The sequence below is a fragment of the Rhizobium sophoriradicis genome (genome assembly GCF_003939025.1).
GTDB lineage: Bacteria > Pseudomonadota > Alphaproteobacteria > Rhizobiales > Rhizobiaceae > Rhizobium > Rhizobium sophoriradicis.
Genome location: NZ_RQIH01000014.1, coordinates 112,387 through 165,986 on the forward strand (window position 1 = coordinate 112,387; position 53,600 = coordinate 165,986).

Below are 53,600 nucleotides of genomic sequence, written 5' to 3' on the forward strand. Positions count from 1 at the left end.
GTCATCACCTTCTTCCGCATCCCGTCATTCATCATGACATTGGCCATGACGACGGTGGCACGCGGCACGGTGCTGCTTTACACGGGCGGTTCGCCGGTGACGGGACTGGGCGACTTCAAAGTGATCGGCCAGGGCTCGCTTGGCCCGGTGCCGATTTCTGTAATCATTCTCGCGGCGGTCGTCGTCCTATCCTGGGTTCTTCTCAACAAGACCAAGTTCGGCCGATACGTCTATGCGGTAGGCGGCAATGAGCGTGCCGCTCGCGCTTCCGGCATCAATCCGGACAGCATCGTCGTGAAGGCCTTCATCTTCAACGGCATCCTGTGCGCCGTCGCAGGCATCGTCCTCATGTCTCGCATCAATTCCGGTCAGCCGGCCGGCGGCGTCGGCTACGAGTTCGATGCGATCACCGCGGTGGTCGTCGGCGGCACCAGCCTGATGGGCGGCACCGGAACCATCACCGGCACGATCATCGGCTCGATGATCATCGGCGTCATCAACAACATGCTCAATCTCATGAATGTCAGCTCGTACTGGCAGCAGATCATCAAGGGTTTGATCATCGCGATCGCCGTGATCCTCGATGTCTGGACCAAGTCTGCCCGCAGCAAAAAGAAGGCATGACCGACGTTCTTCGGCGGGCCAGCGCCTGCTCCGGAACCACCTCTTTGTCGGCGGGGATTTCCCGCATCCGGAATGAACCTGAAACTCGATGGGAGGACCCTATGAAAGCCATTTCCAAACTCGCTGTCGCGTGCGCCATATCCGTTGCCGCGATCTCCAGCGGCGCTGCATTCGCCGCGGACAAGTTCGTCGTCGGTTACGCCAACATGGCGGATACGGACGTCTTCGTCATGGCGCGCAAAAACGCCTTCATCGAAGCGTCGAAATCCGATCCGGCAGTCGAAGTGAACTTCTCCGACGCCAACAACGACGTCAGCAAGCAACTCGATCAGATCGACAACTTCATAGCGCAGAAAGTCAACGCGATCGTCGTCGTCCCGGTCGACTACCAAGGCATCGTACCCGGCGTCGAGAAGGCGAACCAGGCTGGCATTCCCGTCATTGCTCTCGGCATCCAATCGGCAGGCGGCAAGTACACGTTCGTCGGCTCGAAGAACATCGATGCCGGCCGCCTTCAGGGCGAGTACATGAAAGAACACCTGCCGAAGGACGCCAAGATCCTCTACCTCGAAGGCACGCCGGGGCTCTCGCACACGCAGGAGCGCAAGAAGGGCTTTGAGGATGCGCTCGGCCGTTCCGACGTGGCCACTCTCGCCAGCCTCTCGGCCAACTACGACCGCGCTGAAGGCATGAAGGTCACCGAAGACTGGATCCAAAGCTTTCCGAAGTTCGATGCAATCGTCGCAGCCAACGACCAGATGGCGCTCGGCGCGCTGGAAGCACTTCAGGGCGCCGACCGCCTCAAGGGCGTGATGATCTCCGGTGTCGATGGCACGGCCGATGCTCTGAACGCAATCAAGTCCGGCACCATGTCGCAGACCATCTTCCAGGATGCTGCAGGCCAGGCGAAGGCCGCCTTCGAGGTCGTGGAAGGCCTGAAAAAGGGCGAGGATGCTCCGGCCGAAAAACTGGTGCCGTTCGCTTCGATCACCAAGGACAATGTTGATCAATACGCCAAGAAGTAAGCCCTCCCAAGGGTGCGTGCCGGGATGGGGTTCCCGGCACGCATTTCGCACATGGCGCAATGCTTGCCGCAAATCACTGATCCTCTAACGACAGGAAAATATCGAAATGACAATAAGGATCGCCGTCATCGGGGCAGGACTGATGGGAGCCGATCATGCGAAAATCGTCGCGGAAGATCTGCCAGGGGCGAGCCTCCAGGTCGTTTGCGACATGGATGCGGACCGCGCCCGCAAGGTCGCGGACGCCTACAGCGCTCACGATGTCGACTCCGACCCCAACCGGGTCGCCGCTCGTCGCGACGTGGACGCAGTGATCATCGCAAGCCCCGATTTCACGCATGCACCCCTGTCGCTGTCCTGCATAAGAGCCGGCAAACGGGCTCTTTGTGAAAAGCCGCTGTCGCAGTCCTCGAACGAATGCCTGGAGATCATGCAGGCGGAAGAAGCCGCGGGATCAAAATTCATAATGCTCGGCTTCATGCGCCGCTTCGATCGATCCTATGTCGAAATGAAGCGGGCTCTGGCGCATGGCGCAATTGGCCGCCCCCTGATGATGCACAACTTTCATCGCAATGTCGCTACGCCCGCGTCGGACTTCACCGGAGCGATGGCGATCACCAATTCCGCTCCCCACGAATTCGATGTCGTCCGACATGTCCTCGACACTGAATACGTCTCGATCTCCGCCTTCCAGCCGAAGCGCTCCGACGCGCTGGTCGCACCGGTCTATATGGTGCTCGAAACGGCGGATGATCAACTCGTCAATATCGAGATCAACAATAACGCAGCCTATGGATACGACGTCCGCGCGGAACTGGTGGGCGAGAAGGCGACCATCGCCATGAACGCTGTCAACTACACCCGCGTCGACCGAGAACTCGGACAAAGCACAAGCTACGAGGCGGATTGGCGCAGCCGCTACGCCGAAGCCTACCGCCGCCAGAATCGCGCTTTCGTTCGGTTCGTCGAGACCGGTATCTTCCCGCACATCGCGTCGAGCAGTTGGGATGGATACTGCGCCGCGAAGGTCGCCGAAGCCGGCGTCAGGGCCTTGAACGACGGTCGCAAGATCCCCGTCGAAATGATTGCTAAACCGGAGTTTTACGCATGAAGCTCGGATTCGTATCAGACAGCCTCGGCGGCCTGCCCTTCGAGGCGATGTTGGATCACGCTAAAAGACTGGGAGTCTCCGGCGTCGAGGTCAACACCTGCGGCTGGTCGACGGCGCCGCATTTCGATCTGTCGACGATCCTGCGGGACAAGAGCGCGCAGAAATCATTCCTCGGAGCTTTCGCCGACCGGGAACTGGAAGTGATAAGCCTGAACGCAAACGGAAATCCCCTGCACCCGACCGATCTTGCCCAGGGACGAGGTTTGGAGGATACGATCCGCGCAGCCGGCGCGCTGGGGATCAAGACGGTCTGCGCGATGTCGGGACTTCCAGCCGGGAATGCCACCGATACGATGCCGAACTGGGTGGTCTCTTCGTGGCCGCCGGAGACGCAGGCGATCCTTCGCTACCAGTGGGAGGAGAAGCTCCTCCCGTACTGGACCAAGATCGTAGCGCTCGCCAGGGATCACGGTGTGGAACGCATCGCGCTGGAACTGCATGGCAATCAGTGCGTCTATAACGTCCCCTCGTTGTTGAAGCTGCGCGAAGCCGTTGGCCCGGTCGTCGGCGCCAACCTGGACCCGTCGCACCTCTTCTGGATGGGTGCCGATCCTCTTGTCGCCGCAGAAGCGCTCGGCCGCGCCGTCTACCATGTGCATGCCAAGGACACCTTTCTCAACGAACCGAAGCAGGCCGTCACAAGCCTTCTGGAGAATGGCAGCCTGATGGACATCCCGGCGCGCAGTTGGTCCTACATCACGCTGGGCTTCGGCCATGGCGAAGAATGGTGGCGGCAGTTCTGCTACCGACTGAAGATGGCCGGTTACGACGGCTGGCTCTCGATAGAGCATGAGGACGTGCTTCTGAACAGCCTCGAAGGGCTCGAGAAGTCCGTCGCTCTGTTGCAGGGCGTGATGCCGGTCGCTGCCAGCGATTTCAAGCCGCAGGCGATCTAGTGACGAAAACGCGTCCGATTTCACGTCGCGCATCGCATGTGAAGCGCCGCCTCCGGGCCTCATCCGAGATTGCCAGAAGGCGGTTCTTTTGAAAGCGAGTGCAATGCGACAGGATCGGGTCCCGCCTCCTCCCTCGACACTGCAGGAACTGAAGTGCCTGATCGCCAGCCGGCAGTTCGTATTTACCGTCGGTCTCGAACGCGTCGCAAGGGAGATCCTGGAAAGGCCGGAATTGCTGGCCTTTGAAAGTGCTGCCGGAGTCGCACGCAGGTGCCGCGTTTCTCCTACAACGGTCCATCGACTAGTACGACACATCGGGTTCAAAACATTCGGCGAGTTTCGCGCGATGATAAGAGAACATCTCCGCACGACCACCGCTAGTCGTCACTGAAGTCGCGGCGGCAATCGGCAGAGCGGCAAGGGCTTGGCGATCGGGCTGCTGTGGGAACTTGGAGGCTCAGGCGCTTTTCCAGCCCTGCCAGAGGCTGAGGGCGGAGACTGCAACCAGTAGCAGTCCGGCGCAGCGGCCGACGAAGGCCGTCGCATCGGGGTTTCCGACGAGAAGATCACGGCTGCGGCCGGCGGTCATCGCCAGCGTGCCGTAAATGGCGAACTGCGTCGCGATCGTCATGGCGCCCATGATGAGGCCCTGCATCCAGACCGGGCCATATTCCGGTTTCAGGAACTGCGGATAGACGGCGAACATGAAGATATAGGCCTTGGGATTGACCAGACAGGTGACCGCGCCCTGGCGGAAAGCGCGCCAGCCGGAGCCCGCCGTCGCCGGCCCGACCGCCTCGACGGTGATCGAGCTGCGCATCAGCGAAATGCCGATCCAGATCATATAGGCGACGCCGGCAAAGAGCAGCACGTTGAACAGTTGCGGCAGCATGGTGACGAGCACGCCGACGCCGGCCGCGCCATAGGCCGAGTGCACGGCGCCGCCGGCCATGATGCCGCCGGTTGCCGCCAGCCCTCGCCTGATACCGCCGGTCAGGGAGTTGGCGAGCACGAAGAGCATGTCCATGCCCGGCACGATGATGATACCGAAGAGAAGGGTGAAGAAGAGCCAGAGGTTTTCGTGGTAATTCATGTCAGTTACCGCCTTGTCGTTCCGGGGGCCGTTTCGAAAGACCCTGATAGATTTCAATCCGATAGGCGGCTCTATACGCAAACCCAACTGACAGTGTATTGTCAGGAGCGTGAGGGATGGGAGGGGCAAAATGCGCAAGGCCTCGCGGCTTTTCGAGATCATTCAGATCCTGCGGCTCGCCAGGAAACCGATGACGGCAGCTATGATGGCCGAGACGCTCGAGGTGACCGTGCGCTCGATCTATCGCGACATCGCCGCACTCCAGGCGATGCGCGTGCCGATCGAGGGCGGGCGCGGCATCGGCTATATCATGCGGCCCGGCTTCGACCTGCCGCCGCTGATGTTTTCGATCGAGGAGATGGAGGCGATCGTGCTGTCGCTGGCGCTGCTCGATCGCACCGCCGACGAGGAACTGAAGCAGGCCGCGCGCCGGGTCAACCAGAAGATATCAGGCGCCGTGCCGGCGCCGCTGCGCCAGGCAATGGACAATAAGGTGCTTTATGCCTGGGGCTCGACCGCGCAGCCGGCGGGTTTCGACCTGGCGATCGTGCGCCGGGCGATCCGCGACGAACGCAAGCTGATGCTCGGCTACCGCGACGAACTCGGCCGCGCCACCGAGCGGACGATCCAGCCGATCGCGCTGATCTATTATTCGCAGACCGCCAACATCGTCGCTTGGTGCGAACTGCGCCAGGCGATCCGCAATTTCCGCAGCGACCGGGTGGAGCGCTGCGTGGTGGGTGAGGATTTCTTCAAGGGCGACGGTGACAGGCTGCGGGAATTGTGGACGAGTGGGTGGAGTGAGAAGGCTGTGTCGGGGTGAATGGCAGGCGTTTGTGCGAACAGGTCTGGGGGCGTTGAGACAGGAACAGGAGGTCAGTGTCATGCGGGCCAGGGACGCGCATCGTGCCTGGCAAATCTTCGACATCCGCCAAAGGACTGCCGACATCTGCCCACTCCACCGTCATCCTCGGCCTTGAGCCGAGGATCCACCTTCGTCTCTATCAGCACCGGGCATGGATCCTCGGCTCAAGGCCGAGGATGACGGTGGGTGGGATTGCGTTCCGCCAAACTCACCGTTGGGGCGTTGGGCGCTTCTTCAGAGAGGCACCCCGCATACCTTGGTTTTGTTACTGTTATAGAGCCGTTGAAGCGCGGCATGACATAAGGAAAAGTTGGCCGACTTTATCGGCAGTCTCTCCCAGGCCTAAAAAGCCAGCGTCCGGCTCTCCTCGCGTCCGAAGCCGCGGATTTCGAGGCGATCGGGGTGAACCTCGACGATGGCGAAGGCGTTTTCGGTCTCGGTGTCGACCACGCCCTTGAAATTGACGAAGTGGCAGGCGCCGGCCTTGCCGTAATTGCCGACATGGTCGTGACCGTTGAGGTAGGCGACGACATTGCGCTCAGAGGCGAGCAGCGCGACGATGCGTTCGCTGTCCCACATGCCGTGTTCACTGGGCGGATGCACGGGATAGTGATTCATGACGATCACCTTTTCGCCGGTCTTTGCCGCTTCTGTGATTTGATCGCGAAGCCAGGCGAACTGCGCGTCGCTCAGCGCGGCATTCCAGCGATGGGCATTGCTGGCGCCTTTCTCCTCCAGCTCGGCCAGCATCCGTGCGGCAAGGGCGCGGTGCGGATGGCCTTCGGGCGGCGCGAAGGTGCTGACCTCGTTGCCGTCGAGCACGATGAAGCGCCAGCCGTGACGGCAGAAACTGTAATAGGGCGACGGCATGCCGAGACGTGTGGCGACTTCGGAGCGATGCCCCGCGGAGACAGAGAAATCATGGTTGCCGAGCAGGAAGAGCGCCTCGTGCCTCAGCTTCTCATAGATCGGCTGGATATCGTCGAAGCTTGAAAAGCTGCGGTCGATGACATCGCCGAGCGTCATCACGAAGCTCAAATCCCAACCGTTGAAGATCTCGATCGCCTCGGCGACCTTGGCGAGGCTGTTGGCATAATAGCGGTCCATGGCCGCATGCGGAGGGATGGCCGCATATTGCGGATCCGCGATGATGCCGAAGCGGAACAGGGGAAGAGCGGACGAGGACATGGGGCGTGATTAGGAGGGGCCGGTGACAGGGATGTGACGAGCTTGAAAACAAACACCCGGCGTTCGGAGGAACGCCGGGTGCAAAAAAAGAGGCTGAGAATCGCCGTCGATGGCGGCGAGCCTGGTGCCGCTTACTTCGTGGCTTCTTCGTAGCGTTCCAGGACGTAGTCCCAGTTGATCAGGCTGTCGATGAAGGCTTCGAGGTATTTCGGGCGGGCGTTGCGATAGTCGATGTAATAGGAGTGTTCCCAGACGTCGACGCCGAGGATCGGGGTGGCGCCGTGAACGAGCGGGTTTTCGCCGTTCGGGGTCTTGGAGATTTCGAGCTTGCCGTTCTTGACGGAAACCCAGGCCCAGCCGGAGCCGAACTGGGTGGCGCCGGCATTGGCGAAATCGGCCTTGAACTTGTCGTAGCCGCCGAGATCGGAGGCGAAAGCCGCTTCGAGCTTGCCCGGCAGCTTGTTGCCGCCGCCGCCCTTCTTCATCCACTTCCAGAAATGGATGTGGTTGTAGTGCTGGGCGGCGTTGTTGAAGAGGCCGGCGTTGGTGCCGAAGGACTTCTTGACGACGTCTTCGAGCGACAGATCCGAAAGGCCGGCTTCAGCGGCGAGCTTGTTGCCGTTGTCGACATAGGCCTTATGGTGCTTGTCGTGGTGAAACTCGAGCGTTTCCTTCGACATGAAGGGGGCAAGGGCTTCGTAATCATAGGGAAGTTCAGGCAATTCGAAAGCCATGTCAGATCTCCTCTTGGCAATAGATTGCGTCATCGGCAGGTGAGGCGGAACATAGGAGGGGAACGGGGGAGAGGCAACCGGCGAAATATCAAAAAACGACCGGCCGGAGGAAAATTTGCCTCAGTTTCAGGGCTGGATTCGAGCATGCAAATCGACCGGCAGGCCGCCGCGAAAACCGCTTACCGGCGACAGACATCAATGGAGAGCTTGACATGAACAGGAATATAATCCCGCTTCTCGCCATGGCCGCGCTTCCGTTTCTTGCGGCTGCGGCGGGTGCCTCTTCGGACGAGGCCTGGAAACAGCTGGCCGCCGACGTGGAAGCCAAGTGCAGGAAGGCCGCGGTCGCAATCGAGAAGCCAGTTGCCGCCGTCGACCCCTTCGGCACATCACATTACGGGCTCGCGCTGGTGACGGGAAAGCCGAAGGGCGCCAAGGGGCTCGTCGTCCAGATCTGCGTCTATGACAAGCAGGAGAAGTCGGTCGAGATCGGCAGCGCGATGGATGCCAAGAAACTTGGGCTGACCTTGGCTAAATAGTCGGTCGCCGTAGCTGTTGTGACCTCCGTCGCATTCCGAGCGGAACCCGAGCCTACCCTTGCGAGTTGAAGTTCCGGGTTTTTACAGCGTCGGGCGTCTGTGAGAGGCGTCGAGGCGCTCTATGTTTGTGATAAATGCATGATCCTTTTTAAAAATTGATTCCTATCTTGGGGTTGTGCGCAGGGAGGTTTAGACATGTCGGAGCTTCGCAAGCGGGCGGAAGATCAGCAGAAAATCTATCAGCGCTGGGCACCGGTCTATGATCGCGTCTATCGCGGCATCCTGCGCGACGGCCATCGCAAGCTTGCCGCGCTTGCCGCCGCGGCCGGCACCGATATTCTGGAAATCGGCACCGGCACCGGCCTGACGCTCGCCCATTATCCCAGCCGTTGCCGGGTGACCGGCATCGACATTTCCGAACATATGATCGCCCGGGCGCGCGAGAAGGTGCGTCGCGAAAACCTTCAGCATGTGCAGGCGCTCGAGGTGATGGATGCGCATGTGCTGCGCTTTGCCGACCAGTCCTTCGACGTGGTTTGTCTGCCCTTCGTCATCACGCTGATTCCCGAGCCCGAGCGGGCGCTCGACGAGTGCGCCCGGGTGCTGCGGCCGGGGGGCGAGATCATCCTCGCCAGCAAGCTCGGCGACGGCGCCGGTCTGCAGGGGGCGATCGAAGCGGCGGTGGCGCCGCTGGTGCGTCACATCGGCTGGTCTTCCGCCTTCCGCATCCATCGCATCCTCGCCTGGGCCGAGCGTCGCGGCGATTTTTCGGCGACCGATATTCTGCCGGTCTTTCCGAACGGCTTTTTCAAGATCGTCCGGCTGAAGCAGCGCGGACTTTCCGCCTGAGCAAAAGTTTTTTCCCGCATCGCGGATTCTGATGCTACCGTTCGTCTGAGGGGACCGCATGACATCGGATATCTTCTTCTTCATCGCCGTTGGCTTCTGCGCGCAGATCGTCGATGGCGCACTCGGCATGGCCTTCGGCGTGCTGTCGACGACAAGCCTGCTGGCCTTCGGGGTTCCGGCGGCCAATGCCAGCGCCATGACGCATGTGACGGAAATGTTCACGACGGCGGCGTCCGGCCTCTCGCATGCCTATCACCGCAATGTCGACTGGCGGCTGGTGGCGCGGTTGGCGCCTGCCGGCATGATCGGCGGCGCGATCGGGGCTTATCTGCTTGCCAATATCGACGGCAAGGTGATCGAGCCCTTCGTATCGGCCTATCTGATCGCGATAGGCCTGCTGATCCTCTACAAGGCCTTCCGGCCGCAGATCAGGCGCGAGGTGCGCGACTGGGCCGTGCCGCCCGTCGGCTTTTTCGGCGGTGTTCTCGATGCGATCGGCGGCGGCGGTTGGGGTCCTGTCGTCACCAGCACGCTTGTCGGGCGCGGTCACGACCTGAAGCGGGTGATCGGCTCGACCAATTTCACCGAATTCGCCGTGACCCTGACGATTTCGGTCACCTTCGTCGTGACGCTCGGCTGGTCTGAGCTCAACTCGGCGATCGGCCTCATCATCGGCGGTGTCATCGCCGCCCCCTTCGGCGCCATTCTCGTCAAGCGGCTGCCGGTGCGGGCGCTGATGGTGGCGGTCTCGATGGTCATCATCACGACGTCGGCGCTGCGGATCTTCTAGAACTTCGAAGGCTCAGAGATTGCGGCCGAAATAGACCTCCACGGCGGCGATCCTGTCACCGCGAAAACGAAGGCTTTCCATGTTGCCGAAGCTCGTGCCGTCCAGTTTTTCGGCACGGTAGCGAACAGCAGCCTCGTCGCCGTTTACCGCCAAAAATTCGATGTGGATGGCGCGGAAGAGCGGCTCCTTCGGCCAGCAGCGTTCGAAATAAGTGGCCCGGTCGATATGATCGTCGCGCGGACTAGAAAAGGTGAAATCCTCCGTCGACATGGCGCCGACTTTGTCCTTGCGGTCATCCAGATAGGCGGCGTAGAGATCGCGGACGGTCTGCTGCCTCGTGCGCACATCGTTCATGGCAATATCCTCCGATAAACCGATTGCATATTGCAATCAGTTTAGCACGTTTACCTCAAATGATCCAGTTTCGGCGCAATCGCGCCCTCGTGATCGACCGCCGAGGCAGGAATGACCGATAGGCAATTGGACGCGGCGAGCATTGGGACAGGCTCGATCTACTGGAAGCGCAATCTCGCCGTTTCGCTGATCGGCTCCTTTACCACGATCGTGGCGATGACGCTGCTGCTTCCCTTCCTGCCGCTCTATGTCGAGGAACTCGGCGTGGCCGATCATGCGGCGATCGTGCAATGGTCGGGCATCGCCTATGGCGCCACTTTTCTCGCCGCGGCTCTCGTCGCGCCGCTGTGGGGGCGGCTCGGCGACATTTACGGCCGCAAGCTGATGCTGGTGCGCGCCAGCCTCGGCATGACGCTGGCGATCTCGCTGATGGGAATGGCCGGCGATATCTGGCAGCTAGTGGCGCTGCGGCTGTTCGTCGGGCTTGCGGGCGGCTATTCCTCCGGCTCGATGGTGCTGGTGGCGACGCAGACGCCGAAGGACCGATCGGCCTGGGCGCTCGGCGTGCTCTCTTCCGGCATCATGGCCGGCAATCTCGTCGGACCGCTCCTTGGCGGAGTGCTGCCGCCTGTTATCGGCATCCGCGGCACGTTTTTCGCCGCCGGCGGCATGATCTTCCTTGCCTTTCTCGCCACCACCCTGCTGATCAAGGAGGAGAAATCGCCGGCCCGCAAACAGGCGGCCAAGGCGAGCGGCGGCTGGAAATCCATTCCCGACAAGCGGCCGGTCATCGCCATGCTGGCAACCGGCATGCTGTTGATGTTCGCCAATATGTCGATCGAGCCGATCATCACCGTCTATGTCGCGCAGATCGTGCCCATCGCAGCGCAGGTGACGATGATCTCGGGCCTCGTCATGTCGGCGGCCGCCCTCGGCAGCATTCTTTCCGCCTCCTGGCTCGGCAGGCTTGCCGACAGGATCGGCCACTGGCCGGTCATATCGGGCGCGCTCGCCGTCGCCGGGCTGTTGATCCCGCAGGCCTTCGTCACCAGTTCCTGGCAACTGACCATGCTGCGCTTCCTGATGGGCGCCGCACTCGGCGGGCTGCTGCCCTGCATTGCCGCCGTCATCCGCCACAGCGTGCCCGATAGTGCGGCTGGCAGCATTCTCGGCCTGTCCGTCTCCTCACAATATGTCGGCCAGGTGGCCGGTCCTATCCTCGGCGGCTTTGTCGGTGGGCATATCGGCATGCGGGCGGTTTTCCTCGGCACCTCGGTGCTGCTGGTCGCGGGTGCTGCCTATGCCTGGCTCGTGCGGCCCAGAAAGATCGAGGCCGGATCGGGCTCAGCTTCGCGCGCTACCGCAGATCAGCTCGACGCCTGAACGGGCGATCGCCTCAAGCGTCTCGCGGCTGTCGCCGGCGCGGGCGCGCACGGCGAGCGAATGCATGACGGCCGAGGCAAGCCTTGCCAGCATCTGCGGATCGGCGCTCTCGGGAAGCTCGCCGCGTTCGACGGCAAGGCGCATGCGCCTTTCGATCTCGCCGTCGAAATCGCTGAGACTGCGGCCGAGCACTTCGCGCACCCGTTCACGCTCGACCGCTTCGACCGTCGCCGTGCCGATCAGCAGACAGCCGCGCGCGGCGGTTTCGCCATGCAGATAGACCGCCAGCGCACCGGCATAGACGCGGGCGAGATTGTCGCGCAGCGGAAGTGACGGATCGAGTGCCTCCGCCAGCGCATCCATGCCGTCCTGCCGATAGGCCTCCAGCGTATCGAGATAGAGATCCTCCTTGTCGCCGAAGGCGCCGTAGAGGCTCGGACGGTTGAGGTTGGTCGCCGCGCTGAGATTATCGAGCGAGGCGGCGGCAAAACCCCTGTCCCAGAAGACGTCCCGGGCCTTGCCAAGCGCTGCCTTGGCATCGAAGGTCCTCGGGCGGCCTCGCTTCTTCTCATCCTTCATATTTTGTACCGTTTCGCATTAAAATCTTGACGAAAGTTATTTTATGCGAAACAGTACAGATGTTCAATGATATCGGATAGGTGGCACCGACCGCCTGCATGAGAGAGGAAATCGCCATGAAACTCTATATGAACGCCGCTGCCTGCTCGCTTTCGCCGCATATCGTCTGCCGGGAGCTGGGGCTTGATATCGAGCTCGTCGAGGTCGATCGGGAGACCCACCGGACGAGCGACGGCAAGGACTATCTCGCGATCAACGGCAACGGCTATGTGCCGGCGCTGATGCTCGACGACGGCAAGGTGCTGACCGAGGGACCGGCGATCGCGCAGTTCCTCGCCGACAGCGTGCCGCACGGCACGGCCATGCTGCCCGAGCTCGGCAACCTCAGACGCAACGAGGTGCAATCCTACCTGAACTTCATCACCGCCGAGCTGCACAAGCCGATGGTGCTGCTCTTCAACCCGGCCTATGCGAGCGTCCACCCGGAAATCCGCGCGCTGGTATCGAAGCGGCTCGCCTGGCTGAACGGCCGGCTTGCCGGACCCTACCTGACCGGCGAGGCCTTCACCGTGGCGGACGCCTATCTCTTCGTCTGCCTGAACTGGTCGCCCTGGATCGAGATCGATCTCAAGCAATGGCCGGCGCTGCACGGCTTCATGGCCCGCGTGGCGGCGCGCCCGAAGGTGCGCGAGGCGATGCAGGCCGAAGATCTCGAGGCCTTCGATGCCGGTGGCGTCTTCTTCGCGCCGCATGCTTATGTCGCCTCATCAGGGCGGACGGGCTCGCCGGTCAGGCCATAACAGCCGTCAGAGGGCGTTGACTGCCACCGGCAGCGCGCGCTTGTGGGCGGTGGCGCGATAGGCGGCGAGGATGCGGCGGCGGGCGATCTCGCCGACCGGCTTGCCTTCGAGGAAATCGTCGATCTCGTCATAGGTGACGCCATAAGCCTCCTCATCGGGGCGCAGCGGCCGCTGATCCTCCAGGTCGGCGGTCGGCACCTTGAAGACCAGCTCGTCAGGCGCGCCGAGCCGCTTGGCCAGCAGGCGGACGCGGCGCTTGTTGAGACCGGCGAGCGGCAGGATATCGGCGGCGCCATCGCCGAATTTGGTGAAGAAGCCCATGACCGCTTCGGCGGCATGATCGGTGCCGATGACAAGGCCGCCGAGCGCACCGGCCAAAGCGAACTGGGCGATCATGCGCTGGCGGGCCTTGATATTGCCGAGGATGAAATCCTGCCGACCGGCGTCGGCGAAAGCCAGACCGCCCTTTTGAGCGGCGGCCAGCATCCCATCGGCAGCCGCCTTGATATTGATGACCATCGAGCGATCGGCGCCGATCGTTGCAAGCGCCTTCTCGGCATCGGCCTCGTCCGCCTGGACGCCATAGGGAAGACGCACGGCAACGAACTCCACAGCATGACCGCTGTCGCGCAGCTCCCGCACCGCCTTCTGGGCGAGCAGCGCCGCCGTCAGCGAATCGACGCCGCCGCTAATGCCGAGAACGTAGCTGCGCAGACCTGAGGCGACGAGATAATCCTTGAGAAAGGCGCTTCGCCGCGCGATCTCCCGCTCGGGATCGATCTCGGCGGCAACGCCCAGCTCGCGGATGATCTCGCCTTGTTCGTCGGACAGCAGGGTCATGGGGTTCTTCCTCGGTTTGTGGGGTTGGCGGCACTATGGCGGAAAGATATGAGGAAGCGAAGCCGTTTTGGGCAAACCTGCCTGGGTTTCGGGCAAGTGGGCGGCGAGGCTTGAATAGGTCAAGAAGATAGACCGGTTTCACCGGCCCCCTCATCCGCCCTACGGGCACCTTCTCCCCGAGGGGAGAAGAGGGAATCGAGACGTTGCGGCATATCTCTTCTCCCCTCGGGGAGAAGGTGCCGGCAGGCGGATGAGGGGGCCGCGTCGCATCATCTCACAATCGTAAAAAGCTCCACCGGATCCGCAAACCCCTTCAACCCATGCGCCCCGACCGACACCACATCCCCTGCCCCGGCCTCTTCGCAGAACGGCGCCGACATCAGCAGCGGCTCGCTCAATTCACTGCAGGCGGTCTGGATGCGGCTGACCAGATTGACGTCGCGGCCGATCAGGGTGAAGTCGAGACGCCGGCCTGATCCGACATTGCCGTAGCTGACTTCGCCATAATGCAGGGCGATGCCGGCATTCACGCCGATGCCTTCGTACTGGAAATGGTCGATCTCATCGAGGATGGCGCGAGCCGATGCCAGGGCAGCGCCGCAGGAATGGGCCGCGGCATAGCCGGGGAAGAAGGCGAGCACGGCGTCGCCCATGAATTTCAGCACTTCGCCGCCCTCTCGGGTAATGGCAGGCACGATCCTGTCGAAATAGGCATTGAGCAGCCCGAGCACGGTGCTTCCGGGCAGCCGGTTCGACAGCTCGGTAAAGCCGCGCAGATCGCAAAGCAGGAGGGCGGCCTCCATCGATTCGATTTCGCCCTGGCGGATGCGGCCGGCAAGGATGCGGCTTGCGGTCAGCGGCCCGACATAGGTATCGAGCAGGCTGAGCTCGACCTGGCGAAGAATGCGCAGCTCGCTGGTGTTGCGCAGCGCCGGCAGGATGCGCTCGATCACCTGACGTTCGGAGTCGGTGAAGCCCACCGGCCGCCGCGTGGCAAAGACGGCAGCGCCGACCGGCCCATCGATATTGCAGAGCGGCGCGATGACAAGCTGCATCAGGCCGCGATCGGCGAAGACGTCGATATGCTGCCAGCGGCCGTGCACGTTTTCGCCAGGACCGACCACCAGCGGCTCCCGGGTTTCCATGACCTTGCGCAGCGGCGTATTGGCGAGCGCGACCCGCGCGCCATGTTCGCGGTCGTGGATCTCGACCGGCTCGCCCGGCGCCCAGGCAATGGTGCGGCCGACGAGCTCGGGATGCAGTGTCATCAGATGCAGGGTCATCCGGTCGACCGGCAGGCCGAGCGCCTGAAGCCGGCGGCCGAGGCCGGAGACGAGGCCCGCTTCGTCGAGCGCGTGGCATTCGTCGCCGGAGAGCCATTCGATGATGGCGAGGAGCGCACCGGTGCTGACGGCTTTGGCCTGCCTTTCTGCAGCTGGAGCATAGATCGCAGTTGTCATGGCATCTCCTCCTTGAGGCAGGCGGTGCTAGTGAGCGCCGCCGCCGGAGAGTTGAGCGGGCTTCTTGAGAAGCAGGATCGCAAGCAGGGCGACGACGAGGGCGACGCCGAGCAGGAAGAACGCGTCGCTGAAGGCCATGATATTGGCCTGCTTGCGCAGCTTCAGAGCTATGGCGACGACCGCCTTTTGGCTGGCGGCCGCCTGGTCGCTGACGCCGTGGCTCATGAAATAGGCCGTCAGCCGGGCGATGCGATCGCGGGTGGCTTCCTCGAACACCGACACCGATTGGGTGAGGATGTTCGAATGGAACTGCTCGCGCTTCGACAGGAACGTCTGCAGCAAGGCGATGCCGACCGCGCCCCCGAGATTGCGCATCATGTTGAAAAGCGCGGAAGCCGAACCGGCATTCTCCTGCTCGATGCCTGATGTGGCGATCGCAGACAGCGGGGTGAAGACCAGCGCCTGGCCGACGGCACGGACGATGTTCGGCCAGAAGAGCTGGTCGCTCGCATAGTCGCCCGTCATATGCACGTTCATGAAATTCGACGCGGCGAAGAGGGCAAAGCCGATGATGATCAGCAGGCGCACGTCGAAACGCTTCATCAGGCGGGGCACCAGCGGGATCAGCACCAGCTGCGGAATGCCGGTCCATGCGAGAACCATGCCGATCTGCTCGGAATTGTAACCCTGTATCCGGGCGAGATAGATCGGCAGCACGAAGACCGAGCCGTAAAGCGCAATGCCGAGCAGGAAATTCGCGACGATGCCGAAGCCGAAGTTGCGACGGAGCAGCAGCCGGAGGTTCAACAGCGGCTGGGCCGTCTTCAGCTCAATGACCAGGAACAGCGTCAGCGAGACGGCGGCAATGACCGACAGGCGGACGATGAAGTCGGAGCCGAACCAGTCTTCCTTGTTGCCCTCTTCCAGTACGGTCTGCAAGGCCGCCAGGCCGATCGCCATGGTGACGATACCCGGCCAGTCGCCCTTGGCGAGAAGCTTCAGGTTCATCGGCGCACGGTCGAGCGAAGCCCAGAGCAGGCCGACCATCAGCGCGCCCGGCACCAGATTGACGTAGAAGATATGCTCCCAGCCCCAGTTTTCGGTGAGGTAACCGCCGATCGTCGGGCCGATTGCCGGCGCGAAAGTGGCCGAAAGGGCAAAGAGGGCAAGGCCGACCGGCTGCTTGGCCTTGGGCAGAAGCGTGATGATGATGGTGAAGGCCATCGGGATCAGCACGCCGCCGGAAAAGCCCTGTATCGCACGCAGGATGATCATCTGCTGCAGATTGACCGCGAAGGCGCAGGCGACCGAGAAGATCAGGAAGAGGATGGCGTTGGCCAGCAGATAGTTGCGGAGCGAAAAGACCCGCGCCAGCCAGCCGCTGAGCGGAATGACGACGATCTCGGCGATCAGATAGGAGGTCGAGATCCAGCCGCCGTCATCCGTGCCGGCGCCGATGGCGCCCTGGATATCGGCAAGCGAGGCATTGACGATCTGGATATTGAGGACCGCCATGAAGGCGCCGAGCGTGGAGCCGACGACGGCCGCCCAGGTGCGCAGCGGGCTCATCTTTGCCGGTTGGGCAGGTGAAGCCGCGGCGGCGCGCACGAGCGAATTGCTGTTTGCGGCGATCTGAAGAGTGGCCATGACTTATCCCCTTCCGGCTTCGCGGAAAAACGTCTCATGACGGGTTGGGTTGATAGTTCTGGCAGATGGGAACGGATTATCCAGCGTGACTGGACGATCCCTCCCCGGCTGCTCCGGCGGTGTTGTTTGCGTCGTTCTGGGCAGCCTTGGTGTCGATCTCGGGCTCGACCGACATGCCGGAACGCAGAAGGCCGCTCAGAGCCTCGTCGTCGATGACGATCTTGACGGGTATACGCTGGACGATCTTCGTGAAGTTGCCGGTGGCGTTGTCAGGCGGCAGCAGCGAGAATTCGAGCCCGCTTGCCGGCGAAACACTGTCGACATGGCCCCTGATCGCCTTGCCGGGAAAGCTGTCGATCTTGATCTCGACCAACTGGCCCGGGCGGATGTAGGTCAGCTGGGTTTCCTTGAAATTGGCGACGACATAGACTGCATGCAGCGGCACGACGGCCATCAGTTGTGTGCCCGATGTGACGTACTGGCCGACGCGGATCGAGCGGGCGCCAACCGTGCCGTCGACGGCGGCGACGATATCCGTATAGGAGAGGTTGAGCTCCGCCTGGCGAGCGGCGGCCGCAGCCCGGTCGCGCTGCGCCACCGCCTGTTCCCGCTGGGTCCGAATCACCGGCACCTTGTTCTCTGCCGCGACAAGCGCTGCCCGATCGCGTTCGACGGCGGCGGCGGCCTGGTCGCGGGCCGACTGGCTCTGTTCGGCGCGGGACTGGGTGCCGGCGCCGTTGGTGATGAGGCGGGCGGAGCGGGCCGCATCGGACACGGCAAAATCCAGCGAAGCCTGCGACGCATTGACCGTCGCCCTGGCCTGTTCGATGACCGACTGCTGCAACACGATCTCGGCATCGATATTGGCGATGGCGGCCTCGGCCGCCTTTACCTCGGCTCTCGCCTGCGAAAGCGCTGCCTGGAAATCACGGTCGTCGATGCGGGCAAGCACCTGGCCAGCCTTGACCGCGTCATTGTCGTTGACGAGAACCTGCCTGATATAGCCGGCGACCTTCGGCGCGACGGTGGTGTAGTCGGCCTTCACATAGGCGTCGTCGGTGGATTCGATGAAGCGGCCGACCGTCCAGTAGCGGTAGCCGAAATCGCCCGCGAAAGTGACGCCGGCAAGCAGCGCGGCGGCGATGACGGCGCGCTTGACGATGCCGCGGCCGGTCTTTTTTGGCGCTTCGACAACCGGGGTTTCGGCAGCGGGCATCGCGGGCGCTTCGGCGACGGGCGTCCTGGCGGCCTCCTCGGCCAAAATCCGCTCGGCCTCGCCGGCGCTTTCGAAATCCTGCTTGCGGGGTAGTTCGACCATCGTCTCTTCCTTCGTCTTCTACCCCGTTTCTGCGAGGCCCTGTTCGATGCGAAGGAAAATGCGCCCTGCCATTCACTTTGATAATCTGCTTATATCGGGAAGGATCATCAACTCTCAGCGGATAATCCGGAGACAATATGGATCGACTGACAAGCCTCGCCGTCTTTGGCCGAGTGGTGGAATGCGGCGGCTTTTCCGCCGCCGCGCGCCGGCTCAACATGTCCGTCACCATGGTCGGCAATCATGTGCAATCGCTGGAGGAGCGGCTCGGTGTCAGGCTGCTCAACCGCACGACGCGCAAAGTCAGCCTGACGGAAACCGGCAAATATTATTATGAGCGCTCGTCGCAGATTCTCGCCGAACTCGATGAGGCGGACCGAACGGCCGGCGCGCTGAGCACGACGCCGCGCGGCACGCTGAAGGTCTATACCAGCGGCGCCATCGTGCGTTTCCTGCTGCCTGTGGTCAGCGAGTTTATGGAGCTTTATCCGTCGATCTCGCTCGATTTCAGCGTCGGCGAAGGCATGGTCGACATGATCGAGGATGGCTACGACCTGGTGATGCGCACCCTGCTGCCGCCGGACTCCTCGCTCATCGCGCGCAAGCTGACGCCCTGGCGCCATGTGCTCGTCTGCTCACCGGCCTATGCCGAGAACCACTCGATGCCGAAAAAGCCGGCCGAGGTCGCCGACCACAATTGCCTGCAATATGCCTATTACCCCTATGGCGACGAATGGCGCTTCGAGGATGGCGACGGCAACAAGGAGAGCGTAAAGATCGCCGGCAACGTCGTCTCCAACAGCGCGGAGATGTTGCGTTTCCTGACGCTGAACGGAAAAGGCATCTTCCTGGCGCCGAGCTTCGTGGTGTTCGACGACATCGCCGAAGGGCGGCTGGTGAAGATCATGCCGGACTACCGGCCGGTGGAATTCAACATCAACGCCGTCTACCCCAACCGCAGCCACCTGCCGACCAAGGTGCGGCTGTTCATCGACTTGCTCGCGGAGAGATTTGCCGAGCATCGGAAGTGGATGACGTGAGGGGGAATTCAACATGGCGAAGCTCGGCAGCAATGCCGATCGGACATCAAAATGCCTCGACTTCGCTGGACACCATTCGACGTTAAATCACAACGAGGTTAATGTGTCGGTTGAGCGCGTAGACATTTGGAATGTGCGGCGAATGGTCATCGCCGCTTTTCTTGGCACCGCATGTGCCGCCTACGCTCGCGCCTTGGATTTTTGGCCGCTTGGTTTTGCCAATGGGCTACGAGGACTCTTTGATTTATTGGGCGGTCCGCTGCTCGTTCTTTCGGTCGTGGGTATACTGCTCGTTTGGTTTATCAGCGCCATTGCTGCCCAATATGATCGTCGTCTCCGTGGGATGGCGAGTAGCTTCATCGCCATCATCATTGTTCCGGTTTGGTTTGGGACGATCGTCACCGTGCCACTATTCGATCCTTGGCTATGGTACGCCATTTTCAATAAATCGAGTTTCGAAGCTGCCGCAGCCACGAGTGGTTCTTCACAGAACAGTCCAAAGTTTGCCATCATCGAGGCGCGCGACGTTTCGACGGGAATCGCAGGCGTGAGTGTCGATCATTTCGTCGCTCTCATTTACAGCGAAGGCGATCCACACAAACATGTTTATAGTAACAGCGATGAAGAAAAACTGGCATCCAGTTCGGTGCTGACGCACCTCTACGGCAATTTCTACAGGCGAGATGAGTACTGGTGACGCCCCATCGGTTTGAAGTCGCCTTGATGGCTTCGCAATTGGTTCCAACGGAAACCACCGTGCCAGCCCTGCGCTTGCGCTCCGGGCGTCCGCAGTTGCAATCGATTCACTGGATCGATTGCTTCGGCTTCGCCGAACCGCCGCTTACTCTTCACTCTCGCTGCGGCCGTGGGCCCAGTCCATGTAAAGGTCAAGCGCCTTGCGGGTGACCGGGCCTTCCTGGAGGTTGCGGTCGTCGAGACGGGTGACACCGACGACTTTGGAATAGTTGCCGGTGGTGAAGATTTCGTCGGCGGCGAGGAAATCCTCGACGGAGAGCGTCGTTTCCACGACGTCGAAACCGGCTTTGCGAAGCAGGTCCATGACGCGGGCGCGGGTGATGCCGGCGAGGAAGGTGCGGTTGGCGGCCGGCGTCATCACCATGCCGTCCTTGACCATGAAGACGTTCGAGGAGGCAGTTTCGACGACGTTGCCGTTGAGGTCGCGCACCAGCGCATTGTCGAAACCGCGGCTGCGGGCTTCGGCGATCATGCGGCCGCTGTTGGGATAGAGCGAGCCGGTCTTCGCCTCGGTCATCGCCGTTTCCGGCGACGGGCGGCGATAGGGCGAGACGGTGAGGCTGGTGCCGGCATGGCCGCCCATCGGCGCCTCGAACAGGCAGAGCGCGAAGCGGGTCGATGCCGCGTCGACGGAGACGATGCTGCCGGGCGAACCGTGTTCGCCCCAATACATCGGCTTGATGTAGATCGCCGTCGCGCCGTCGAATTTGCCAACGCCTTCCCAGGCAAGCGCGGCAATCTCCTCGGCCGACTTCACCGGCTGCAGGCCGATAGCAAGCGCCGAGCGGTTAATGCGCTGGCAGTGCAGATCGAGATCCGGGGCGATGCCGTCGAACCAGCGGGCGCCGTCGAAGACCGTGGAGCCCAGCCACATGGCATGTGAGGTCGGCCCGATCAGCGGCGGATTGCCGGGAAGCCATTCCCCGTCGACGTGAGTCCAGGTGGTGGAACGCGGTGATGTATCGACGGCCATTGCTGCTCTCCCTTGCGAATCCGGGAAAGCAAAAACCCCGGCGGCAAGCCGGGTCAAGGACAAATCCCGGCCGGAAATACGGAAGCAAGAAAATGCCGGGGGATGCGGCGCGGCCGCAATATTCGTGCGCGACACCTGCGGCGTCAGCGATGGGTGCATCAGCAAAAATGATGGAATCTCTGTTGGAATGGCTGCCTGCCGCGTGTCATCATGGCCCCCAAAAAGAGGCATGAAGGAGGACGCCGATGAAAGCCATGTATTACGAAGCCTTCGAGCAGGCGCCCGAAATCCGCACCCTGCCCGATCCGACGCCGACAGAGGACGGCGTCGTCATCGAAGTCGGCGCCAGCGGCCTCTGCCGCAGCGACTGGCACGGCTGGATGGGGCACGATCCCGATATCCGCCTGCCGCATGTACCGGGGCACGAGCTTGCCGGAAAAGTCGTCGCCACCGGCCGCGGCGTGATGCGCTTCAAGGTGGGCGACCGGGTGACCGTTCCCTTTGTTTCCGGCTGCGGCCATTGCAGCGAATGCCATTCCGGCAACCAGCAGATCTGCCCGAACCAGTTCCAGCCGGGCTTCACCCATTGGGGCTCGTTTGCCGAATATGTGGCAATCGATTATGCCGACACCAATCTGGTGCACCTGCCGGACGCAATCGACGATGCGACGGCGGCAAGTCTCGGCTGCCGCTTCGCCACCTCGTTTCGCGCCGTCGCCGACCATGCGCGCACCGGACCCGGCGAATGGATCGCCGTGCATGGCTGCGGCGGCGTCGGCCTGTCGGCGATCATGATCGCCACCGCGCTCGGCGCCAATGCGATCGGCATCGACATATCGGAGGAGAAACTCGCCTTCGCCAGAGAGTGCGGGGCGGTGGCGACGGTCAATGCCTCAAGCGTTGCCGACGTGGCCGAGGCGGTGCGCGAGATCACCAAGGGCGGCGCGCATGTCTCGATCGACGCGCTCGGCCATCCCGCCACCTGCTTCAACTCGATCAAGAACCTGCGCCGCCGCGGACGTCACGTGCAGGTGGGGCTGATGCTCGCCGAGCATGCGACACCGCAAATTCCGATGGCGCAAGTGATCAGCAACGAGCTGGAGATCTACGGCAGCCACGGCATGCAGGCCTGGCGCTACGACGCCGTGCTGTCGATGCTGGCGGCCGGCAAGATCGCGCCGCAGAAGCTGATCGGACGGCGCATCAGCCTTACGGAGGCCGTGCCGGCGCTGATGGTGCTCGACAAGGCGGAGGGGACGGGAATCAGCGTGATTACGCGGTTTTCGTGAGGCGCTGCCACGATTCCCTTCTCCCCAGCCGGGGTCCGAAGGACGGGCGAGACCCGTGGCTCGTCCCGGTCGATGCCGGCTGGGAGATGAGGGGGTGAGCGGCACGGCCGCGAATGCGCTGAGCGCAAGCGAAGGGCAATCATGAATGGTGTGCCGTGCGGCCCCTCATCCGACCCTTCGGGCCACCTTTACCTGGGTTGAGCCGCGGGTCTCAACCCGTCCTTCGGACCCCCGCTGGGGAGAAGAGGGAGCCAAGCCGTGACCCTGACCATCCCTTCCAGGCTTCCAGCTTCGGCGCGAGAGCACAGGCGCGGCCCTATTCAGCCACACCAATCGAATCAAGATAGGCAGCAGACGCCGGGATTTTCGACTTGTCCTTGATCTCGATGATCAGGCGCGGATTGCTGTTGATCTCGGCAAGGGCTGCGAAGACCGCGCGCCAATGGATCGAGCCTTCGCCGAGGCTCCAGTGGCGGTCGGCATAGCCGTCGGCGTCCTGCAGATGGACATGCTGCAGCCGGTTGCCGGCGGCCTTGACGTAATAATCCACCGGTGGCGCGCCGGTATAACCATGGGCGTAATGGGCGTGGCCGGTGTCGATCGAAACCGCGACGCCGGGCGAATTGAAGCTTTCGGCGAGCGCCACGCGGATATGCGGATCCTTATCCTCGATATTCTCGAGAACCATGGTGCAGCCGATCTCCTCGGCGCGCCGGACGGCATCGCGCAGCGTCAGATGCACGCGCTCGACCAACGCCTCGCGGGCGCCTTCATTGTTGTCGAGATTGTTGTAGGACCAGGACGTATAAGGGCTGTGGATGACCATCTGCGTGGCGCCGATGGCGGCGCAGACCTCAAGGCCTTGCAGCAGGCGCCTGACGACGACGGCGCGAATGTCAGGATCCTCCGAGGCAATGGTGAAACCCCAGAATGGGCCGTGAATGCCGAGGCGGCCGGTATGCCCGTCGAGAAGCCTCCTGGCGCGCGCGGCAAGCGGCGTCCAGTCGCCGTTCAGGATGTCGGCATCGACAAAACTCTGCAATTCGAGATCGCGCGACTTTTCGAACAGCCAGCCGCGGTGAAGTTCGAGCTCATCGAGCGTCATGGCGGCGCCGACGACGGGAAGAGAGGACATGGATCAGCTCCATCAGGGTGGGTGCCGGGACGGCGTAGAGAGGCGGCCCCAAGGCGACCGGAACAGCCGCCGCGTTCTATGCGCCTCTTCTGTGTCGCCGATATTACAGGCGCGGGCGGCCGGACTGCTGCCTCCGCACATTTGTCGCAGCCGGCGGGCCTTGCGAAAATGGCCGGCCGCACCGATATCGCCGTCACCGGCTTGCCGACGGAGATCGTCGGCAGCTACGACGACAGGGCTGTTGTCAAAGGCGGCGGCAAGCTTTAACGGCTGCCCCGCAAACAAAAGCCAAGAAGAAGAAAGAGACATGATGTCCAACTCATTTGTGACAATGCCTGCCGGCAAAGAGGCAAGACGCTTTTTCGTCCTCGGCGACCGGATCGAACGACGGGTCCGCATCCGCGGAACCTGGCTCAACATCTTCGACGTCACCGTACCGCCCGGCAGCCGGACGCCTAGACATGCGCATGCAAGCCCTGAGGTGTTCCGCATCCTCGAGGGACGCCTGACGATCTGGCGGCTGACCGACAACGGCCCCGAGGAGATCGAGGCCGGCGCCGGCGACATCGTTACAATCGCGCCCTCCATGGTGCACGGCTATGCCAATCGCGGAAGCGTTCCGGCGGTCTTTTCGGCAATCGTCGATCGCGACATGGCCGAATTCATCGAAGCGGAAGGCACGAGCGAGCCGCTGAAAGCCCCCTCGCCCGAGACTATCGCCCGGATGACGGCAGTTGCCAATGCTTACGGGATTACGATTCTGGCGGCGTAATGAGACCTTCCCGCCTGGGTCGCGCTTGCCGTCTCAGGGATTTCCGAAGACTGATGGAACCGACATCGATCTTAACACGATGATGGAAGACGATGGGCGATGCGTATATATAGCCTCTCGTCGAATGCCTCGCCGCGTCGCCTGATCAATAACGAATAGGGTCCCTGTGTTTCTGGAAATTGGAATTGTGGCGTTTCTCACCATCCTCAATGGTGTGCTCGCCATGTCTGAGCTGGCTGTCGTGTCTTCTCGAACAGCCCGCCTGAAGGTTCTCTCCGACAATGGCAGCAAGGGTGCAGCCCAGGCCATCAAACTTGCCGAACACCCCGGCCGCTTTCTCTCCACGGTGCAGATCGGCATCACCCTGGTCGGCGTTCTCTCGGGCGCCTTCTCAGGGGCCACGCTCGGCGGCCGTTTGTCCGGATGGCTGGAAGCACAGGGCATGTCGTCGGCGGCTGCAGACGCTGTCGGCGTCGGTTCGGTCGTCGTCGCCATCACCTATCTTTCCTTGATCGTCGGCGAACTTGTGCCAAAGCAGATCGCGTTGCGGGAACCCGAAGCCGTCGCTGCGAAGGTCGCGCCCGCCATGGCGCTGCTTTCGAAAATTGCGCTGCCGCTCGTTTGGCTTCTGAACGCCTCCGGCAACCTTGTGCTCAAGCTCTTGGGCCAATCAGGGAAAGGCGGCGACAACGTCTCCGACGAGGAGATCAAAACAGTTCTGGCAGAGGCGCAGTCCGCAGGCGTGATCGAAAGCGAAGAGTCGGCGATGATTTCAGGCGTCATGCGGCTCGCGGATCGCACCGCCCGCGCACTGATGACGCCCCGGCGCGACGTCGAAATCATCGATATCGACGACAGCCTTGACGAAATTCGCGCGCAGCTGCACCGGACGAAACGGTCCCGGTTGCCCGTTCGAAAAGGCAGTTCGGACGAGGTGATCGGCATTCTTCCGGTCAAGGATTTCTACGATTCAATGTCCGAACACGGCAGTGCCGATATCAAGGCCCTGACGCAGGACGTTCCTGTGGTTTCAGACCTTTCAACCGCCATTCATGTGATCGAAGCGATCCGGAAATCGCCGGTCCACATGGTGTTGGTTTTCGACGAGTACGGCCATTTCGAGGGAATTGTTTCGTCAGGCGACATTCTGGAAGCGATCATGGGCGCTCTGCAGGAAGGACCGGTCGACGAGCAGGCCATCGCTCGCCGCGACGACGGCTCCTACCTGGTGTCCGGCTGGACGCCGATCGACGAATTCGCCGAATTCCTCAATCTCAAGCTCGATGACGATCTCGAATATCAGACTGTGGCCGGCCTGGTGCTGGAAGAGCTGAAACATCTGCCGGAACTGGGCGAGAGCTTCACGCGAGACGGATGGCGTTTCGAAGTCATCGATCTCGACGGCAGGCGCGTCGACAAGATACTTGTATCTGCGGAGTGAAAGCCGGCGCCGTTGAGATCGTCGAGCCCGACGGAGCAACTCGACAGGATCGGCATCCGCCACAGGGAATTGTGGCCCGACATCAGGAGGTACCGCCATGGCATGGTCCGCCAGCCAATATGTGAAATTCGAGGACGAACGCACACGACCGGCACGCGATCTTCTGGCGCAGGTGCCGCTGCAGAGCATCGGCCGCGCCGTCGACCTCGGCTGCGGGCCGGGCAATTCGACCGAACTCATTATTGAGCGTTATGGCGCCGAAGGTGTCGCCGGCCTCGACAGCGACGTCAATATGCTGGAGGCGGCCCGCAAGCGACTTCCCGGCACCGCCTTCGTCGAGGCCGATCTCGGCAGCTGGCAGCCGGCGGAGCCCGCCGACCTGCTCTTTGCCAATGCCGTCTTCCAATGGCTGCCCGATCATCTCGACATTTTCGACCGGCTAATGGACGGGCTTTCGCCGGGCGGCGTGCTCGCCGTGCAGATGCCCGACAATCTCGGCGAACCCTCGCATCTGGCAATGGAGGAGAGCGCGCATGCCGGCCCGTGGAAGGCCGCCTTCGAGGAAAAGAGCGTGCGCCGCCAGCCATTGGCTCCGCCCTCCACTTATTACTCCAGGCTGATCGCCAAGGCTTCGCGCGTCGATATCTGGCACACCATCTACAACCACCCGATGGCGGATGCGGCGGCAATCGTCGAATGGGTAAAGGGCACCGGGCTGATGCCCTATCTCGCCCATGCCGGCGAAAAGCACCGCGAGGCTTTTCTGGCGGATTATCTGGAACGGGTGGAAAGGGCCTATCCGAAGCTATCGGACGGGCGGGTGCTGCTGCGGTTCCCGCGAATTTTTATGGTGGCGGTGAAAAAATGATCGGTTGCGGCCGGTATGCTCACCTACCTCCCACACCGGCTAATGGTTTCGCACAAATTGCCCTAGTCCGTTTGACGCGAGCGCTTTAGTTAACAGCGGTCAGCCCTCCAACAACGCATCCAGTTGGGTAATCTCAGCTGCGGTCAGGCTGATACCTTTGGCTTCCGATTGGATGCGCGCGGTGAAGCGGCGCTGCGACGGAAGCCGCGCACCTTGTCCGACGATCGATTCGAAGAGCACTTCGGCGCGCGCGAACGATCGCCGGGGCGGCCTCTGGCGAAGGCTTCGGGTGACATTGCAATGATCAGTTCGCCATGGAACGGCGCCAAGATCGTCGTGCCGAGGTAGTCTAGAACCTCGGGGCTGGTGAGATCGCCGATCATGATGCCGGCGAGCAACTCTATCATGGTGGCGATGGCGGACCCCTTGTGGCCGCCGAAGGGCATCATTGCACCTTCGAGCGCAGCAACCGGGTCAGTGGTTGGGTTGCCGGCAGCGTCAATCGCCCAACCTTCCGGCAGTTGCTTGCCAGCGCGGCGGTGCAGTTCGATCTCGCCGCGCGCGGCCACCGAAGTGGCAAAATCGAACACATAAGGCGGCTGGTCCTTGCGAGGCCAGCCGAAGGCAAACGGATTGGTACCGAGCAGAGGCTTGCTGCCTCCGGATGGGGCAACCGTCGCATAGCTCGGGCACATCACCAATGCTGCGAGACCGTGCGCGGTCAACGCCTCGACCTCTGGCCACAGCGCCGAAAAATGCGAGCAATCGTTGACGATCATGGCGGCGATGCCAAGCCGCGTTGCGCGTTCCGCCAGGGCAGGTACGCCGAGCTCAAACGCCGCATTTGCGAATCCGCCCCGCGCATCGACCCTGACGATCGCGCTGCCGTCATCCGGCGCGAGAACAGGAGCGGCATCGGGCTTCACCTTGCCCGCCTTTACCGTGCGCAGCACACCCTCGATGCGGTAAATGCCGTGCGACTTGCAGGCATCGCGTTCTCCGGCCACGATGACATGGGCCAGAGCCGCCGCCTGGATCTTGTTCAATCCTGCGCGCTCGAAGATGGCAACGACGCGACTTTGCAGGGCTTCCACGCTCATCGTAACGGCTTCAGTCATCCGATTCTCCATCGAAGTTAAGTTCGGTTTTCGCCCGCCCTGCCTCTTTGGGTGCCAGCCACATGCGGCAAAGTCTTCAACGGCTTTGAGGATGTTCATCAAATGATCGCCGCCGCGACGCCCAGTGGTGGCGGAGGCAAACAGCATGACGCCCTGGGGTTCCGTGGCGGCGATGGGTTGCCTCGATCAGGGCTCGCTGGAAGTCATCGCGCCCAGCAGTTTCGGCAGGTCGCCGAAGCGTGCGACGAGACTGAAGACAATCGCTGCCGTCGCCACAAACAGGACCGTCACCGCCGCCATGGTCGGCGTGTAGCCGTAACGCAGCGAATTGAAGATCTTGATCGGCAGCGTTTCCATCGTGAAACCGACCGTCATGTAGGCAACGATGTATTCGTTGAGCGATAGCACAAAGGCAAAAGCGTAGCCTGACACGATGTACGGCGAAATCAGTGGCAGAACGATGGTTCGGAACACAGCGCGATCATCACCGCCCAAGGTCGACGCGGCCTCTACGAGCGAGTGATCGATGGCCGAAAAGCCGAGCGAAATGGTCACCAACGGCAGCGTGACGAAGAAGATGGCGTGGCCGATCACCGCCGTCCACGACTGCCCGTAAAATCCGGTCGTGGCCCAGAAAGTCAGCAGGCCGAGCGCCGTGATAACCGGCGGCAGGGTAAAGGGCGCCACTCCGAGCAACTGGAAGATATTGGCCCAGGGCGCGTAGCGGCGCCATAGGAACCAGGCTAGCGGCAAGGCGATCAGCACTGCCAGCGCCGCCGACGAGAGCGCGAGCACAAGTGACGCGATCAGCGCGTTGCGCCATTCCATGTGGAGAAATATTTCACCGTACCAGCCGAGCGAGAAGCCTTGCGGCGGGAAGGTCAAGCTCTGCTTGGCGTTGACCGACACGCCGGCGACGACGATCAGCGGCAGAGCGAGAAACAGTCCAACGGCCCCGAAAAGAACGTTGCGGAGAATAGTCATTTGATCGCCCCTCCTCGGCGGCCAACGAGCAGGGTCAGCGCTACAAGGGCTAGTGTGACCAATACCAGGAAAACCGCCATGGCAGCCGCGAAGGGCATGTTCGATTGATAGATCGCCTGGTCGGTAATGTGCACGGAAAACGTCCAGTGCTGCGGGCGGCCGAGCAGTTGCGGCAACAGATAGGACCCGAGCGCGAAGATGATAACCATGATCAGCGTGGCGACGATCGTATCGCGAAGCGCAGGCACGACGACGGTGAAGAATGCCTTGACCGGCGAAGCGCCGAGCGTACGCGCGGCCTCCAAAAGCGTCGGATCAAGCCGCACCAGCGCGGGATAGAGGACTAGGACCGTGTAGGGGAAGGCCTGATAGACCATGCCCGTGACAACGGCCCCGATGCTCGGCGTCAGGGCGACTGCCTGCTGCATGAGGCCGAGCCACACGAACAGGTTGGTGATGCCGGCCGTGCGCGAAAACAGCGTCGACCAGGCGAAACCGATGATTACCTCAGAAAGGGACAGGATCGAAAGGAGTGCGACCAGCCAGACCACCTGGGTGCTCCGCTTCATACGGATCAGCAGATATGTGAAAGGCAGGGCCAGAACGACACACATGACGGCCACCGCAATCGCAAGGATCAGCGAGAAGCTGAGCACTCCGCCAAAGAAGGCAGAGAGGAAGCGGACATAATTATCGAAGACAAAATCAGGCGTGTAGAAGGCGCCCTGCTGGCGCTTGAAGAAGCTGACGGAAATCATGGTGCCGAAAGGCACGACGAAGAAGACGATTAGCATGATCGCCGGGAAGGCTAGCGGGGCATAGTCGCCAAGCGTCTGGGGGGCTTCGCGTCTCATTGCTCGAGCACCACGCAGTCCTTGTCGGTGAGCGCAATGCCGACCTTCTGGCCAACCGCCACGTCAGGGCGCTCGCGCGGCGTCGAGACTGCAATGAACTGCTGACCGCCGACATTGACAAAGGTTTCGACGACGCCGCCGAGATCGCGCACGAAGATGACCTCGCCCATCAGTGCACCGGCCTTCGGCGGGCCCAGGCGCACGTCTTCCGGCCGGATCGAGAGCGTGGCGCGCTCGATCCCTGCCGACAGCGACAAGTCGGCGACCGGCTGCCCCAATATGCTGACCGCGCCGCCCTCCCGCCTGGCCTCGACCAGATTTGTTTGGCCAATGAAATCCGCTACGAAGCTGTCTGCCGGCCTACGATAAATCTCGGTCGGCGACGCCGCCTGGCGTATCTGACCGCCGTTCATGACCACCACCGTATCGGCCATGGTCATCGCCTCGCGCTGGTCGTGCGTGACGGCGATCGTGGTGATGCCGAGCCGCTGATGAAGCTGGCGAAGCTCCACCTGCATGGCTTCCCGCAGCTTGGCATCAAGCGCCGACAGCGGCTCGTCGAGCAAAAAGAGTTTTGGCGAAATCGCCAGTGCCCTAGCGATTGCGACGCGCTGCCTCTGGCCGCCCGAAAGTTTCGACACGGCTCGATCAGCGTAGCCCGGCAAATAAATCATCGCCAGCAGCTCTTCGACGCGCTTTGCCTGCTCGTCCTTCGGCCGGCCGCGAATGCGAAGTGGATAGGCGATATTCTCGCCTACCGTCAGGTGCGGGAACAGCGCCAGCGACTGGAACACCATGCCAAGCTCGCGCTGGTGCGTGGGCGTCCTCGTGATGTCGTTCCCATTGAGCGTGATGCGGCCCGATGTCGGCAGATCTAGACCTGCGATCATGCGCAGCAAGGTTGTCTTGCCGCAGCCGGAGGGGCCGAGCAGACAGACGAATGCGCCGTGCGGCACCGTCAGGTCGACATTGTTGACGGCGCGAAAGGCGCCGAAGTCCTTGACGATATTCTGAAGCGTGAGTCCCGACATATGCCCCTTCCCAACCGAAAGGCAGGCCCCTGAACGGGGCCTGCGAAAGCACGATCAGTGTCAGCTGGCGATCATTTCCGTCCACTTCTCGTTCAGCCAGTCGGCCTTGGAGATGTACATGTCGTAGTGTGGAATGATCGGTTCGATGTCGGAGGAAACCGCCGCAAATTCCTTCTCGTTCAGGTCGGTCGTTTCGCGCTTGACCGTTGGTGACGTGCCTACCTTGCGTGACAGCACGGCCTGGATGGACGGCTGACACATATAGTCGATGAAGATATGCGCCTCTTCCGTCTTCTGCGACGCCTTCGACAGCGCCCACGAGCCCGCGTCCTGGATGCCGCCTTCCTTCGGGAAGGTCGAGCGAACGGGTTGGCCGTCCGCGGCGGCGAGGCCGGTCACGTCGTGATAATACTGTCCCATCGGGATTTCACCCGATTTTAGCGCCTGTTCGAACTGCGCCTCGTCGCGATACCACAGGCGGACATTCGGCTTCAGCTCGGCCAGCTTGGCGAAGACCTTGAGGATGCTCTCCTCAGTGTCGAGCGCCTGGGCGCCGCCGAAATAGGTCTTTGCCGTCACGTCGAGCAGGAAGGAGTTGGAGACGAGCGCCAGCAGACCGAGCTTGTCGGCATTGGCGGGATCCCACAGCGCGGTCCAGCTGGTCGGCGCTTCCTTGTAAACATCGGTGTTGGTGACCAGGGTGATGAACCATGAGACCGCGCCGATGCCGGCGACGCGGCCATCCTGGTATTTGTTGACGAACCGCTCAAGCAGGTTGCTGGAGTTCTTGATCTTGGCGAGGTCGAGCGGAGCCCACAGCTCTGTGGCCTGACCCTTGCGCATCGACACCTGCGACATCATCGAAACGTCAGCCGGCGCCTGGCCTGCCTTGGCTGCCTGCTGCATCTGCACCAGCCAGGCCTCGCCGGTCGGCTCTGCGACGGATTCGACGGCGATGCCGGTCGCCTTGGTGAACTCCGGAAAGATGTTCTTGTCGAACGAGTCCTTGAAGTAGCCGCCATAAACACCGACCTTCAGCGACTTGTCCTGAGCGCGCAGCACATTGGGCATTGCCAACATGGCTACACCCGCACCTATTCCGAGGCCGAGCACGGTGCGGCGGTTCGTTGTCAGTTTCGTCATCGTCTTTCTCCTAACCGATGCGGCACGCCGCTTCCCTCTTTCAATTTATTCGAGGCCTTTGCAGCCTTCTTTTCGTTCCTGGCCTTGAGCTGCGGCCAGGGCCGTCAGGCGGCACGGCGGATTGCCGGGCTGAACGCCATCAGGCTCAATATTTCGAACAGCATCTGCGCGCCGGCATGGGCTGTGTTGGTGGTAGCGTCATACTGGGGCGCGACCTCGACGACATCGCCGCCGACCAAGTTCACGCCCTTGAAGCCGCGGATGAGCTCCAGCGCCTCGCGGGTGGTGAAGCCGCCAATCTCCGGCGTGCCGGTGCCCGGCGCGAAAGACGGATCGAGGCTGTCGATGTCGAAGGAAAGATAGGTTGGCCCGTCACCGATGATGGCCTTCGTCTTTTCGATAATTGCTGGAATGCCCATTGCCGAGATCTCCTCAGCATGGATCACCGTCATGCCCGAGGCATAAGAAAACTCCCAGAGATATTCAGCCGAGCCGCGAATGCCGATCTGAACCACGCGCGTCGGGTCGAGCACACCGTCGAGCACCGCGTTGCGGAACGGCCCGCCGTGGTGGAACTTGGTCAGGTCGTAAGCACCGCCGGTGTCGCAATGGGCGTCGATATGTATCATGCCGACTGGCCGCTCCTTGCCAACGGCCCGCAGAATCGGATGGGTGATCGAGTGGTCACCGCCTACCGAGAGCGGCAGCACACCGGCGTTAACGATCTGCGCGACGCGTGTTTCGATATCCTCATGCGACAATTCCAGCCGGTAGCGGCTCTGAAACGCCACATCGCCAATGTCTGCCACGCGCAGTTCCTGAACCGGCGCGCAGCCGAGCACGTGATTGTAAGGCCCGATGCGCTCAATGGCGCGTAGCGCGCGCGGCCCGAAGCGTGAGCCTGGGCGGTTCGTCACCCCCAGATCCATCGGCACGCCGAGGATCGCGACCTGCAGATCACCGAAATCCGGGTCCTCGTTGTCGACCTGCATCAGCGGGGCGGAGAGGAATGTCGGGATTCCCGAATAGGGCGCGAGCCTGGTGCCGCTCTTGTTAAAGATCTTCTCCGCGACCTTGCGGAACTCAGGATGGTGCAACTCACCGCCGTGGCTGTCGCCATATCTGGCTCGGAGTTCGGAAAGCTTGGTTTCATTCCAGGACATGACGGCCTTCTTGAGGGTGACGATGTTGCGATCAGGATGGCAAATCGGTCCTCGGCTGCAGCTTTGCCGCAGAGGCCGATGGCTTCTTTTAGTGATTGAACGGCAAGCTCGCTGGAAAATCAATTGATATTAATATACAGCTTCGTGCGAGTTTTTCTCACAGGTCATTGCTTATGTCCAGCCGTCTGCCGCCCCTCAACCCGCTACGCGCGTTTGAGGCAACCGCCCGCCATGGATCGGTTTCCGCGGCGGGCCGCGAGTTGAATGTCACCCACGGCGCGATCAGCCATCAGATACGCACATTAGAGGAATCGCTAGGCGTGCGCCTGTTCGAACGCGGCGGCAAATGGCTGAAGCTTACAAGCCAGGGCGCGTTGCTGATGCCGGTCGTTTCCAACGCATTTTCGGACATCGCAGCAGCGAAAGCCGCGATGACCCGGCCCTCGACCGGCGGCACGCTGCGCGTGACCTGTGTTGCGGCAGTACTGTCGCTGTGGCTTATCCCGCGGCTTCAGGAATTCACCGATCAATATCCCGACATCCAGCTCGACCTGCGCGCCTCGAACGAACCGAACAATCTGAACTCCCCGAATGTCGACCTGTGCATTCTCTACGGCAGCGGCAACTGGCCCAATTATTGGTCGCGCCTGTGGAGCCGGATGGAGCTCTTCCCTGTCGTCAGCCCGGCGCTCATGAACAGGCGTCCCCTGCGCTCCCCGCGCGACCTGCGTGACCATATGCTGCTGCACGCCGATCGCGGCAATGAGTGGAACACTTGGCTGACCGCCGCCGGCATTGCGCTGCCGGCGCGCCAGCACATGATGAGCGACGCGCGCCTATCGATCGAGGCGGCCATGCACGGCCACGGCGTTGCGCTCGGCGACAATATCACCACCGCGCACATGATCGCGCGGGGCGAGCTGATCGCGCCATTCGACCTTACGGTCCCGGCCAACGACGCGGTCTATGTGGCCTGCCGAACCGAGGCTCATGCGACGCCAATCGTGCGTGTCTTCATCGACTGGTTCTATGCTTCGCTCGTCCATAACTGAGCACTGATTGCTTGATCGAGAGCCATCCATGACATTGCCTCTTGCAGCCACCGGGGGTCTCGGCACCCCTGCTGCCCCGAAATGTCAAATGCCTGTTATCCCTCGCCGCCTATGTTGCGACGGAACCGGCAGGCTTTATAGTCGGACACAAAATCTCGGAGATGATACATGCACGCTGCCCCTACCCCGCCGGTCACCCTCGTCATCTTCGGCGCCACCGGCGATCTGACGCGCCGGCTGCTGGTGCCGGCGATCATCAATCTGACGCGCCAGCGCCTCGTCGGCGAGGATCTCCATATTCTCGGCATCGGCATCGAGCAGGGCGACGACGAATTCCTGCGCGGCCGGCTCGACGCATTCCTCAACCACCTCAACGGCGAGGAGCAGACGGTCAAGGACGAAGCCTGGGAGAGCCTGCGCCGGCGCATAAGCTACACATCGGGTGATTTCACCAAGGACGATATTTTCCTCGAGATCGGCAGGCGGCTGGGGCCCGATGCCAATGCCGCCTTCTATCTCGCGGTGCCGCCATCCTTCTTCGGCTCGATCGTCGAGAAGCTCGCCGCCCATGGCCTGACCGACGAGAAGGACGGCACCTTCCGCCGTGTCGCCATCGAGAAGCCGTTCGGCACCGATCTCGCCTCGGCACGGGCGCTCAACGCCCAGATCCTCGCCCAGATCGGCGAAAACCAGATCTACCGGCTCGACCATTTCCTCGGCAAGGAGACGGTGCAGAACCTGATGACGGCGCGTTTCGCCAATATGATCATCGAGTCTTTGTGGAACAGCCGCTATATCGACCATGTGCAGATCACCGCCGCCGAAATCGTCGATGTCGGCAGCCGCGGCAAATTCTACGATGCCACAGGCGCGTTGCGCGACATGGTGCCGAACCATCTTTTCCAGCTGCTGGCGATGATCGCCATGGAGCCGCCGAACAGCTTCGATGCCGAAGCGATCCGCAACGAGAAGAGCAAGGTGCTGAAGGCGCTGCGCATCTATACGCCCGAGGAAGCAAAAACGCATGGCGTGCGCGGCGCCTATAGGGCCGGGCCGCTGAACGGCGTCGAGCTTCCGGCCTATCGCGGCACCAAAGACGTTTCACCCGACAGCCGGACCGAGACCTATGTGGCGCTGAAGCTCTATGCCGATACCTGGCGCTGGGCGGGCGTGCCCTTCTATTTGAGAACCGGCAAGGCGCTGACGGCGCGCGACACCGAGATCGTCATCACCTTCCAGCCTGTGCCCTTCGCGCAGTTCCGCGAGACCGAAGTCAATCGCCGCCTGCCGCCGAACCGGCTGGTGATCCAGGTACAGCCCGACGAGGGCATGAGCATGGAAATCTCGATCAAGTCGCCGGGGCTTTCGGTCGATACCACGCCAGTCTCTCTCGACTTCCGCTACGCCGACAAGTTCGACATCGGCAAGACCACAGGCTATGAATCGCTGCTGTACGATCTCTTCATCGGCGACCAGACACTGTTCCAGCGCGCCGACGGCATCGAGGCCGGCTGGGCGGCGGTACAGCCCTTCCTCGACATCTGGAGCAAGGACCCGAGCACGCCCGAGGCTTACGCGCCGGGCAGCATGGGGCCGGCCTGCGGCGACGAACTCATCGAGCGCGACGGGCGAAAATGGCATGAACTCGGCGTCATCCTGCACAGAGAGGCGAAGAACGGCAAATAGCGCCCTTCCCTATTATCGACCTTCACGGCATGCGGGGCTGACGGAGGCACCGCTATTGCCACCTTCAGTGGCCAGCGCGCCGCGGGCCTTGTGCGGCGGGCAGCGCGCCCAGTCGACGCGGCCGCTCGGGGCGCCTTCGTCGATGCTGCCGGTTTCGATCGAATCGAGCGGGATGACCAGCCCGTTCTGCGTCTCGGCACCGGGCGAGGTGCCGAGCGGCGGCGTGCCGTCGATCCGGCCGCTGGCATCCATGCCCATATTCGTCTGGGCAAGGACCGGGGCGGAGAGGCTGAGGAGAGCGATCGACGTTGCTGCAATAAACCTGCGCATGATGCTATTCCTTCTGGTGTCGGCGATGCGACAGAAACAGCGATTCTGCGTTCGTTGTTCCCTATGGGACGAGCACGAGCGATCAAAGTTTGGCGAGCAGAATATCGGCCGCGTAAAGGCGCCTTCTCCGGCTCAATCGCGCCAGTGTGACAGCACTTTCTCCAGCCCTGTCGGATAGAGATCGATGCCGGCATCGCGCACCATGTTGCGGCCGAACCAGCGCGCCGTCGCCGCCGTCTCGTCGAGCTCGGAATAGCGGATTTCCTCACGCGCATAGAGCGATGCATCGGTAAGTTCGATATCGGCGGCGAAGATATATTCGTGACCGGTCGCGCCATGATGCTGGAAGATGTTTTCGAGCAGATGCCAGGGGCCGACGATGCGGATCGCCGTTTCGAGTTCCTCCCGGAATTCGCGCTGCAGGGCCTGTTCGCGCGTCTCGCCGAATTCGATCGAACCGCCGAGCGGACGAATGCCCTTGATGCGGCCGCCGTCATCCTCCACTTCCGCGGCGAGCAGCCGGTCTTGCCTCCATGCAAGGCCGATCACCTTCACCCTGATCTGCTGCGGTGGGCGCCAGACAGTCATGCGGCTATCCTTCTTTTCGACGGAAATCCCTACTTAACCGACAAAGGTTGCAAGGCAAGGGCGACCGGGAATTATCACGCGCGTATTCTTAGGCTAAGATTGATATCTATTGCCACAACGGAACGACTACCCCATACTGATGATAACGAAAGGAAAGCCATGCCCAACGTTGCGCTCGGAAGCCACTACGAGGAGTTTGTCAGGAAGCAGCTGGAATCCGGCCGCTACAACAACGCCAGCGAGGTCGTCCGTGCAGGCCTACGGCTGTTGGAGGATCATGAGGCGGCCCGCGAGCGCTGGCTCAATGAGGAGATCCCGGCGCGCTACGACGAGCTGATGAACAAGCCGAGCCTTGGCATCCCGGCCGAGACGGTGCGCTCTCGCTTTGAAACCAAACGTCGGAATGATGCGGCGAAAGCCAAGTAGGGATGCCCTATCGCATTGTTTACCATCCCAAGGCAGAAGCAGAACTAGACAAGCTCTATGCCAATATCGCCGTTGAGGCCGGAACTTCTATCGCTGGCGACTTCGTTGACGCGGTGATCACCTTCATCGAAGCTCTGGCGACGTTTCCGGAACGGGGCACGGTGCGGGAAGGCCGGATCCCCGGCTTGCGGATTATCGGCTATCGGCGCAGTGTCAGTGTAGCGTTCTCGGTTAGTGGCGATAACGTCATCATACTGGGTGTGTTTGCGCGGGGACGTAATATTACCGACGAGATTCTGGAAGAGCGACAACGGTGAACCTCCGCGGCAAGGCCGCGAAGGCTTATTTTGGCGGTTGTCGCTCAGACGAACTGGCTGAGCCCCGGAACCGAAGCGACGACTTCGTCGACGACCTCTTCGCCGGCATATTGCTTGGCAATGGCAATGGTTTCCTTGGCAAGCGAGGTGATCTCGCCCATGCCGAGGCCTTCGCCCATCAGCTGCTGGCCGAGGCCCATGATGCCGCCGCCGCCGAGCGAGCTCATCAGCCCGCCGAGCAGGCCGCCGCCGCCGGCACCGGCGCCGTTGAACTGGGCGACGAGATCGGCGCCGCCGGGGATCGCTTCGATCATCCGCGCGACCGGGCCGTCGGCCGCCTCGCGCTGCAGGAAGCCGAGCATCATGCCGAGCGCCTTTTCGGCCAGGTCCGGCGCAATACCCACGCGATCGGCGATCTGGGTCACAATTTCATTCATGCTAGCCTCCTGTTTTTTGACGTTAACGTCAACGTTATTCGAAGTTCGAGCGCAACTCAAGCTGCGCTTTCAGCGGCGGTTCTGCTTTCCCCGCAAACAGTTGTCCGCATCCTTCCGCCTGCTTATAACAGGGAAACGATGGTTCGATGAAGGCGGTGGAAGCCCAAGCCTTCACAACAAATGGCGAAAGCGCCGAAGGGAGAGTTGCGGATGATCGAGGACGGCAAGATTTTCATCGGCGCGAGCCGCAATCCCGACGACAGCATCAACAAGCCGGAATATCTCGACCTGAAATTCGGCAACCGCCACGGCTTGGTGACGGGCGCCACCGGCACCGGCAAGACGGTGACGCTGCAGGTGCTGGCCGAAGGTTTTTCGCGGGCCGGCGTGCCGGTCTTTGCAGCCGACATCAAGGGCGATCTTTCCGGTATCGCCGCCAGGGGCGAGCCCAAGGATTTCCTCACCAAACGGGCCGAGCAGATCGGCTTTGCCGATTATGAATTCGATCAGTTTCCGGTGATTTTCTGGGATCTGTTCGGCGAAAAAGGCCATCGCGTGCGCACCACCGTCGCCGAGATGGGGCCGCTGCTGCTCGCCCGGCTGATGGATGCCTCCGAACCGCAGGAAGGCGTCATCAACATAGCCTTCAAGCTCGCCGATCAGGCCGGGCTGCCGCTGCTCGATCTCAAGGATTTCACCTCGCTGCTCAATTATATGGGCGAGAATGCCAGCGAGCTTTCCAGGCAGTACGGGCTGATCTCCAAGGCCTCCGTCGGCTCGATCCAGCGGGCGCTGCTCGTTCTCGAACAGCAGGGTGCGGAGCATTTCTTCGGCGAACCGGCGCTGAAGATCACCGACATCATGCGCACCAGCAATAGCGGCTATGGCCAGATCTCCGTGCTGGCCGCCGACAAGCTGATGATGAACCCGCGCCTTTACGCCACCTTCCTGCTCTGGCTGCTTTCGGAGCTGTTCGAGGAACTGCCGGAGGTCGGCGACCCCGATAAACCGAAACTCGTCTTCTTCTTCGACGAAGCGCATCTGCTCTTCAACGACGCGCCGAAGGTCTTGGTCGAACGCGTCGAGCAGGTGGTGCGGCTGATCCGCTCCAAGGGTGTCGGCGTCTATTTCGTGACGCAGAACCCGCTCGACGTGCCGGAAACGGTGCTCGCCCAGCTCGGCAACCGCGTCCAGCACGCGTTGCGCGCCTATTCGCCGCGTGAGCAGAAGGCGGTGAAGACGGCGGCCGAGACCTTCCGCCCGAACCCGGCCTTCGATTGCGCCACCGTCATCACCAATCTCGGCACCGGCGAAGCGCTGGTCTCGACGCTGGAAGCCAAGGGCGCACCGTCGATTGTCGAGCGCACCCTGATCCGACCGCCCTCCGGCCGCGTCGGCCCGCTGATCGACGGCGAGCGCCAGCAGGTGATGGACAAGAGCCCGGTTCTCGGCATCTATGACGAGGATCTCGACCGCGAATCCGCCTTCGAGATGCTGACGGCGCGCGCCAGGAAGGCGGCGGAAGCCGAGGCCGCCAAGCGGGCGCAGGAGGAAGCGGCCGATCAGCCCGGCACCACCTCCGGCTGGAGCCTGCCGGGCTTCGGCGGCGACGACAGCCGAGGCCGCGGCCAAGCCCGCGGCAGGTCCTCCGGTTACCAGCGCGAAACGGTGGTGGAAGCGGCGATGAAGAGCGTCGCCCGCACGGTGGCAACCCAGGTCGGCCGGGCTCTGGTGCGCGGGATCCTGGGGAGCTTGAAGCGGTAGGTCTGAGTCCCTTCTCCCCAGCGGGGGACCAACGGACGGGTTGAGACCCGCGGCTCAACCCAGGTACTGATGCCGGGAAGCAGATGAGGGGTAAGCGGCAGAGCCGCGAATGCGCTGAGCGCAAGCGAAGGGCAATGACTGGTGTGCCGTGCGGGCCCCTCATCCGACCCTTCGGATTACCGACCTGGGGTCGAGCCACAGGTCTCGACCCGGGGAGAAGAAGAAGCAAGATCGCTCTCTGCTGCCCAATTGGCTGCGTCGCCTTGAACCGAAAGCCTTCATTCCCTAAATTACCCGCCATCGATCATTTCAACAGGATGTGTGCCGCAATGGATTTCAACCCGATCGCAACGCCAGTTCGCCTTGCCAACGGGGAAGTCCATATCCATGCCTGCATCCATCACTCTCTCCCAAATTTCGTGGGCCACGCCTGACGGGCGGTCGCTTTTTTCCGATCTCGATCTCAGTTTCGGCAGGGACCGCAGCGGTCTTGTCGGACGCAACGGCGTCGGCAAGACGACGCTGCTGAAACTCGTCTCCGGCGATGTCCAGCCGAATTCCGGGTCGATATCGGTCAACGGCAGCCTCGGGGTGCTGCGTCAAAGCGTTCAGGTCGCAGCCGATGAAACCATCGCCAATCTCTTCGGCGTGACAGGGGCGCTCGAGCTTCTTCGTCGTGCCGAAGCCGGCGAGGCAACGGCCGACGAGCTGACCTCGGCGGACTGGACGCTTCCGGCGCGGATCGCAGCCGCGCTCAACCGGACGGGGCTCGACGCGGAGCCGCAGACGCCGCTTGCCGCACTTTCCGGCGGGCAGCGCACACGCGCCGCGCTTGCCGCGCTCATCTTCAGCGAGCCGGATTTCCTGCTGCTCGACGAACCCACAAACAATCTCGACCGCGAAGGCCGCGCAGCGGTGATCGCGCTGATTTCAAGCTGGCGGGCCGGCGCGGTCATCGTCAGCCATGACCGGGAATTGCTCGAAAGCGTCGACCAAATCGTCGAACTGACCTCGCTCGGCGCGACGCGCTACGGCGGCAACTGGAGCCATTACCGAGAGCGCAAGGCCCTCGAGCTTGCCGCCGCGCGACATGATCTTGCCGAAGCCGAAGGGCGCATGGCGGAGGTTGCCAGGAAGGCGCAGGCGAATGTCGAGCGTCAGGCACGCAGGGACAGCGCCGGGCGGAAGATGGCAGCCAAGGGCGGCATTCCGCGCATCATGCTCGGCGGCATGAAGGAGCGGAGCGAAACCACCGGCGGCGACAATACGCGCCTTGCCGAACGACGGCGCACCCAGGCCTTTGAAGAGGCAAGGGCGGCGCGCGAGAAGATCGAGATCCTGCAGCCTCTGTCGGTGAGCTTGCCGACGACCGGGCTGCCGGCCAGCAAGATCGTGCTGAAGATCGACGGCGTGACGGCAGGTTACCGGCCGGACGATCCCGTCATCGACAATCTCTCCTTCGACGTGACGGGGCCGGAACGCATCGCCATCACCGGGCCGAACGGCTCGGGCAAGACGACGCTGCTCGCGCTGATCACCGGCGAGCTGGAAGCCTGGGCCGGCACGGTCGCGGTGATGACCGGTTTCGCGATGCTCGACCAGAAGGTCAGCCTGCTCGATCCGTCGGCTTCGATTCGTGACAATTTCCGCCGGATCAATCCGCAAGCCGATGAAAACACCTGCCGGGCCGCGCTTGCCCGCTTCATGTTCCGGGCCGATGCTGCATTGCAGAGGGTTTCGACCCTCAGCGGCGGCCAATTGCTGCGCGCCGGCCTTGCCTGCACGCTCGGCGCCGCGCCGCCGCCGCTGCTGATCCTCGACGAGCCGACCAACCACCTGGACATCGACTCGATAGCAGCGGTCGAGGCGGGTCTCAGCGCCTATGACGGGGCGCTGCTCGTCGTCAGCCATGACGCAACGTTTCTCGAGAACATCGGCATAACGCGGCGGCTTGAATTGTGCGGCGGCGATGCGGGCGGCTGATTTCAGGAGAGCAGCAGCGCCCTCCACCACCGGCACCTCCCATTCCCTGCCCGCCTATAAGAGCGCGGCCTCCCCCAACCGAGGCCCGAGAGGGCGTAGCCTCGAAGCACGCCGCAGCATTGCTTCCTGCATCCTCAATCTCGATTGCTCCACTAGCCCGTTTCGCCGGAAAAGGCTTCATGTCGCCTATTCGAGAGCGATGCCATACTTGCAATACATAACGCATTCAACCTATTGATAGCCACCGCGGCGGCTTGGGGGGGAAGGGTCATGACTATGGAAGAGGCGATCGGGCATCGCGCAGCCCAAAAGTGGAGCCTTTGGAGAAGCGCCAATATTGGCATGGCGTTAGCGCTGTCATTTTGTTACTTCAGGTCGCGAACGGTCGAGGCTTTGTACTCGCAAACTACGCCCACACTCGGAGTGCGGAAACGATTAGCGCTTTAGGTGGACAGGCTCTCGCCGCACCACTACTATTTGTTGTGATTGCAGCCATACGAAATCTTTTCAAAAGGGGACAAGCTAAGCCGAACGCAAGTGCCATTCGGGGGCAATCACCTTCGCGGCGCTCTTTGTCACAATTTTCGTCGGCCTTTTACCTACGGAGAGTTTGTGTTCTCTCGCGACGAAGCAATTGGTGGCGAAGCTCGACAATCATTCATAGCTGACGCCCAATTTGCGTGCGTTCAGAAGCAGGCCTCACTCAACCAAGCTATTACCCAGCAGCAAATCCAAACCTATTGCTCCTGCATGACCGAGAAGATGGCTGACGCCACGACGTACAAACAATTGGGCACTGAACTGGCTGCCAAAGACCTCGCGGACCTGCAGCAAAAGGTTGTAGCAATAAGTAACCTTTGCCGCCAATGACTTCTGAAGGGCGCAATGCTGGTGCAGATATGGTGAGCCATTGCGATGCTTCTGATAACGATGGCGCTCCTGATTCTCGACGAGTCGACCGACCATCTCGACATCGACTCGATATCAGCGGTCGAATGACGGGGCGCTCATCGTCGTCAGCCAGGACGAGATGTTTCTGCAAAACATCGGCATAACGCGGTGGGGAGAGCAGCAGCGCCCTCCACCACCGGCACCTTTCATTCCCAAACAGGCTGTGAGAGCGCGGCCCCCTCCAACCTCCCCCATGCTGAGGTGCGAAGCCCACGGGGCGTAGCCTCGAAGCATGCCACAATATTGCTTCCTGCACTCCTCGGACGCGGCCTCCCTTGCCTCATTTTGTTGGCAATGGTATTTCCATTCTGCAACCCTTTCGAGAAAGGAGGATCACGCCATGCAGTATTATTTCCGGTTTAATCGCCAGCGTGGTCCCGTCGACGCCCTGCAAATGCGTTTGCAGGGCTGACCAGAGACCGTTCCCGACATCTCTTCCTGGTCTGCCCTTCGTGGCCAATGCGGCGCCGTCTCCAAGCTGCGCGCGCATTTCTGTAACGTCCCGGTGAAAGGCGCAATTCCGTGATGGCTGATGCCCCGGATGCCGCGCTCCCGGTCAAGACCAGAGAACGATCATGACCCTTATCAATATCCGCAATCTCGGCGTGACGCTGGGCAATCCGCTATTTTCCAAGCTCAACCTCGTCGTCAATGCCGGCGACCGCATCGGTCTCGTCGCCGCCAATGGGCGGGGGAAATCGACGCTGCTCGCCTGCCTTACCGGCGCGCTCGAACCGAGCGAGGGCGAAATCACCAGAGCGCGCGGGCTGACCGTCGGCCATGTGTCGCAGAATGTGCCGGCCGCCCTCTTCGACACGCCATTCCAGGATGCGGTGCTGCAGGCTCTGCCGGCCGATCAGGCCGAAAGCGAGAGCTGGCGCGTCGACATCGTGCTGGAATCGCTGGAGGTGCCGGAGGCCATGCGCGGCCGGCCACTGAAGCAGTTGAGCGGCGGCTGGCAGCGGCTTGCGATGCTGGCCCGCGCCTGGGTGAGCGAACCCGACGTGCTGCTGCTCGACGAGCCGACCAACCATCTCGATCTCGAAAAGATCGCGCAGCTGGAGGGCTGGCTGAATGCTCTGCCGCGCGACGTGCCGGTGATCCTGTCCAGCCATGACCGCGCCTTTCTCGATGCGACGACCAACCGGACGCTGTTCCTGCGGCCGGAGCAATCGCCGGTCTTTGCGCTTCCCTATTCCAGGGCGCGCGCCGCCCTCGACGAGGCCGATGCCGCCGAAGCGCGGCGCTACGAGCGCGATATGAAGACGGTGGAACAGCTGCGCAAGCAGGCCGCCAAGCTCAACAATATCGGCATCAATTCCGGCAGCGACCTGCTCGTCGTCAAGACGAAGCAGCTGAAACAGCGGGCGGAGAAGCTGGAGGATGCGGCAAAACCGGCGCACCTGGAGCGCTCGGCCGGCGCCATCCGGCTTGCCAACCGCGGCACGCATGCCAAGGTGCTGGTGACGCTGGAGGATGCAGCGGTGACGACGCCGGATGGAACGCTGCTCTTCAGGACCGGCCGGCAATTCATCTGCCAGGATGACCGCATCGTGCTCCTCGGCCTCAACGGCGCCGGCAAGTCGCGGCTGGTCTCGATGCTGAGACAGGCGATCGAAAGGCCGGAGACGGCGCCAAGCGGGATCAAGGCGACGCCGTCGCTCGTTCTCGGCTATGGCGACCAGGCGCTTGCCGATCTTGCCGACGGCGATACGCCGATCGGCACGATCATCCGCCGCTTCGATGTCGGCGACCACAGGGCGCGCGCCCTGCTGGCCGGCGCCGGCATGACGATCGACATGCAGACAAAACCGATCGGCCAGCTCTCCGGCGGCCAGAAGGCACGGCTCGGCATGTTGGTGCTGCGGTTGACGGAACCGAACTTCTATCTGCTCGACGAGCCCACCAATCACCTCGACATCGAGGGACAGGAAGCGCTCGAAAGCGAGCTGATGGCGCATGAGGCGAGCTGCCTGCTGGTATCGCACGACCGCAGTTTCGTGCGGGCGGTGGGCAACCGCTTCTGGCTGATCGAGAAGAAGCGGCTGGTGGAAGTGGAGAGCCCGGAAGGGTTTTTTGCTTCGGTGGCGAGTGGCGGTTGAGCGTGTACCGTGCCGCCCCCTCATCCGCCTGCCGGCACCTTCTCCCCGCTGGGGAGAAGAGACTCGCTGTTAGGTCGCAGGGTGGCTCGTAGGCGGAGAGGAAAAGCCGCGACACCCCTTCTCCCCAGCGGGGAGAAGGTGCCGGCAGGCGGATGAGGGGGCCGGGGGCACGACCCCAAACGCAGCCCAAACCTACCGCTTCGGCGCCACCAGGCAGAAGAAGGCGCCCTGCGGGTCGGTGGCCTGGATGATCCAGCTGCCGCCCGGGACCTCCATCGGTCCGTTGACGACCTTGCCGCCGCCCGAGGTGACGCGTTCGATCGCGGCATCGAGGGCGGGCACGATGAAATAGTAGCACCAGAAGGTCATCGGCATGTTGTCGGGCTTGGTCATCATGCCGCCGGTCTGCCGGCCGTTATGGGCGAAGATGTAGTAGACGCCCATCGGGCCCATGTCCATTTCGCTGTCCTTGGTCCAGCCGAACTGCTTGGAATAGAAGGCCAGTGCCTCTTCGCCATTTCCGGCATAGAGTTCGCGCCAGCCGATATTGCCGGGCGCGTCGAAGGCCAGTTCCGGCGGGGATTTGTCCATCGGCGCCGGCGTCATGATGCAGAGCACCGCGCCATGCGGATCGGCGACGACGGCGAAGCGGCCGACGCTCGGGATGTCTTCCGGCGGACGGCGCACCGCGCCGCCATTGGCGGCGAAATCCTTTGCCGACTGATCGACATCGTCGACGCCGACATAACCCGTCCAATTCGGCGGAATACCCGTGCCTTCGAGTTCGGCCGGAAACTCCATCAGGCCGGCAACGCCGATGCCGTTCGCCTCGAAGATCGTATAGGTCGGCATGCCCTCGACCTTCATCTCGGAGGTGGTCCAGCCGACGACGGAACTGTAGAATTTCGCGGCGGCTGACGTGTCGGGGGTCATCAGCTCGCACCAGATGAACTTTCCATGCGTCTTGGACATAGAACTCTCCCTTTTCTGACGCCTCTGCGATGCTTGCGGCGCCGTGATTTTCAGATCTTGCGGGTGTAATGGACTTCCATGAACTGCTTCCAGGAGCCGTCGGCCTGCCTGGCGCTGGAGGTGAAGGTGCGGTGATCGGCGTTGATGAAGGTGATCTGCTCGCGGTAATCGGCCAGGCCCTCGCCATTGAAGTCGGGTCCTGTCGTATAGAGGTCGAGCACGTTGCCGGAGGCATCGACCTCGCCTTCATAGACCCACATGTAGTCCATCATCGAGCCGATCCAGCTGCCGACATACTTGCCTTTGTCGGCGTTGTAGCCGAGCGTCAGGATCGTAGTGGCCTGCTTGCCGTCGGGCATGCGGCCGTGCCCTTCGGCGACGAACCAGATGCCGTGCAGCGAGCGGACGGTCTCCGTCCAGTCGTCGCCGCCGCCCATCTCGGGTGCGGTGACGCTCCACTCGCCGACCAGTCTTTCCAGGAAGGAATGTTCCTTCAGCACTTCAGCCGTCTTCATCATCCTCTTCTCCCTTCAGGTGATGGCGACGCCTGTTCTTAGAGCATGGCGTCGTCCGGAAACCGCCCCACGGATTTCGGCATCATGTGCCTGCTCAGTGACAGCAGGATGGCGCCGTTTGAGCATCCTCATATTCGTCATGGCGGCGCACGAAATTCATCGTGCCCTGCTCGTTGCGGCCCTTCGGCGCGCGGTCGAGGATCATCAGGGTGCCGATCAGTTCCTCCGGCCCGCGGGCATAACTCGAATAGGTATGGAAGACCTCGCCCTTGTCGTTGCGGTAGAAGGCGCTGAGGCCCGGCAGTTCGTCATGGGCCTCAGCCGGCTCGATAGCAGTGAAATTGTAGAAGACCTTGTCTTTGGCAAGGTCCTCCGGGCTGAAAGAAACGTGATAATCGAAATTGAAATCGCTGCCGAAGGATGAGACCCAGGGAAATTTCCAGCCCATCCGCCTTTTGTAGGCGGCGATCTTTTCAAGCGGCGCGCGCGAGACGGCGACCCAGGTGACGTCGTGATGGTTGAGATGCGGCAGGGCGCCGTCGACATGATCGGCGAGGAAGGAGCAGCCGGGGCAGCCGGCCTCCCAGTCCGGACCAAGCATGAAATGATAGATCAGTAGCTGGCTGCGACCGTCGAAGAGATCGGCGAGCGACCTCTTTCCCTCTGGCGTATCGAAGGCATAGTCCTTGTCGACCCTCACCCAGGGCAGCGCCAGGCGGGCGGCGTTGACGCTGTCACGCAGCCTCGTCGCCTCCTTTTCCTTCAAGAGCAGGGCGCGACGGGCCGCGAGCCATTGCTCGCGGGAAACAACTTCGTTCTGCATCGGATGCGCCCTCCTCCGGCGCTTGCCGGTGAAGCCGGCAACATCTCCTTCTCCTTGACTAAATAGATTGAAATCAATATAAAATGGCCATGTCAAATTCGGTTGAAATTCCTTTCTCTACAACGCTTCTGGTGCGCGACACCTGCCTCTGCCTGCATGCACAGCGAGCGGCGCGCGCGCTCGCCCGGCTGTTCGACGACGCGCTGCGGCCCACCGGGCTGACCAACGGGCAGTTTTCGCTGATGATGTCGCTGAACCGGCCGGAGCCGCCGCCAATGGGGCCGGTCGCAGCCCTGCTCGCCATGGACCAGACGACGCTGACGGCGGCCTTGAAGCCGCTGCAGCGCAAGGGCTGGGTGATGGTGATGGAAAATCCGAGGGACAGGCGCGGCCGGCTGCTTGCGCTCACCGGCGAAGGCAAGGCGGCGCTGGCAAACGCGCTGCCGATCTGGAAAGAGACGCATGCGATGCTTGACGGCAGATTGCCGGACGGCGGCTCCGCGCGGCTGCGGCAGGAGTTGCTGGCGGTGTCAGGGAGTGGTGAGGCGCCGAAGCCGGCCGCTCGCCAGTCCCGCAAAAACGAACGGACAACGGCCGGGTAGAGCGAGCCGAACCTCGCCTTCGATCCACGAGAAATCGCGTCGTTCACGCCATGCAACCGGAGTCGGCGCGCGTGGGTGCTCGGGTCGAGCCCGAGCACGACGGAGGTTGGGGGTAGGTATTGGCTGGAGGCGAGAGGCCTCCCCTTGCTCCGTCGTCCTCGGGCTTGACCCGAGGACCCATGCGATGATCGCTGCGTTCACGTCAGCATCAAGACAAGCAGCGGCCCCGACCGAAGCCGAAGGCCATCCCGTCAGTTTTGCTGAACGCGCCTGGATCAGGCAACCGTGACCGGAACCTCGGTCGAGGTGCGCATGGCGTGGCTGTAGGGGCAGACGATATGGGCTGCGGCGGCGAGCTTTTCGGCTGTTTCGCGGTCGAGGCCGGGAATATTGACGGTCAGGGCCACTTCGATGCCGAAGCCGGTGCCGTCTTCGCGCGGGCCGATGCCGACCTTGGCGGAAACCGTCGTTTCCTCGGAAATCTTGACCTTCTGCTGGCCCGCGACAAATTTCAGGGCACCGAGGAAGCAGGCGGAATATCCGGCGGCGAAAAGCTGCTCGGGATTGGTGCCGGTCGCGCCGTCGCCGCCGAGTTCCTTGGGAACGGTCAGCGTCACGTCCAAGACGCCGTTATCGGAAACGGCGCGGCCGGCGCGGCCGCCGGTGGCAGAGGCTTGGGTCGTATAGAGAATAGGCATGACAATCTCCTTTGGTTGGTCCTTCGATCGGGGTTGGATTTTTAATATCGCACAATTAACTTGTACGCAAGTGAATTTTGCAAATTGCATTTCGGCGTCGAAAGGAAGACAATCGCAGCCTTAGGGCAGGACGATTTTAGGCTGGTCCGGCCCAAAATCTGAATCCTGCTCTACGTTAAAGTGAGAGCGTGATGTCATGAGAAAACCGCTCACACTTTTCGGCATCATGCTCGGGGGTGGTGGAGATGAAAGCGCAAACGGCAAAGACGATGGAGATACCGGAAGAGGAGAAGCGGCTGGAAAAGCAGCTGTGCTTCGCGGTCTACGCGACGGCGCATGCCTTCACCCGTGCCTACAAGCCGATCCTCGACAGGGTCGGCCTCACCTATCCGCAATATCTGGTGATGCTGGTGCTGTGGGAGCGCAGCGAGCTGCCGGTGAAGACCATCGGCGAGCAGCTGGATCTCGATTCCGGCACGCTGTCGCCGCTGTTGAAGCGACTGGAACAGGGCGGGCTGATCAAGCGCATCCGCGACCTGCGCGACGAGCGGCAGGTGATCGTGTCACTGACGCCGAAGGGCCAGGCGATGAAGGGAGAGGTCGATACGATCATGACGGCGATCGGGCAAGCTGCCGGCTGCACGCTGGAGGAGCTGGGGCAGATGCGCGACATGCTGCATCGGCTGCGCGGCAATCTCGGCCGGGCCGGCGCCGCCGGCGGCTGAAGCCTCCTGTCGGGCCTTTCGCCGAATTACGGCCGCCGCTGAGCGGATTTGGCCGGTGACCGGCGCTTCTTTGCCGGCGCCGCTTCCGCTCCGGCTTCGGCCGCCTGCTGCAGGCGCAACGCCTTCAGCTTTTCCGTCTTCTTGTCGCGGGCCGAGGCTTCGGCCGCGATGATGGCGCGCGCCGTCTGATCGGTCGCTTCCGCCTTGTCGCGGGGCGACAGCTTGGCGGGATTGAAGAATTCTTCCTTGGTGGCGGTCATATGCCCCTTTCTCAGGTGCTGGCGATTTTGAGCCACGGCCGGGCCGCGATCCCGCGGCCGGGCCGTTGTTCACGTTGGCCGCGATCCCGCGGCCGGGTTAGCGGGCGCGAAGAACCTTTTTCGGTGCCGGCAGCAGGCCTTCACGCTGCATCTTCTTGCGGGCAAGCTTGCGCTGGCGGCGAATGGCCTCGGCCTTTTCACGGGCGCGTTTCTCGGAGGGCTTCTCGAAGGCGCTGCGAGCTTTCATTTCCCGGAACAGGCCTTCCCGCTGCATCTTTTTCTTCAGCACGCGCAGTGCCTGATCGACGTTGTTATCCCTGACGAGTACCTGCAAAGTGATATCCTTTCTTCGGCGGCAAGGCCGCACGGTCCATAGTGAAAGCGGCTTTACTTCCCGATCCTGATGCTCGAAAGCTTCAACCAGGGTTCGGCGCCGCCGGCTTTGGCCACCACCTCTGGGGCGGCCCGGGACAACGATTTCCCGGTGTCAATGTCGGCCTCGGTGATGCGGCGTTCAAAATTCTCCGCGTCGAATTGGACGCGATATTGCACATGTCCATGATCGTTGGGAAGGACGCCGGCGATCCGGCACCGCTTTTCGGCTTCCGCGGTGCGGGTAAGGCCGGATTTCAACACGATCATGTCGCCGATTTTGTAGTTTGGTCTGCCCATTCGGCGCACCTTCAACCCTTCGGCTGTTTGTTCGATTGGCCAATCGAAGGCCACAGTGAAAACAAAAAGGCCGGGCGGACCCGACCTCTTCCCGTCACTCTGCCCTTCCGCCGGCAAGTTGATCAGCGCGCTGCCAGTACATCCGTGGTCAGCTCGCTGGCACATTCTTGCCAGTCAAAATGCTACAGCAGCTGCAGCTCGTCTGAAAGACGCGGCCGCTGCAGGCGAATGACAAATCATGCGGCCTGAAGGTTGTCGGCCGCGTTCTTGCCCGAGCGCTTGTCGCGAACGAGGTCGTAACGGACCTTCTGACCTTCGGTGAGCTCGCGCATGCCAGCGCGTTCGACTGCCGAAATGTGAACGAAAACGTCCGTGGAACCATCATCGGGCTGGATGAAGCCAAAACCCTTGGTGCCGTTGAACCACTTGACCACGCCTGAATTCATAACGATTTCCTTTCAACCGTTGGAGTGAAGCCGGGGAACGTTGTCCCACGAGCAATATCGATGCTGAGAGGAGATCTGACGAAGCGCGATCGCGCAGCACAAGCAATATTCGATAGGCACCATGTAGGCTTTTTACCGAATTAAGCAATGCTATTTTGAAAATAAAACTTTTCCGGGCAGAGCAACGACGCCCGGAATAGCAGGCAGAGGCGGCCGGCTGGCGACCGCCCCGTCGGAATCACTGCCAGACGACGATCGGCGCCTTCGTCGGAACGCGATCATAGAGATCGATAATATCCTGGTTCAACAGCCTGACGCAGCCCGAGGAGACGGCCTTGCCGATCGAGCGCCAGTCGGGGTTCCCGTGCAGGCGGTAGAGCGTGTCCTCGCCGTTCGAGAAGATATAAAGCGCACGGGCGCCGAGCGGGTTCTTCAGCCCGGGCTCCATGCCGCCGTTCTCGATCGAATATTTGACCAGTTCCGGCTGGCGGGCGACCATCTCGTTCGGCGGCTTCCAGCGCGGCCATTTCTGTCGCCACTGGATGACGCCCGACCCCTGCCAGGCAAAACCTTCGCGGCCGATGCCGACGCCGTAACGCATCGCCATGCCATCGGCTTGGACGAGATAGAGGAAACGCGACGGCGTGTCGACGACGATGGTGCCGGGCGGCTGACCGGTTGGATCGAGAACGCGCTGGCGATAGTAGCGGGGATCGATCTCTTCGTAGGGAACGGCGGGAATGAGGAAGCCGCCGTCCTCGACTGGGCCGTACATGACGGCAAGCTCAGGCCCGCTCGGCACGCTCGAGGCTCCCGGCGACTGGAACAGGCGCATCGGCGAGCGGTAGATGATCGACGTGTCGCCCGATCTTACGGTGTTGGCGGAAGAGGCGCAGCCGGTGAGCGCGGAGGCGGCGGTCAGTGCCGAAAGGGAGAGAAAGCTGCGGCGGGAAAGATGTCTATCGGAACTCATGACGCGGGACTGATTTCCTGTTGATGCGGGAATCCATTACGACATCATGAAATCTATCGGCTTGCGCCAAATAAACCATAGCTTCACGCAGACGTGTTCCTGATGGAGCCGACGATATGAAGAGCGCTGTTGCAGCGCTACATCACAACGATCTCGGCCTTGGCAGGCAGGCGGTCGTAGAGATCGACGACATCCTGGTTCAGCATGCGCACGCAGCCCGACGAGGTGGCCTTGCCGATCGACTGCCAGTCGGGCGTGCCGTGGATGCGATAGAGCGTATCCTGGCCGTCTTTGAAAATATACATGGCGCGGGCGCCGAGCGGGTTCTGCAGTCCGGGATTCATGCCGCCGTTTTCGACCGAAAAGGCGCGAACCTCGGGCTGGCGGGAGACCATTTCGACCGGCGGCGTCCAGCGCGGCCACTTCTGCTTCCACTGGATGACGCCGCGGCCCGACCAGGCGTAACCGTCGCGGCCGAGGCCGACGCCATAACGCATCGCCTTGCCATTGCCCTCGACGAAATAGAGGAAACGCGCCTTGGTGTCGACGACGACCGTGCCCGGGCGTTCGGTCGTCTGATAATCGACCTCCTGGCGCAGGAATTGCGGCTGCACGCGGCTGACCGGAATTGACGGCAGCGTGAAATCCTCGTCGCGCAGCTCGCCATACATCGCCGCATGCACTGGATTGGTGACCGGCAGGCCGTAGGTCTGGTGGAACTGGGTCTTGTAGAGTTCGCGCGTCTGCGGCACCGGCTGATCGGGGATCGGCCGCACGCGGCCGGGATCGACGCCGGGCGGCTGATAGAAGACCGGCGAGGTTTCCTGGACGAAGCGGGCGGGCGAATCGGCGGCGACATCGGGAATGAGGATGTTGCAGCCACTGAGCGAGGCAGCGACTATCACGAGCCCGGCAATCGGGAAGACCCGGCGCAGAAAATTCATCGAACCACCCTTATCAACGATCGGCGAGACAGCGATATCTGCCGCGACGATGGCATCCGCGGCTGGCGCGAGGCTGGTGTCGGGGAGGAAAAATCAGGAAGACTTGAACCCGCCCTCTGGCTGCGGGTTCCTGGGCGCGCCGAAAAATCAGGCCGCCACGCCGTGGAAGAAGCGGATGCTCTGGGCGATCTCGGCCGGCAATGCCGAGGTGTGGTTGCCGGCGACGGTTTCGGTTTCGATGTGGGTGCCGGCGGCGCGGGCGCGGCGGGCGAGCAGGTCGGCGCGGTCGTTGAAATGCGCCTCCTCCGTGCCATGGAGGACCCGGACGGGACATTTGAAGCTGTGGGCGTAGCAGAGCGCCGAACGCACCTCGAATTCATGCCTGTTGCTGTCGTCGAAGCGGATGTCCTGGGGATAGCGGCTGAAGAAGCGGAAGGCATTGGGATTACCCGATATCGGCGCGGCGGCACGAAATTTATGGGTGCTCATCGCCGTCAGCATGGTCAGCGTGCCGCCGATGCTGTGGCCGGCGATAAACAGGCGTCCGGGATCGACGCCCGGCAAATGCGCCAGGCGTTCGGCAGCGGCGAGAACGTCGTCGACCTCGTCGTAAAATCCTGAGAAATTGCCCCTCTGGCCGTTTTCGCCGCGCAGCGACGGCATCATCACGACATAGCCGGCATCCATATAGGGCTTCATCAGCTGCCAGTGGCCGATGCCCATGGCATTGCCGCCATGCAGGAAAAGAACTGCAGGCTTGGCCGTGCGCTCGCGCTTGTATTTCGACACCCAGGCGGCCAGCTCCAGCTCGCCGCCATAGCCGGAACGGTAGAAGATCTTCTCGGCGTCGGCAGGCGCGGCCAGCGGTTCGTATTTGTCGGGCGCCGGCCCCTTCTGCAGCAGCTTCGTGCGAAAACGGCGGCGAACCTCGGCATAGTCGTGCCTGGCAAGGCGTGGTTCTTCCGGGACATCGAAGGCGGCCGCCATGCGCGGCAACACCAGCGCTCCGGCTAGACCCGCCAGCACGGCACGGCGTTGGCGGAAAAAGGAATTTCGTTCATGCGAGCTCATGACGCGGCACCCAAAATCATTTCCCCGGCCGACAAGATGTGCACCGGAAAACGCGCTGCCGCCAATACACATCCTGTTGAAATTATCGCCCTGCGTCATTGTTGCGCAGGCGGCCCGACTCAGCCGGGTTTAGCGTCGATCATGGCGATCAGCGTGCGCAGCCGGTCGGCCTCGTAGGGCGGCTTGTCGGGACGAAGGCGGGCGATGCGGGGGAAGCGCATGGCGACGCCTGATTTGTGCCGGGTCGAGCGGTTGATGCCCTCGAAGGCGACCTCGACGACGAAGCCGAAATCCCGGTCGGCCCGCACGGCCCGCACCGGGCCGAACCGCTCCGTCGTATTGTTGCGCACGAACTTGTCGAGCAGCTCGAGTTCGGCATCGGTGAAACCGAAATAGGCCTTTCCCACCGGCACCAGCTGCTCGCCGTCCTCGTCGTCGGCCCAGACGCCGAAGGTGAAGTCGGAATAGTAGCTCGAGCGTTTGCCGTGGCCGCGCTGGGCATACATCAGCACCGCATCGACGTTATAGGGATTGCGCTTCC

The 53,600-nt window shown here is 62.2% G+C and carries 59 protein-coding genes and 1 pseudogene (2 of these 60 only partly in view); 27 read left to right on the forward strand and 33 right to left on the reverse strand.

Going from position 1 to position 53,600, the window contains the following annotated elements; genetic code table 11:
• The 5 genes from EFR00_RS23220 to EFR00_RS23240 all read left to right on the forward strand — a co-directional run.
• A protein-coding gene (locus EFR00_RS23220; protein WP_009994160.1) for an ABC transporter permease crosses the window boundary here: on the forward strand, positions 1-624 show its 3' portion. 387 nt of this gene lie to the left of the window's left edge; the window shows 624 of its 1,011 coding nt (coding positions 388-1,011); the start codon falls outside the window, past its left edge; it ends in the stop codon at positions 622-624.
• 101 nt (positions 625-725) lie between these two features.
• The gene (locus EFR00_RS23225) at positions 726-1,649 is read left to right on the forward strand and encodes a sugar ABC transporter substrate-binding protein (RefSeq protein WP_009994161.1); all 924 of its coding nucleotides are present in this window, start codon (positions 726-728) and stop codon (positions 1,647-1,649) included.
• A gap of 106 nt (positions 1,650-1,755) precedes the next feature.
• The gene (locus EFR00_RS23230) at positions 1,756-2,760 is read left to right on the forward strand and encodes a Gfo/Idh/MocA family oxidoreductase (RefSeq protein ID WP_077994786.1); all 1,005 of its coding nucleotides are present in this window, start codon (positions 1,756-1,758) and stop codon (positions 2,758-2,760) included.
• Positions 2,757-3,716, forward strand: coding sequence for a sugar phosphate isomerase/epimerase family protein (locus EFR00_RS23235; protein ID WP_009995879.1), 960 nt, complete (start codon positions 2,757-2,759; stop codon positions 3,714-3,716). The genes EFR00_RS23230 and EFR00_RS23235 overlap by 4 nt, the downstream gene beginning before the upstream one ends.
• A gap of 103 nt (positions 3,717-3,819) precedes the next feature.
• Positions 3,820-4,107: a MurR/RpiR family transcriptional regulator gene (locus EFR00_RS23240; RefSeq protein ID WP_009995877.1), complete on the forward strand. Its 288-nt coding sequence runs from the start codon at positions 3,820-3,822 to the stop codon at positions 4,105-4,107.
• A gap of 66 nt (positions 4,108-4,173) precedes the next feature.
• Here EFR00_RS23240 and EFR00_RS23245 read toward each other — a convergent pair whose 3' ends face one another.
• Entirely contained in the window at positions 4,174-4,809 is a 636-nt protein-coding gene (locus EFR00_RS23245) for a LysE family translocator (protein WP_009995872.1), read from the reverse strand.
• 130 nt (positions 4,810-4,939) lie between these two features.
• On the opposite strand from EFR00_RS23245, the gene EFR00_RS23250 reads away from it, so the two are divergent.
• A complete protein-coding gene (locus EFR00_RS23250) occupies positions 4,940-5,632 on the forward strand; it encodes a helix-turn-helix transcriptional regulator (protein ID WP_077994785.1) in 693 nt (230 codons plus the stop codon).
• 384 nt (positions 5,633-6,016) lie between these two features.
• Here the strand turns inward: EFR00_RS23250 and EFR00_RS23255 are convergent, their stop codons facing one another.
• Positions 6,017-6,862, reverse strand: coding sequence for a metallophosphoesterase (locus EFR00_RS23255; RefSeq protein WP_077994784.1), 846 nt, complete (start codon positions 6,860-6,862; stop codon positions 6,017-6,019).
• 131 nt (positions 6,863-6,993) lie between these two features.
• Positions 6,994-7,596: a superoxide dismutase gene (locus EFR00_RS23260; RefSeq protein WP_004672907.1), complete on the reverse strand. Its 603-nt coding sequence runs from the start codon at positions 7,594-7,596 to the stop codon at positions 6,994-6,996.
• 212 nt (positions 7,597-7,808) lie between these two features.
• On the opposite strand from EFR00_RS23260, the gene EFR00_RS23265 reads away from it, so the two are divergent.
• From EFR00_RS23265 to EFR00_RS23275, 3 genes are all read left to right on the forward strand, one after another.
• On the forward strand, positions 7,809-8,135 hold the full coding sequence (locus EFR00_RS23265) for a hypothetical protein (RefSeq protein WP_010059667.1): 327 nt from the start codon (positions 7,809-7,811) through the stop codon (positions 8,133-8,135).
• 195 nt (positions 8,136-8,330) lie between these two features.
• Positions 8,331-8,984 (forward strand): class I SAM-dependent methyltransferase, encoded by a 654-nt coding sequence (locus tag EFR00_RS23270; protein ID WP_077994783.1) that lies wholly within the window; start codon positions 8,331-8,333, stop codon positions 8,982-8,984.
• Positions 8,985-9,042: 58 nt separating this feature from the next.
• Entirely contained in the window at positions 9,043-9,774 is a 732-nt protein-coding gene (locus EFR00_RS23275; protein WP_009995169.1) for a sulfite exporter TauE/SafE family protein, read from the forward strand.
• A gap of 12 nt (positions 9,775-9,786) precedes the next feature.
• On the opposite strand, the gene EFR00_RS23280 is transcribed toward EFR00_RS23275, so the two are convergent.
• Complete coding sequence (locus EFR00_RS23280) at positions 9,787-10,128, reverse strand: nuclear transport factor 2 family protein (protein ID WP_009995173.1); 342 nt, start codon at positions 10,126-10,128, stop codon at positions 9,787-9,789.
• Positions 10,129-10,239: 111 nt separating this feature from the next.
• On the opposite strand from EFR00_RS23280, the gene EFR00_RS23285 reads away from it, so the two are divergent.
• A complete protein-coding gene (locus tag EFR00_RS23285; protein WP_077994782.1) occupies positions 10,240-11,511 on the forward strand; it encodes an MFS transporter in 1,272 nt (423 codons plus the stop codon).
• On the opposite strand, the gene EFR00_RS23290 is transcribed toward EFR00_RS23285, so the two are convergent.
• Positions 11,473-12,090 (reverse strand): TetR/AcrR family transcriptional regulator, encoded by a 618-nt coding sequence (locus EFR00_RS23290; RefSeq protein WP_077994781.1) that lies wholly within the window; start codon positions 12,088-12,090, stop codon positions 11,473-11,475. The genes EFR00_RS23285 and EFR00_RS23290 overlap by 39 nt on opposite strands.
• 116 nt (positions 12,091-12,206) lie before the next feature.
• Here EFR00_RS23290 and gstA point away from each other — a divergent pair, with 116 nt between their 5' ends.
• Positions 12,207-12,890: a glutathione transferase GstA gene (gene gstA / locus EFR00_RS23295; protein WP_077994780.1), complete on the forward strand. Its 684-nt coding sequence runs from the start codon at positions 12,207-12,209 to the stop codon at positions 12,888-12,890.
• A 6-nt stretch (positions 12,891-12,896) separates the two neighbouring features.
• Here gstA and nadE read toward each other — a convergent pair whose 3' ends face one another.
• The 4 genes from nadE to EFR00_RS23315 all read right to left on the reverse strand — a co-directional run bounded on the left by nadE (position 12,897) and on the right by EFR00_RS23315 (position 18,155).
• Positions 12,897-13,730 carry an ammonia-dependent NAD(+) synthetase gene (gene nadE / locus EFR00_RS23300; RefSeq protein WP_009991106.1) on the reverse strand — a complete coding sequence of 278 codons (834 nt, stop codon included), beginning with the start codon at positions 13,728-13,730 and terminating at the stop codon, positions 12,897-12,899.
• Positions 13,731-13,999: 269 nt separating this feature from the next.
• Entirely contained in the window at positions 14,000-15,190 is a 1,191-nt protein-coding gene (locus EFR00_RS23305; protein ID WP_077994779.1) for an adenylate/guanylate cyclase domain-containing protein, read from the reverse strand.
• A 27-nt stretch (positions 15,191-15,217) separates the two neighbouring features.
• Positions 15,218-16,837: an MDR family MFS transporter gene (locus EFR00_RS23310; RefSeq protein WP_077994778.1), complete on the reverse strand. Its 1,620-nt coding sequence runs from the start codon at positions 16,835-16,837 to the stop codon at positions 15,218-15,220.
• A 76-nt stretch (positions 16,838-16,913) separates the two neighbouring features.
• Positions 16,914-18,155: an HlyD family secretion protein gene (locus EFR00_RS23315; RefSeq protein WP_077994777.1), complete on the reverse strand. Its 1,242-nt coding sequence runs from the start codon at positions 18,153-18,155 to the stop codon at positions 16,914-16,916.
• A 137-nt stretch (positions 18,156-18,292) separates the two neighbouring features.
• On the opposite strand from EFR00_RS23315, the gene EFR00_RS23320 reads away from it, so the two are divergent.
• Both EFR00_RS23320 and EFR00_RS23325 read left to right on the forward strand, forming a co-directional pair.
• Positions 18,293-19,195: a LysR family transcriptional regulator gene (locus EFR00_RS23320; RefSeq protein WP_077994776.1), complete on the forward strand. Its 903-nt coding sequence runs from the start codon at positions 18,293-18,295 to the stop codon at positions 19,193-19,195.
• A 13-nt stretch (positions 19,196-19,208) separates the two neighbouring features.
• Positions 19,209-19,892: a hypothetical protein gene (locus EFR00_RS23325; RefSeq protein WP_009996169.1), complete on the forward strand. Its 684-nt coding sequence runs from the start codon at positions 19,209-19,211 to the stop codon at positions 19,890-19,892.
• A 144-nt stretch (positions 19,893-20,036) separates the two neighbouring features.
• Here the strand turns inward: EFR00_RS23325 and EFR00_RS23330 are convergent, their stop codons facing one another.
• Complete coding sequence (locus EFR00_RS23330; protein ID WP_009996168.1) at positions 20,037-20,924, reverse strand: branched-chain amino acid aminotransferase; 888 nt, start codon at positions 20,922-20,924, stop codon at positions 20,037-20,039.
• Positions 20,925-21,169: 245 nt separating this feature from the next.
• Between EFR00_RS23330 and EFR00_RS23335 the strand changes: the two genes are divergently transcribed.
• Positions 21,170-22,213, forward strand: coding sequence for a zinc-dependent alcohol dehydrogenase family protein (locus tag EFR00_RS23335; protein ID WP_009996166.1), 1,044 nt, complete (start codon positions 21,170-21,172; stop codon positions 22,211-22,213).
• 316 nt (positions 22,214-22,529) lie between these two features.
• On the opposite strand, the gene EFR00_RS23340 is transcribed toward EFR00_RS23335, so the two are convergent.
• Complete coding sequence (locus EFR00_RS23340; RefSeq protein WP_077994775.1) at positions 22,530-23,348, reverse strand: sugar phosphate isomerase/epimerase family protein; 819 nt, start codon at positions 23,346-23,348, stop codon at positions 22,530-22,532.
• 78 nt (positions 23,349-23,426) lie between these two features.
• On the opposite strand from EFR00_RS23340, the gene EFR00_RS33320 reads away from it, so the two are divergent.
• From EFR00_RS33320 to tam, 4 genes are all read left to right on the forward strand, one after another.
• Positions 23,427-23,615, forward strand: coding sequence for a hypothetical protein (locus EFR00_RS33320; protein ID WP_009994962.1), 189 nt, complete (start codon positions 23,427-23,429; stop codon positions 23,613-23,615).
• A gap of 40 nt (positions 23,616-23,655) precedes the next feature.
• Positions 23,656-24,120: a cupin domain-containing protein gene (locus EFR00_RS23350; protein WP_009994961.1), complete on the forward strand. Its 465-nt coding sequence runs from the start codon at positions 23,656-23,658 to the stop codon at positions 24,118-24,120.
• Between the two features lie 166 nt (positions 24,121-24,286).
• Positions 24,287-25,561, forward strand: a complete 1,275-nt coding sequence (locus tag EFR00_RS23355) for a hemolysin family protein (protein WP_077994774.1) — start codon at positions 24,287-24,289, stop codon at positions 25,559-25,561.
• A gap of 97 nt (positions 25,562-25,658) precedes the next feature.
• Positions 25,659-26,429: a trans-aconitate 2-methyltransferase gene (tam, locus tag EFR00_RS23360; protein WP_077994773.1), complete on the forward strand. Its 771-nt coding sequence runs from the start codon at positions 25,659-25,661 to the stop codon at positions 26,427-26,429.
• A 99-nt stretch (positions 26,430-26,528) separates the two neighbouring features.
• Here the strand turns inward: tam and EFR00_RS23365 are convergent.
• The 6 genes and pseudogenes from EFR00_RS23365 to speB all read right to left on the reverse strand — a co-directional run bounded on the left by EFR00_RS23365 (position 26,529) and on the right by speB (position 32,722).
• Positions 26,529-27,547 (reverse strand): annotated as a pseudogene (locus EFR00_RS23365) (Ldh family oxidoreductase).
• 186 nt (positions 27,548-27,733) lie between these two features.
• Positions 27,734-28,531 carry an ABC transporter permease gene (locus EFR00_RS23370; RefSeq protein ID WP_077994772.1) on the reverse strand — a complete coding sequence of 266 codons (798 nt, stop codon included), beginning with the start codon at positions 28,529-28,531 and terminating at the stop codon, positions 27,734-27,736.
• Complete coding sequence (locus tag EFR00_RS23375) at positions 28,528-29,385, reverse strand: ABC transporter permease (RefSeq protein WP_077994771.1); 858 nt, start codon at positions 29,383-29,385, stop codon at positions 28,528-28,530. The genes EFR00_RS23370 and EFR00_RS23375 overlap by 4 nt, the downstream gene beginning before the upstream one ends.
• Positions 29,382-30,416, reverse strand: a complete 1,035-nt coding sequence (locus EFR00_RS23380) for an ABC transporter ATP-binding protein (protein WP_077994770.1) — start codon at positions 30,414-30,416, stop codon at positions 29,382-29,384. The genes EFR00_RS23375 and EFR00_RS23380 overlap by 4 nt, the downstream gene beginning before the upstream one ends.
• 60 nt (positions 30,417-30,476) lie before the next feature.
• A complete protein-coding gene (locus EFR00_RS23385) occupies positions 30,477-31,559 on the reverse strand; it encodes an ABC transporter substrate-binding protein (protein ID WP_077994769.1) in 1,083 nt (360 codons plus the stop codon).
• A 104-nt stretch (positions 31,560-31,663) separates the two neighbouring features.
• Positions 31,664-32,722: an agmatinase gene (gene speB, locus EFR00_RS23390; RefSeq protein ID WP_077994768.1), complete on the reverse strand. Its 1,059-nt coding sequence runs from the start codon at positions 32,720-32,722 to the stop codon at positions 31,664-31,666.
• A gap of 173 nt (positions 32,723-32,895) precedes the next feature.
• On the opposite strand from speB, the gene EFR00_RS23395 reads away from it, so the two are divergent.
• Together EFR00_RS23395 and zwf are read left to right on the forward strand one after the other, a co-directional pair.
• Complete coding sequence (locus EFR00_RS23395) at positions 32,896-33,774, forward strand: LysR substrate-binding domain-containing protein (RefSeq protein WP_077994767.1); 879 nt, start codon at positions 32,896-32,898, stop codon at positions 33,772-33,774.
• Between the two features lie 168 nt (positions 33,775-33,942).
• Positions 33,943-35,460: a glucose-6-phosphate dehydrogenase gene (zwf, locus tag EFR00_RS23400; RefSeq protein WP_077994766.1), complete on the forward strand. Its 1,518-nt coding sequence runs from the start codon at positions 33,943-33,945 to the stop codon at positions 35,458-35,460.
• A 12-nt stretch (positions 35,461-35,472) separates the two neighbouring features.
• Here the strand turns inward: zwf and EFR00_RS23405 are convergent, their stop codons facing one another.
• Together EFR00_RS23405 and EFR00_RS23410 are read right to left on the reverse strand one after the other, a co-directional pair.
• Positions 35,473-35,790, reverse strand: coding sequence for a hypothetical protein (locus tag EFR00_RS23405; protein ID WP_077994765.1), 318 nt, complete (start codon positions 35,788-35,790; stop codon positions 35,473-35,475).
• A 132-nt stretch (positions 35,791-35,922) separates the two neighbouring features.
• Positions 35,923-36,378, reverse strand: coding sequence for an NUDIX hydrolase (locus tag EFR00_RS23410; RefSeq protein WP_077994764.1), 456 nt, complete (start codon positions 36,376-36,378; stop codon positions 35,923-35,925).
• Between the two features lie 159 nt (positions 36,379-36,537).
• Here EFR00_RS23410 and EFR00_RS23415 point away from each other — a divergent pair, with 159 nt between their 5' ends.
• A complete protein-coding gene (locus EFR00_RS23415) occupies positions 36,538-36,804 on the forward strand; it encodes a type II toxin-antitoxin system ParD family antitoxin (RefSeq protein WP_009993190.1) in 267 nt (88 codons plus the stop codon).
• A gap of 2 nt (positions 36,805-36,806) precedes the next feature.
• Positions 36,807-37,121 carry a type II toxin-antitoxin system RelE/ParE family toxin gene (locus tag EFR00_RS23420; protein WP_009993189.1) on the forward strand — a complete coding sequence of 105 codons (315 nt, stop codon included), beginning with the start codon at positions 36,807-36,809 and terminating at the stop codon, positions 37,119-37,121.
• A 44-nt stretch (positions 37,122-37,165) separates the two neighbouring features.
• On the opposite strand, the gene EFR00_RS23425 is transcribed toward EFR00_RS23420, so the two are convergent.
• On the reverse strand, positions 37,166-37,558 hold the full coding sequence (locus EFR00_RS23425; RefSeq protein WP_004679798.1) for a hypothetical protein: 393 nt from the start codon (positions 37,556-37,558) through the stop codon (positions 37,166-37,168).
• Positions 37,559-37,768: 210 nt separating this feature from the next.
• On the opposite strand from EFR00_RS23425, the gene EFR00_RS23430 reads away from it, so the two are divergent.
• Complete coding sequence (locus tag EFR00_RS23430; RefSeq protein ID WP_077994763.1) at positions 37,769-39,322, forward strand: helicase HerA-like C-terminal domain-containing protein; 1,554 nt, start codon at positions 37,769-37,771, stop codon at positions 39,320-39,322.
• Positions 39,323-39,709: 387 nt separating this feature from the next.
• Positions 39,710-41,305 (forward strand): ABC-F family ATP-binding cassette domain-containing protein, encoded by a 1,596-nt coding sequence (locus EFR00_RS23435; protein ID WP_077994761.1) that lies wholly within the window; start codon positions 39,710-39,712, stop codon positions 41,303-41,305.
• Positions 41,306-42,004: 699 nt separating this feature from the next.
• On the opposite strand, the gene EFR00_RS33135 is transcribed toward EFR00_RS23435, so the two are convergent.
• A complete protein-coding gene (locus EFR00_RS33135; RefSeq protein WP_164519009.1) occupies positions 42,005-42,271 on the reverse strand; it encodes a hypothetical protein in 267 nt (88 codons plus the stop codon).
• A 560-nt stretch (positions 42,272-42,831) separates the two neighbouring features.
• Between EFR00_RS33135 and EFR00_RS23445 the strand changes: the two genes are divergently transcribed.
• Entirely contained in the window at positions 42,832-44,358 is a 1,527-nt protein-coding gene (locus EFR00_RS23445; RefSeq protein ID WP_077994760.1) for an ABC-F family ATP-binding cassette domain-containing protein, read from the forward strand.
• Between the two features lie 192 nt (positions 44,359-44,550).
• On the opposite strand, the gene EFR00_RS23450 is transcribed toward EFR00_RS23445, so the two are convergent.
• The 3 genes from EFR00_RS23450 to EFR00_RS23460 form a co-directional block, all read right to left on the reverse strand.
• Complete coding sequence (locus tag EFR00_RS23450; RefSeq protein ID WP_077994759.1) at positions 44,551-45,330, reverse strand: VOC family protein; 780 nt, start codon at positions 45,328-45,330, stop codon at positions 44,551-44,553.
• A 50-nt stretch (positions 45,331-45,380) separates the two neighbouring features.
• Entirely contained in the window at positions 45,381-45,848 is a 468-nt protein-coding gene (locus EFR00_RS23455) for a DUF1579 domain-containing protein (protein WP_009985829.1), read from the reverse strand.
• A gap of 91 nt (positions 45,849-45,939) precedes the next feature.
• On the reverse strand, positions 45,940-46,668 hold the full coding sequence (locus tag EFR00_RS23460) for a DUF899 domain-containing protein (protein WP_077994758.1): 729 nt from the start codon (positions 46,666-46,668) through the stop codon (positions 45,940-45,942).
• Positions 46,669-46,757: 89 nt separating this feature from the next.
• Here EFR00_RS23460 and EFR00_RS23465 point away from each other — a divergent pair, with 89 nt between their 5' ends.
• Positions 46,758-47,270 (forward strand): MarR family winged helix-turn-helix transcriptional regulator, encoded by a 513-nt coding sequence (locus EFR00_RS23465; RefSeq protein WP_077994853.1) that lies wholly within the window; start codon positions 46,758-46,760, stop codon positions 47,268-47,270.
• A 275-nt stretch (positions 47,271-47,545) separates the two neighbouring features.
• Here the strand turns inward: EFR00_RS23465 and EFR00_RS23470 are convergent, their stop codons facing one another.
• Positions 47,546-47,968, reverse strand: a complete 423-nt coding sequence (locus EFR00_RS23470; RefSeq protein WP_009996695.1) for an organic hydroperoxide resistance protein — start codon at positions 47,966-47,968, stop codon at positions 47,546-47,548.
• A gap of 236 nt (positions 47,969-48,204) precedes the next feature.
• On the opposite strand from EFR00_RS23470, the gene EFR00_RS23475 reads away from it, so the two are divergent.
• Positions 48,205-48,693 carry a MarR family winged helix-turn-helix transcriptional regulator gene (locus EFR00_RS23475; protein WP_077994757.1) on the forward strand — a complete coding sequence of 163 codons (489 nt, stop codon included), beginning with the start codon at positions 48,205-48,207 and terminating at the stop codon, positions 48,691-48,693.
• Between the two features lie 26 nt (positions 48,694-48,719).
• Here EFR00_RS23475 and EFR00_RS23480 read toward each other — a convergent pair whose 3' ends face one another.
• The 8 genes from EFR00_RS23480 to EFR00_RS23515 all read right to left on the reverse strand — a co-directional run.
• Positions 48,720-48,953, reverse strand: coding sequence for a hypothetical protein (locus tag EFR00_RS23480; RefSeq protein ID WP_009996691.1), 234 nt, complete (start codon positions 48,951-48,953; stop codon positions 48,720-48,722).
• A 97-nt stretch (positions 48,954-49,050) separates the two neighbouring features.
• On the reverse strand, positions 49,051-49,287 hold the full coding sequence (rpsU, locus tag EFR00_RS23485; RefSeq protein ID WP_009996690.1) for a 30S ribosomal protein S21: 237 nt from the start codon (positions 49,285-49,287) through the stop codon (positions 49,051-49,053).
• 53 nt (positions 49,288-49,340) lie between these two features.
• Positions 49,341-49,625: a hypothetical protein gene (locus EFR00_RS23490; RefSeq protein WP_039623135.1), complete on the reverse strand. Its 285-nt coding sequence runs from the start codon at positions 49,623-49,625 to the stop codon at positions 49,341-49,343.
• A gap of 236 nt (positions 49,626-49,861) precedes the next feature.
• The gene (locus EFR00_RS23495) at positions 49,862-50,071 is read right to left on the reverse strand and encodes a cold-shock protein (RefSeq protein WP_004676036.1); all 210 of its coding nucleotides are present in this window, start codon (positions 50,069-50,071) and stop codon (positions 49,862-49,864) included.
• Positions 50,072-50,309: 238 nt separating this feature from the next.
• Entirely contained in the window at positions 50,310-51,044 is a 735-nt protein-coding gene (locus EFR00_RS23500; RefSeq protein ID WP_009996687.1) for a L,D-transpeptidase family protein, read from the reverse strand.
• A 137-nt stretch (positions 51,045-51,181) separates the two neighbouring features.
• The gene (locus EFR00_RS23505) at positions 51,182-51,988 is read right to left on the reverse strand and encodes a L,D-transpeptidase (protein ID WP_077994756.1); all 807 of its coding nucleotides are present in this window, start codon (positions 51,986-51,988) and stop codon (positions 51,182-51,184) included.
• Between the two features lie 147 nt (positions 51,989-52,135).
• Entirely contained in the window at positions 52,136-53,059 is a 924-nt protein-coding gene (locus EFR00_RS23510) for an alpha/beta hydrolase family protein (RefSeq protein WP_038687631.1), read from the reverse strand.
• A 119-nt stretch (positions 53,060-53,178) separates the two neighbouring features.
• Positions 53,179-53,600, reverse strand: partial view of a cisplatin damage response ATP-dependent DNA ligase gene (locus EFR00_RS23515; protein WP_077994755.1) — the final stretch only. The gene runs 1,204 nt beyond the window's last position; the window shows 422 of its 1,626 coding nt (coding positions 1,205-1,626); its start codon lies beyond the right edge, outside the window; it ends in the stop codon at positions 53,179-53,181.

What these genes read in the sequence shown, in the direction of transcription:
- EFR00_RS23425 (WP_004679798.1), bottom strand. Translation starts at nt 37,558, where the DNA reads ATGAATGAAATTGTGACCCAGATCGCCGATCGCGTGGGTATTGCGCCG.
- EFR00_RS23480 (WP_009996691.1), bottom strand. Translation starts at nt 48,953, where the DNA reads ATGACCGCCACCAAGGAAGAATTCTTCAATCCCGCCAAGCTGTCGCCC.
- EFR00_RS23490 (WP_039623135.1), bottom strand. Translation starts at nt 49,625, where the DNA reads ATGGGCAGACCAAACTACAAAATCGGCGACATGATCGTGTTGAAATCC.
- EFR00_RS23340 (WP_077994775.1), bottom strand. Translation starts at nt 23,348, where the DNA reads ATGTCCTCTCTTCCCGTCGTCGGCGCCGCCATGACGCTCGATGAGCTC.
- EFR00_RS23455 (WP_009985829.1), bottom strand. Translation starts at nt 45,848, where the DNA reads ATGATGAAGACGGCTGAAGTGCTGAAGGAACATTCCTTCCTGGAAAGA.
- EFR00_RS23500 (WP_009996687.1), bottom strand. Translation starts at nt 51,044, where the DNA reads ATGAGTTCCGATAGACATCTTTCCCGCCGCAGCTTTCTCTCCCTTTCG.
- EFR00_RS23445 (WP_077994760.1), top strand. Translation starts at nt 42,832, where the DNA reads ATGACCCTTATCAATATCCGCAATCTCGGCGTGACGCTGGGCAATCCG.
- EFR00_RS23245 (WP_009995872.1), bottom strand. Translation starts at nt 4,809, where the DNA reads ATGAATTACCACGAAAACCTCTGGCTCTTCTTCACCCTTCTCTTCGGT.
- EFR00_RS23495 (WP_004676036.1), bottom strand. Translation starts at nt 50,071, where the DNA reads ATGAATTCAGGCGTGGTCAAGTGGTTCAACGGCACCAAGGGTTTTGGC.
- EFR00_RS23335 (WP_009996166.1), top strand. Translation starts at nt 21,170, where the DNA reads ATGAAAGCCATGTATTACGAAGCCTTCGAGCAGGCGCCCGAAATCCGC.
- gstA (WP_077994780.1), top strand. Translation starts at nt 12,207, where the DNA reads ATGAAACTCTATATGAACGCCGCTGCCTGCTCGCTTTCGCCGCATATC.
- EFR00_RS23260 (WP_004672907.1), bottom strand. Translation starts at nt 7,596, where the DNA reads ATGGCTTTCGAATTGCCTGAACTTCCCTATGATTACGAAGCCCTTGCC.
- EFR00_RS23405 (WP_077994765.1), bottom strand. Translation starts at nt 35,790, where the DNA reads ATGCGCAGGTTTATTGCAGCAACGTCGATCGCTCTCCTCAGCCTCTCC.
- zwf (WP_077994766.1), top strand. Translation starts at nt 33,943, where the DNA reads ATGCACGCTGCCCCTACCCCGCCGGTCACCCTCGTCATCTTCGGCGCC.
- EFR00_RS23435 (WP_077994761.1), top strand. Translation starts at nt 39,710, where the DNA reads ATGCCTGCATCCATCACTCTCTCCCAAATTTCGTGGGCCACGCCTGAC.
- EFR00_RS33135 (WP_164519009.1), bottom strand. Translation starts at nt 42,271, where the DNA reads ATGGTCGGTCGACTCGTCGAGAATCAGGAGCGCCATCGTTATCAGAAG.
- EFR00_RS23235 (WP_009995879.1), top strand. Translation starts at nt 2,757, where the DNA reads ATGAAGCTCGGATTCGTATCAGACAGCCTCGGCGGCCTGCCCTTCGAG.
- EFR00_RS23510 (WP_038687631.1), bottom strand. Translation starts at nt 53,059, where the DNA reads ATGAGCTCGCATGAACGAAATTCCTTTTTCCGCCAACGCCGTGCCGTG.
- EFR00_RS23310 (WP_077994778.1), bottom strand. Translation starts at nt 16,837, where the DNA reads ATGGCCACTCTTCAGATCGCCGCAAACAGCAATTCGCTCGTGCGCGCC.
- EFR00_RS23275 (WP_009995169.1), top strand. Translation starts at nt 9,043, where the DNA reads ATGACATCGGATATCTTCTTCTTCATCGCCGTTGGCTTCTGCGCGCAG.
- EFR00_RS23385 (WP_077994769.1), bottom strand. Translation starts at nt 31,559, where the DNA reads ATGACGAAACTGACAACGAACCGCCGCACCGTGCTCGGCCTCGGAATA.
- EFR00_RS23380 (WP_077994770.1), bottom strand. Translation starts at nt 30,416, where the DNA reads ATGTCGGGACTCACGCTTCAGAATATCGTCAAGGACTTCGGCGCCTTT.
- EFR00_RS23395 (WP_077994767.1), top strand. Translation starts at nt 32,896, where the DNA reads ATGTCCAGCCGTCTGCCGCCCCTCAACCCGCTACGCGCGTTTGAGGCA.
- nadE (WP_009991106.1), bottom strand. Translation starts at nt 13,730, where the DNA reads ATGACCCTGCTGTCCGACGAACAAGGCGAGATCATCCGCGAGCTGGGC.
- EFR00_RS23430 (WP_077994763.1), top strand. Translation starts at nt 37,769, where the DNA reads ATGATCGAGGACGGCAAGATTTTCATCGGCGCGAGCCGCAATCCCGAC.
- EFR00_RS23250 (WP_077994785.1), top strand. Translation starts at nt 4,940, where the DNA reads ATGCGCAAGGCCTCGCGGCTTTTCGAGATCATTCAGATCCTGCGGCTC.
- EFR00_RS23375 (WP_077994771.1), bottom strand. Translation starts at nt 29,385, where the DNA reads ATGAGACGCGAAGCCCCCCAGACGCTTGGCGACTATGCCCCGCTAGCC.
- EFR00_RS23505 (WP_077994756.1), bottom strand. Translation starts at nt 51,988, where the DNA reads ATGAATTTTCTGCGCCGGGTCTTCCCGATTGCCGGGCTCGTGATAGTC.
- EFR00_RS23415 (WP_009993190.1), top strand. Translation starts at nt 36,538, where the DNA reads ATGCCCAACGTTGCGCTCGGAAGCCACTACGAGGAGTTTGTCAGGAAG.
- EFR00_RS23230 (WP_077994786.1), top strand. Translation starts at nt 1,756, where the DNA reads ATGACAATAAGGATCGCCGTCATCGGGGCAGGACTGATGGGAGCCGAT.
- EFR00_RS23410 (WP_077994764.1), bottom strand. Translation starts at nt 36,378, where the DNA reads ATGACTGTCTGGCGCCCACCGCAGCAGATCAGGGTGAAGGTGATCGGC.
- EFR00_RS23450 (WP_077994759.1), bottom strand. Translation starts at nt 45,330, where the DNA reads ATGTCCAAGACGCATGGAAAGTTCATCTGGTGCGAGCTGATGACCCCC.
- EFR00_RS33320 (WP_009994962.1), top strand. Translation starts at nt 23,427, where the DNA reads ATGCGCCTCTTCTGTGTCGCCGATATTACAGGCGCGGGCGGCCGGACT.
- EFR00_RS23290 (WP_077994781.1), bottom strand. Translation starts at nt 12,090, where the DNA reads ATGAAGGATGAGAAGAAGCGAGGCCGCCCGAGGACCTTCGATGCCAAG.
- EFR00_RS23470 (WP_009996695.1), bottom strand. Translation starts at nt 47,968, where the DNA reads ATGCCTATTCTCTATACGACCCAAGCCTCTGCCACCGGCGGCCGCGCC.
- tam (WP_077994773.1), top strand. Translation starts at nt 25,659, where the DNA reads ATGGCATGGTCCGCCAGCCAATATGTGAAATTCGAGGACGAACGCACA.
- EFR00_RS23255 (WP_077994784.1), bottom strand. Translation starts at nt 6,862, where the DNA reads ATGTCCTCGTCCGCTCTTCCCCTGTTCCGCTTCGGCATCATCGCGGAT.
- EFR00_RS23460 (WP_077994758.1), bottom strand. Translation starts at nt 46,668, where the DNA reads ATGCAGAACGAAGTTGTTTCCCGCGAGCAATGGCTCGCGGCCCGTCGC.
- EFR00_RS23265 (WP_010059667.1), top strand. Translation starts at nt 7,809, where the DNA reads ATGAACAGGAATATAATCCCGCTTCTCGCCATGGCCGCGCTTCCGTTT.
- EFR00_RS23465 (WP_077994853.1), top strand. Translation starts at nt 46,758, where the DNA reads ATGTCAAATTCGGTTGAAATTCCTTTCTCTACAACGCTTCTGGTGCGC.
- speB (WP_077994768.1), bottom strand. Translation starts at nt 32,722, where the DNA reads ATGTCCTGGAATGAAACCAAGCTTTCCGAACTCCGAGCCAGATATGGC.
- EFR00_RS23320 (WP_077994776.1), top strand. Translation starts at nt 18,293, where the DNA reads ATGGATCGACTGACAAGCCTCGCCGTCTTTGGCCGAGTGGTGGAATGC.
- EFR00_RS23315 (WP_077994777.1), bottom strand. Translation starts at nt 18,155, where the DNA reads ATGGTCGAACTACCCCGCAAGCAGGATTTCGAAAGCGCCGGCGAGGCC.
- EFR00_RS23325 (WP_009996169.1), top strand. Translation starts at nt 19,209, where the DNA reads ATGGCGAAGCTCGGCAGCAATGCCGATCGGACATCAAAATGCCTCGAC.
- EFR00_RS23240 (WP_009995877.1), top strand. Translation starts at nt 3,820, where the DNA reads ATGCGACAGGATCGGGTCCCGCCTCCTCCCTCGACACTGCAGGAACTG.
- EFR00_RS23280 (WP_009995173.1), bottom strand. Translation starts at nt 10,128, where the DNA reads ATGAACGATGTGCGCACGAGGCAGCAGACCGTCCGCGATCTCTACGCC.
- EFR00_RS23420 (WP_009993189.1), top strand. Translation starts at nt 36,807, where the DNA reads ATGCCCTATCGCATTGTTTACCATCCCAAGGCAGAAGCAGAACTAGAC.
- EFR00_RS23305 (WP_077994779.1), bottom strand. Translation starts at nt 15,190, where the DNA reads ATGACAACTGCGATCTATGCTCCAGCTGCAGAAAGGCAGGCCAAAGCC.
- EFR00_RS23285 (WP_077994782.1), top strand. Translation starts at nt 10,240, where the DNA reads ATGACCGATAGGCAATTGGACGCGGCGAGCATTGGGACAGGCTCGATC.
- EFR00_RS23370 (WP_077994772.1), bottom strand. Translation starts at nt 28,531, where the DNA reads ATGACTATTCTCCGCAACGTTCTTTTCGGGGCCGTTGGACTGTTTCTC.
- EFR00_RS23350 (WP_009994961.1), top strand. Translation starts at nt 23,656, where the DNA reads ATGATGTCCAACTCATTTGTGACAATGCCTGCCGGCAAAGAGGCAAGA.
- EFR00_RS23225 (WP_009994161.1), top strand. Translation starts at nt 726, where the DNA reads ATGAAAGCCATTTCCAAACTCGCTGTCGCGTGCGCCATATCCGTTGCC.
- EFR00_RS23270 (WP_077994783.1), top strand. Translation starts at nt 8,331, where the DNA reads ATGTCGGAGCTTCGCAAGCGGGCGGAAGATCAGCAGAAAATCTATCAG.
- EFR00_RS23330 (WP_009996168.1), bottom strand. Translation starts at nt 20,924, where the DNA reads ATGGCCGTCGATACATCACCGCGTTCCACCACCTGGACTCACGTCGAC.